This window comes from Dickeya sp. CFBP 2040, assembly GCF_012273755.1.
Classification (GTDB): domain Bacteria; phylum Pseudomonadota; class Gammaproteobacteria; order Enterobacterales; family Enterobacteriaceae; genus Dickeya; species Dickeya poaceiphila.
The window spans coordinates 1-57,671 of record NZ_JAAVXH010000098.1 but is presented as its reverse complement, the minus strand read 5'-3'; the positions used below and the strand labels follow the sequence as shown (position 1 = coordinate 57,671).

At 53.0% G+C, this 57,671-nt stretch carries 51 protein-coding genes (1 of these 51 running past the window's edge); 36 read left to right on the top strand and 15 right to left on the bottom strand.

Going from position 1 to position 57,671, the window contains the following annotated elements; genetic code table 11:
- Nucleotides 1-847 carry the 3' portion of a diguanylate cyclase domain-containing protein gene (locus Dpoa2040_RS15985; RefSeq protein WP_168641891.1) on the top strand. It extends 668 nt beyond the left edge of the window, so 847 of the gene's 1,515 nt are visible here — the last part of the coding sequence; the start codon falls outside the window, past its left edge; the stop codon is at nucleotides 845-847.
- Nucleotides 848-863: 16 nt separating this feature from the next.
- On the opposite strand, the gene Dpoa2040_RS15980 is transcribed toward Dpoa2040_RS15985, so the two are convergent.
- Together Dpoa2040_RS15980 and Dpoa2040_RS15975 are read right to left on the bottom strand one after the other, a co-directional pair.
- Nucleotides 864-1,706: an HlyD family efflux transporter periplasmic adaptor subunit gene (locus tag Dpoa2040_RS15980; protein ID WP_168641890.1), complete on the bottom strand. Its 843-nt coding sequence runs from the start codon at nucleotides 1,704-1,706 to the stop codon at nucleotides 864-866.
- Nucleotides 1,693-3,879 (bottom strand): type I secretion system permease/ATPase, encoded by a 2,187-nt coding sequence (locus Dpoa2040_RS15975; protein ID WP_168641889.1) that lies wholly within the window; start codon nucleotides 3,877-3,879, stop codon nucleotides 1,693-1,695. Before Dpoa2040_RS15975 ends, Dpoa2040_RS15980 begins: the two co-directional genes overlap by 14 nt.
- Nucleotides 3,880-4,513: 634 nt before the next feature.
- Here Dpoa2040_RS15975 and Dpoa2040_RS15970 point away from each other — a divergent pair.
- From Dpoa2040_RS15970 to tadA, 3 genes are all read left to right on the top strand, one after another.
- The gene (locus tag Dpoa2040_RS15970; RefSeq protein ID WP_042872147.1) at nucleotides 4,514-4,855 is read left to right on the top strand and encodes a hypothetical protein; all 342 of its coding nucleotides are present in this window, start codon (nucleotides 4,514-4,516) and stop codon (nucleotides 4,853-4,855) included.
- 121 nt (nucleotides 4,856-4,976) lie between these two features.
- A complete protein-coding gene (murQ, locus tag Dpoa2040_RS15965; RefSeq protein ID WP_168641888.1) occupies nucleotides 4,977-5,906 on the top strand; it encodes an N-acetylmuramic acid 6-phosphate etherase in 930 nt (309 codons plus the stop codon).
- 18 nt (nucleotides 5,907-5,924) lie between these two features.
- Nucleotides 5,925-6,428, top strand: coding sequence for a tRNA adenosine(34) deaminase TadA (tadA, locus tag Dpoa2040_RS15960; protein WP_042872143.1), 504 nt, complete (start codon nucleotides 5,925-5,927; stop codon nucleotides 6,426-6,428).
- An 11-nt stretch (nucleotides 6,429-6,439) separates the two neighbouring features.
- On the opposite strand, the gene mltF is transcribed toward tadA, so the two are convergent.
- Complete coding sequence (mltF, locus tag Dpoa2040_RS15955) at nucleotides 6,440-7,903, bottom strand: membrane-bound lytic murein transglycosylase MltF (RefSeq protein WP_168641887.1); 1,464 nt, start codon at nucleotides 7,901-7,903, stop codon at nucleotides 6,440-6,442.
- Nucleotides 7,904-8,180: 277 nt separating this feature from the next.
- Here mltF and purL point away from each other — a divergent pair, with 277 nt between their 5' ends.
- The 5 genes from purL (at nucleotide 8,181) to glnB (ending at nucleotide 16,772) form a co-directional block, all read left to right on the top strand.
- Nucleotides 8,181-12,065 (top strand): phosphoribosylformylglycinamidine synthase, encoded by a 3,885-nt coding sequence (gene purL, locus Dpoa2040_RS15950; protein WP_168641897.1) that lies wholly within the window; start codon nucleotides 8,181-8,183, stop codon nucleotides 12,063-12,065.
- A 727-nt stretch (nucleotides 12,066-12,792) separates the two neighbouring features.
- On the top strand, nucleotides 12,793-14,226 hold the full coding sequence (locus tag Dpoa2040_RS15945; protein ID WP_168641886.1) for a sensor histidine kinase KdpD: 1,434 nt from the start codon (nucleotides 12,793-12,795) through the stop codon (nucleotides 14,224-14,226).
- Between the two features lie 2 nt (nucleotides 14,227-14,228).
- Complete coding sequence (gene qseG / locus Dpoa2040_RS15940; RefSeq protein ID WP_146411093.1) at nucleotides 14,229-15,014, top strand: two-component system QseEF-associated lipoprotein QseG; 786 nt, start codon at nucleotides 14,229-14,231, stop codon at nucleotides 15,012-15,014.
- Nucleotides 15,011-16,348 carry a two-component system response regulator GlrR gene (gene glrR, locus Dpoa2040_RS15935; RefSeq protein WP_042872137.1) on the top strand — a complete coding sequence of 446 codons (1,338 nt, stop codon included), beginning with the start codon at nucleotides 15,011-15,013 and terminating at the stop codon, nucleotides 16,346-16,348. Before qseG ends, glrR begins: the two co-directional genes overlap by 4 nt.
- An 85-nt stretch (nucleotides 16,349-16,433) precedes the next feature.
- Nucleotides 16,434-16,772, top strand: a complete 339-nt coding sequence (glnB, locus tag Dpoa2040_RS15930; protein ID WP_042872135.1) for a nitrogen regulatory protein P-II — start codon at nucleotides 16,434-16,436, stop codon at nucleotides 16,770-16,772.
- A gap of 73 nt (nucleotides 16,773-16,845) precedes the next feature.
- Here the strand turns inward: glnB and pemA are convergent, their stop codons facing one another.
- The 3 genes from pemA to Dpoa2040_RS15915 all read right to left on the bottom strand — a co-directional run bounded on the left by pemA (nucleotide 16,846) and on the right by Dpoa2040_RS15915 (nucleotide 20,925).
- Nucleotides 16,846-17,943 (bottom strand): pectinesterase PemA, encoded by a 1,098-nt coding sequence (gene pemA, locus Dpoa2040_RS15925; protein ID WP_168641885.1) that lies wholly within the window; start codon nucleotides 17,941-17,943, stop codon nucleotides 16,846-16,848.
- An 83-nt stretch (nucleotides 17,944-18,026) separates the two neighbouring features.
- Nucleotides 18,027-19,682: a pectin acetylesterase PaeY gene (gene paeY, locus Dpoa2040_RS15920; RefSeq protein WP_168641884.1), complete on the bottom strand. Its 1,656-nt coding sequence runs from the start codon at nucleotides 19,680-19,682 to the stop codon at nucleotides 18,027-18,029.
- Nucleotides 19,683-19,767: 85 nt separating this feature from the next.
- Entirely contained in the window at nucleotides 19,768-20,925 is a 1,158-nt protein-coding gene (locus tag Dpoa2040_RS15915; protein ID WP_042872131.1) for a polysaccharide lyase, read from the bottom strand.
- 1,011 nt (nucleotides 20,926-21,936) lie between these two features.
- On the opposite strand from Dpoa2040_RS15915, the gene glyA reads away from it, so the two are divergent.
- The 4 genes from glyA (at nucleotide 21,937) to Dpoa2040_RS15895 (ending at nucleotide 26,209) form a co-directional block, all read left to right on the top strand.
- Complete coding sequence (gene glyA / locus Dpoa2040_RS15910) at nucleotides 21,937-23,190, top strand: serine hydroxymethyltransferase (protein ID WP_168641883.1); 1,254 nt, start codon at nucleotides 21,937-21,939, stop codon at nucleotides 23,188-23,190.
- Between the two features lie 134 nt (nucleotides 23,191-23,324).
- Entirely contained in the window at nucleotides 23,325-24,473 is a 1,149-nt protein-coding gene (locus Dpoa2040_RS15905) for a 3-phenylpropionate MFS transporter (protein WP_168641882.1), read from the top strand.
- 45 nt (nucleotides 24,474-24,518) lie between these two features.
- Entirely contained in the window at nucleotides 24,519-25,181 is a 663-nt protein-coding gene (locus tag Dpoa2040_RS15900) for a DUF1007 family protein (RefSeq protein WP_168641881.1), read from the top strand.
- Nucleotides 25,172-26,209, top strand: a complete 1,038-nt coding sequence (locus Dpoa2040_RS15895; protein WP_168641880.1) for a nickel/cobalt transporter — start codon at nucleotides 25,172-25,174, stop codon at nucleotides 26,207-26,209. Before Dpoa2040_RS15900 ends, Dpoa2040_RS15895 begins: the two co-directional genes overlap by 10 nt.
- 98 nt (nucleotides 26,210-26,307) lie before the next feature.
- Here Dpoa2040_RS15895 and Dpoa2040_RS15890 read toward each other — a convergent pair whose 3' ends face one another.
- The 4 genes from Dpoa2040_RS15890 to suhB form a co-directional block, all read right to left on the bottom strand.
- Entirely contained in the window at nucleotides 26,308-27,099 is a 792-nt protein-coding gene (locus Dpoa2040_RS15890) for an ABC transporter ATP-binding protein (protein ID WP_146411099.1), read from the bottom strand.
- The gene (locus tag Dpoa2040_RS15885) at nucleotides 27,096-28,178 is read right to left on the bottom strand and encodes an iron ABC transporter permease (protein WP_168641879.1); all 1,083 of its coding nucleotides are present in this window, start codon (nucleotides 28,176-28,178) and stop codon (nucleotides 27,096-27,098) included. Before Dpoa2040_RS15885 ends, Dpoa2040_RS15890 begins: the two co-directional genes overlap by 4 nt.
- Nucleotides 28,179-28,181: 3 nt before the next feature.
- Nucleotides 28,182-29,306: an ABC transporter substrate-binding protein gene (locus Dpoa2040_RS15880; RefSeq protein ID WP_168641878.1), complete on the bottom strand. Its 1,125-nt coding sequence runs from the start codon at nucleotides 29,304-29,306 to the stop codon at nucleotides 28,182-28,184.
- Between the two features lie 163 nt (nucleotides 29,307-29,469).
- Complete coding sequence (suhB, locus tag Dpoa2040_RS15875; protein WP_168641896.1) at nucleotides 29,470-30,273, bottom strand: inositol-1-monophosphatase; 804 nt, start codon at nucleotides 30,271-30,273, stop codon at nucleotides 29,470-29,472.
- Between the two features lie 127 nt (nucleotides 30,274-30,400).
- On the opposite strand from suhB, the gene trmJ reads away from it, so the two are divergent.
- The 11 genes from trmJ (at nucleotide 30,401) to sseB (ending at nucleotide 39,278) form a co-directional block, all read left to right on the top strand.
- Complete coding sequence (gene trmJ / locus Dpoa2040_RS15870; protein ID WP_168641877.1) at nucleotides 30,401-31,162, top strand: tRNA (cytosine(32)/uridine(32)-2'-O)-methyltransferase TrmJ; 762 nt, start codon at nucleotides 30,401-30,403, stop codon at nucleotides 31,160-31,162.
- 125 nt (nucleotides 31,163-31,287) lie between these two features.
- Complete coding sequence (gene iscR / locus Dpoa2040_RS15865) at nucleotides 31,288-31,782, top strand: Fe-S cluster assembly transcriptional regulator IscR (protein ID WP_042872112.1); 495 nt, start codon at nucleotides 31,288-31,290, stop codon at nucleotides 31,780-31,782.
- Between the two features lie 58 nt (nucleotides 31,783-31,840).
- The gene (gene iscS, locus Dpoa2040_RS15860) at nucleotides 31,841-33,055 is read left to right on the top strand and encodes a cysteine desulfurase (RefSeq protein WP_042872110.1); all 1,215 of its coding nucleotides are present in this window, start codon (nucleotides 31,841-31,843) and stop codon (nucleotides 33,053-33,055) included.
- 24 nt (nucleotides 33,056-33,079) lie between these two features.
- Nucleotides 33,080-33,466, top strand: coding sequence for a Fe-S cluster assembly scaffold IscU (gene iscU, locus Dpoa2040_RS15855; protein WP_042872108.1), 387 nt, complete (start codon nucleotides 33,080-33,082; stop codon nucleotides 33,464-33,466).
- A gap of 25 nt (nucleotides 33,467-33,491) precedes the next feature.
- Nucleotides 33,492-33,815, top strand: coding sequence for an iron-sulfur cluster assembly protein IscA (gene iscA / locus Dpoa2040_RS15850; RefSeq protein WP_042872106.1), 324 nt, complete (start codon nucleotides 33,492-33,494; stop codon nucleotides 33,813-33,815).
- 146 nt (nucleotides 33,816-33,961) lie between these two features.
- Nucleotides 33,962-34,480, top strand: coding sequence for a co-chaperone HscB (gene hscB, locus Dpoa2040_RS15845; protein ID WP_168641876.1), 519 nt, complete (start codon nucleotides 33,962-33,964; stop codon nucleotides 34,478-34,480).
- 80 nt (nucleotides 34,481-34,560) lie between these two features.
- A complete protein-coding gene (gene hscA / locus Dpoa2040_RS15840) occupies nucleotides 34,561-36,411 on the top strand; it encodes a Fe-S protein assembly chaperone HscA (RefSeq protein ID WP_168641875.1) in 1,851 nt (616 codons plus the stop codon).
- 1 nt (nucleotide 36,412) lies between these two features.
- Nucleotides 36,413-36,748 carry an ISC system 2Fe-2S type ferredoxin gene (fdx, locus tag Dpoa2040_RS15835; RefSeq protein ID WP_012768859.1) on the top strand — a complete coding sequence of 112 codons (336 nt, stop codon included), beginning with the start codon at nucleotides 36,413-36,415 and terminating at the stop codon, nucleotides 36,746-36,748.
- A gap of 11 nt (nucleotides 36,749-36,759) precedes the next feature.
- Nucleotides 36,760-36,960, top strand: coding sequence for a Fe-S cluster assembly protein IscX (gene iscX, locus Dpoa2040_RS15830; protein ID WP_012768860.1), 201 nt, complete (start codon nucleotides 36,760-36,762; stop codon nucleotides 36,958-36,960).
- A 98-nt stretch (nucleotides 36,961-37,058) separates the two neighbouring features.
- Entirely contained in the window at nucleotides 37,059-38,354 is a 1,296-nt protein-coding gene (gene pepB, locus Dpoa2040_RS15825) for an aminopeptidase PepB (protein ID WP_168641874.1), read from the top strand.
- Between the two features lie 129 nt (nucleotides 38,355-38,483).
- Entirely contained in the window at nucleotides 38,484-39,278 is a 795-nt protein-coding gene (gene sseB, locus Dpoa2040_RS15820) for an enhanced serine sensitivity protein SseB (RefSeq protein ID WP_168641873.1), read from the top strand.
- Nucleotides 39,279-39,366: 88 nt separating this feature from the next.
- Here the strand turns inward: sseB and sseA are convergent, their stop codons facing one another.
- Nucleotides 39,367-40,224 carry a 3-mercaptopyruvate sulfurtransferase gene (gene sseA / locus Dpoa2040_RS15815; protein ID WP_168641872.1) on the bottom strand — a complete coding sequence of 286 codons (858 nt, stop codon included), beginning with the start codon at nucleotides 40,222-40,224 and terminating at the stop codon, nucleotides 39,367-39,369.
- A gap of 322 nt (nucleotides 40,225-40,546) precedes the next feature.
- Between sseA and ndk the strand changes: the two genes are divergently transcribed.
- From ndk to Dpoa2040_RS15765, 10 genes are all read left to right on the top strand, one after another.
- Entirely contained in the window at nucleotides 40,547-40,978 is a 432-nt protein-coding gene (gene ndk / locus Dpoa2040_RS15810; protein ID WP_042874039.1) for a nucleoside-diphosphate kinase, read from the top strand.
- Nucleotides 40,979-41,148: 170 nt separating this feature from the next.
- The gene (locus Dpoa2040_RS15805) at nucleotides 41,149-42,327 is read left to right on the top strand and encodes a bifunctional tRNA (adenosine(37)-C2)-methyltransferase TrmG/ribosomal RNA large subunit methyltransferase RlmN (protein ID WP_168641871.1); all 1,179 of its coding nucleotides are present in this window, start codon (nucleotides 41,149-41,151) and stop codon (nucleotides 42,325-42,327) included.
- Between the two features lie 206 nt (nucleotides 42,328-42,533).
- Nucleotides 42,534-43,295: a type IV pilus biogenesis/stability protein PilW gene (pilW, locus tag Dpoa2040_RS15800; RefSeq protein WP_168641870.1), complete on the top strand. Its 762-nt coding sequence runs from the start codon at nucleotides 42,534-42,536 to the stop codon at nucleotides 43,293-43,295.
- Entirely contained in the window at nucleotides 43,285-44,292 is a 1,008-nt protein-coding gene (rodZ, locus tag Dpoa2040_RS15795) for a cytoskeleton protein RodZ (protein ID WP_168641869.1), read from the top strand. The genes pilW and rodZ overlap by 11 nt, the downstream gene beginning before the upstream one ends.
- Before the next feature lie 36 nt (nucleotides 44,293-44,328).
- Entirely contained in the window at nucleotides 44,329-45,450 is a 1,122-nt protein-coding gene (gene ispG / locus Dpoa2040_RS15790) for a flavodoxin-dependent (E)-4-hydroxy-3-methylbut-2-enyl-diphosphate synthase (RefSeq protein ID WP_168641868.1), read from the top strand.
- A gap of 152 nt (nucleotides 45,451-45,602) precedes the next feature.
- Nucleotides 45,603-46,877, top strand: coding sequence for a histidine--tRNA ligase (hisS, locus tag Dpoa2040_RS15785; RefSeq protein ID WP_168641867.1), 1,275 nt, complete (start codon nucleotides 45,603-45,605; stop codon nucleotides 46,875-46,877).
- Nucleotides 46,878-46,890: 13 nt separating this feature from the next.
- Nucleotides 46,891-47,511, top strand: coding sequence for a YfgM family protein (locus Dpoa2040_RS15780; RefSeq protein ID WP_042872089.1), 621 nt, complete (start codon nucleotides 46,891-46,893; stop codon nucleotides 47,509-47,511).
- Nucleotides 47,512-47,521: 10 nt separating this feature from the next.
- Nucleotides 47,522-48,703 (top strand): outer membrane protein assembly factor BamB, encoded by a 1,182-nt coding sequence (gene bamB / locus Dpoa2040_RS15775; RefSeq protein ID WP_042872087.1) that lies wholly within the window; start codon nucleotides 47,522-47,524, stop codon nucleotides 48,701-48,703.
- A 140-nt stretch (nucleotides 48,704-48,843) separates the two neighbouring features.
- Nucleotides 48,844-50,334, top strand: a complete 1,491-nt coding sequence (gene der / locus Dpoa2040_RS15770; protein WP_042872085.1) for a ribosome biogenesis GTPase Der — start codon at nucleotides 48,844-48,846, stop codon at nucleotides 50,332-50,334.
- Nucleotides 50,335-50,420: 86 nt separating this feature from the next.
- Complete coding sequence (locus Dpoa2040_RS15765; protein ID WP_042872084.1) at nucleotides 50,421-50,690, top strand: zinc ribbon domain-containing protein; 270 nt, start codon at nucleotides 50,421-50,423, stop codon at nucleotides 50,688-50,690.
- Nucleotides 50,691-50,693: 3 nt separating this feature from the next.
- On the opposite strand, the gene Dpoa2040_RS15760 is transcribed toward Dpoa2040_RS15765, so the two are convergent.
- From Dpoa2040_RS15760 to xseA, 3 genes are all read right to left on the bottom strand, one after another.
- The gene (locus Dpoa2040_RS15760) at nucleotides 50,694-51,062 is read right to left on the bottom strand and encodes a protealysin inhibitor emfourin (protein WP_042872082.1); all 369 of its coding nucleotides are present in this window, start codon (nucleotides 51,060-51,062) and stop codon (nucleotides 50,694-50,696) included.
- On the bottom strand, nucleotides 51,043-52,092 hold the full coding sequence (locus tag Dpoa2040_RS15755) for a M4 family metallopeptidase (protein WP_042872079.1): 1,050 nt from the start codon (nucleotides 52,090-52,092) through the stop codon (nucleotides 51,043-51,045). Before Dpoa2040_RS15755 ends, Dpoa2040_RS15760 begins: the two co-directional genes overlap by 20 nt.
- 83 nt (nucleotides 52,093-52,175) lie before the next feature.
- Nucleotides 52,176-53,561, bottom strand: coding sequence for an exodeoxyribonuclease VII large subunit (xseA, locus tag Dpoa2040_RS15750; protein ID WP_042872077.1), 1,386 nt, complete (start codon nucleotides 53,559-53,561; stop codon nucleotides 52,176-52,178).
- A gap of 172 nt (nucleotides 53,562-53,733) precedes the next feature.
- On the opposite strand from xseA, the gene guaB reads away from it, so the two are divergent.
- Complete coding sequence (guaB, locus tag Dpoa2040_RS15745; RefSeq protein ID WP_042872075.1) at nucleotides 53,734-55,197, top strand: IMP dehydrogenase; 1,464 nt, start codon at nucleotides 53,734-53,736, stop codon at nucleotides 55,195-55,197.
- 87 nt (nucleotides 55,198-55,284) lie between these two features.
- Nucleotides 55,285-56,862: a glutamine-hydrolyzing GMP synthase gene (gene guaA, locus Dpoa2040_RS15740; RefSeq protein WP_168641866.1), complete on the top strand. Its 1,578-nt coding sequence runs from the start codon at nucleotides 55,285-55,287 to the stop codon at nucleotides 56,860-56,862.
- A 217-nt stretch (nucleotides 56,863-57,079) separates the two neighbouring features.
- Here the strand turns inward: guaA and Dpoa2040_RS18275 are convergent, their stop codons facing one another.
- Nucleotides 57,080-57,448, bottom strand: a complete 369-nt coding sequence (locus tag Dpoa2040_RS18275; protein WP_210423979.1) for a hypothetical protein — start codon at nucleotides 57,446-57,448, stop codon at nucleotides 57,080-57,082.
- Nucleotides 57,449-57,671: the final 223 nt, after the last annotated feature.

Genomic DNA, 57,671 nt, shown 5'->3' with positions numbered 1-57,671 from the left:
TATCCACAACGTGAAGATTGCTGACGGTGCGGCTTCGTTTGGCTCTGCCGCCTATTCTGGCAAACGTGTTATCGCGGAAGATATTTCCACTCACCCCCATTGGACATTGTATAAAGGCCTGGCGTTGTATGCCGGGTTGCGTTCCTGCTGGTCTGAACCCATTTTTGGGCAGAACAAGGAAATTCTTGGGGTACTCAGTGTTTATCACCGCAAGGTCTATTCCCCGACAGAGGATGAAATTGCCTCTATTGAGAAATCTGCGCAACTGGTGTCGGTGGCTATCGAACGTTACCGTGCGATTGATATGCTGCGTCGTAGTGAAGAGCACTACCGGCAATTGGCCCATTACGATTCATTGACCTCGCTGGCCAATGGTTTGACATTTGCCGAGCAGATGGAGCAGGCTATCCAGTTATCCCGTCAGACAGGCAGGAAGATCGCGTTGATGTTCCTTGATCTGGATAAATTCAAGCAAATTAATGATACCTTCGGCCATGCAACCGGGGATTTGCTGCTAAAAGAAGCAGCAGCGCGTATGCGAGGTGCAGTGCGTGAAACCGATACGGTTTATCGCCGCAGCGGTGATGAATTTATTATCCTGTTGCAAGGGATAAAAGAAGTCGAGAATACGCTGTACGTCGCCGACAAGATCCACCATGCCCTCAACGAGCCTTTCTATATTGAGGGCAAGAAATTAGATATCTCGTGCAGCATAGGTATTGCGCTGTATCCTGAACATGGAACGGATTCGCTGGCGTTAGCTATCAATGCTGATGCGGCGATGTATCAGGCGAAGGCGCTGGGACGCAGTCAAACTCAGATCTATCATGATCTGAATACCCACTAGTCGTCTTCGGCTGGCGTTATCGTTCCCGCAGCGCTTCTGTCCAGGCTTGCCGTATTGGTTTTAGCAAATAGCTAAGCAATGTTTTCCTGCCGGTGATCACATCAACGTTGGCAATCATGCCGGGAAGAATCAACTGTGGGTTGTCGTGAGTCCCCAGGTCGTTTTTATCTGTGCGTAGCTGTATAAGGTAGAAGCTGTTACCTGCCTGATCGGTCATTACATCCTGACTGATCTGATCGATATAACCTTTCAAGCTGCCAAATGTGGTGTAGTCGTAAACGGCGAAAGTGATCATCGCATCCTGTCCAGGGCGCAAAAATGCTCTATCTTGTGGCTTTATACGCGCTTCAATCAGCAACTTGTCATCCAATGGGGCGATTTCCACCAGCGCACGGCCAGGAGAAATTTGCCCGGTAGTGGCATCGACAAGAATAGATTTGATAATACCCCGTACTGGCGCGGTGACCAGCGATAGCCTGTCCGCCGTATTTTCACTGGTATCAGGCGAGTGAGGCCGCTCACTATGCTCTAACTGCATCAGGGGATCACCCATGTTGACTATCTGCCCCTCGCGGATATGTAGCTTGCCCAGTTTACCTGCTTCCGGTGCCAGTACACTGTACTGAGGCGATTGACTGAGCGTTTTCCCTGTCGCCGATACGACTTCATCCACGTTGGCAACCGCGGACCAGCCCATCAGAAAAATCATGAAGGCCAACATAGTCCAGATCGATAACCGGATGAACATGGGTGCATCTTCCACCAGCGCTTGTCCGACATCCGGCAGCCCTTGCGACTCCTGATGGCGATGACCGAAGAAATATGTATTGATAGAGCGAGCGAATTTAGCGAGAAGCATTGATCTGTCCTTTCTTTAATGCGTCCAGTACGATGGCTTTGGGACCATCGGCGATAATACGTCCTTTGTCTACGATAACGAGTCTATCTACCAGTGTCAGCATGGAAACCCGGTGTGTGACCAACAGCAGTGTTCTGTTGGCGAGAATGGCTTGTAGAGCTTGCTTAAAGCGGTCTTCACTGCTGTTGTCCATGGCGCTGGTAGGCTCGTCAAGCAGCAGGATCGGCGGGTCAAGCAGCAACGCACGGGCAATAGCGACGGCTTGTTTCTGACCGCCCGACAAGTGCATCCCTCGCTCACCAACCTGTAGGTTGTAACCATCCGGATGTAGTCGGGCGAAATCGTTGACGCCAGCGATATCTGCCACTCGCAGCATAGCGTCGTCTTCAACATAACGGGCACCGAAAATCAGGTTGTCCCGCAGCGTACCGCTAAACAGTTGAATATCCTGTGGCACATAACCGATGTGGTGGCGCAGGTCGGCGATGTCGAACTGACGTGCGTCAACACCGTCGATCAATAGATTACCGGTGGTTGGTTGGTAAAGGTTGACGATCAATTTTTCCAGTGAGCTTTTACCTGAGCCGGTACGACCAATAATGCCGACTTTTTCGCCAGCGCGAATTGACAGATTAATATCAATCAGGGCGCGGTTTTTCTGCTCCGGATAGCTGAAAGTCACGTCGCAAAACTCAATGCTGCCCTGAATGCTTTCTCGTTTTAAAGGGGAGGATTGATCGCCTCTCTCTTGCGGTAGCGCCATTAATTCATGCGTTTCTTCCAGGGTTAACCGGGTCTGCAGGTAGTGGATAAACAGCTCGGACAGTGTTCCCAGCGTTATCAACACCCGGCTGTTAAGCAGATAACAGGCGAACAGCGAACCTGGCGTCAACTGCGCGCTCAGCAACAGATAGACCCCTACGACCATCATGACGACGCTGGCGAGATGCTGGCATGTTTGGGTCAGATGGACGGCGAGGGCCGATAAGGTTTTCGCCCTTGAGCTGAGTCGGCTGATGTCACTGCTGATTTGTTCCCACTGACGCTGGCGTTCACCTTCGGCATTATGGATTTTAATGGTGTCTAGTCCGCTCAGCGTTTCCGTCAGCAGTGCTTGTCGTTGTTCAGTTAGTCGGCGGGAATGCGTGTGCGCCGTCAATATAGGCTGTTGCAGGAGTACATTGATCACTAAAACCAGTAGCAACGTCAGCAAGGGCACCCAGAGCAGCGGACCTCCCAGTATGCCGAGTAAGATCAGCATCAGCAGCGTAAATGGGAAATCGAGCAATGTTCCCAGCGATAACGACGATAACGTGTCGTGCAATGACTGAAGTTCCCGCACCCGATGAGCGACGGTGCCGATGCGTGCCGGAAAGACCGAGCGCATCATGCCCACCAGACGCTCGAATAAGGTGGCGGAAAGCAGAAGATCGGTCTTTTTCCCAGCAATATCCAGGCAAACACTGCGTAATATCTTCATGATAAGTTCAAACAGCAGTGCGATGCCGAGGCCGGAAGCTAATACCCACAACGTATTTGTCGTTTGATTGGGGAGCACCCGATCATAGACCTGCATAACGAACAGCGGGATAAATAGCGCGATGATGTTGATCAACAGGCTGACGATGGCTGCATCCAGATACAGATTGCGTGATAGTTTCAACGTGTCGCGGAACCAGGCTTTACTTCGTGGCAGTAATGTCGCTGGCGATGCGTCGAAACGGGGGGCTGGCTGGGCAAACATGACTAACCCCAGATAGTTTTGCTGCAGCGTATTGTGATCAACCGTGATTTCGCCACCTTCGGTTTCGCCGGTCATCAGACGCGCGTTACCGTCTGTTGTCCAACCCAGCAGGATAGCGGCACGGCCTTCGCGTAGTAACAACATTGCAGGTAGCGACATGGACGGAATGGCGTTTAACGAACGTTTAAGTATCCGGGCACGTAAACCTGCGCGTGCAGCAGCACGCGGCAGCAGGCTGGCAGGCAAACGTAGGTCTTCAAGCGGTAAGCCTGCGGTCAGCGTGGTACGGCTGGCTGGTTTTCCTTGTAATTGGCACAGGACCTGCAAGCTGTCGAGCAACGGGTCATCATGGCGGATACGAGGATCCTGATGTTGCGCAGAATGGTGCGGTTCTTCGCTGCCAGATGGCTGCTTATAGTGTGTATTCATGTCGCTATGCGTTCCTTAGCCACCAAGTGTTTGCTTACAGGTACATTTCATTTCAGGTGCATCAGTCAGAATAATGTCGGTTTTGAGGCCGCTTTATCGATCCACTTTGTTGAGAAACCTCGAATGGCGGTCAATATAACTGACATTTGGGTGCGACATAATACGCTTGTTAATCGGTATGCTGACAACTATTAGCTATGAATCATCTGCTATAAAATGCGAATGGCGGACAGAGAATCTGTTTGGATAGCTTGCCCACCGATGGTGAAAATGCCATGCTGATAAATGGCCTAACGTGATGTGCTGATGAGGGATCGTGAAGCGTGTTCTGGCCTCGCTGCAGGGAGTTCACTCGTGCGACGCCGCTGATTCCACCGGCAGACGACTATGCAATTATTGGCTTGCATCGCCTGCTGTGGGTGGAGACGATGGGTTTTCATGTCGGCATCTTGTGGCAGTTCATGTGTGAGATGTGTGCGTGGTTGCGGTTGCTAACCGCTGCCAAGTCGATGGTCACATGTGTCCTGATCCGCTTTGTCTGCCGACTTGCAGCACGGTATACAATAAAAACCCTAATCAGGAGCAAATTCACCCTGAGGTGTGCTTGCTATATTGTTCATAAAAAGGGCTAGATATGTTTTACATTCTGCGTGACAGCAACGGCCATATTATCCGAGTAGAAGAATTACCGTTTCCAGAAATGAACGGCGAGTTGCCGGATGATTCTGTAGAAGCCACAGCATGGCTGAATAATCAGCAGGCCATTATGGCTAAGATTGAGCGGTTGCGCAGTAGCGATCTGGAAATGGTACGTGTGCTGGAAGATCTGATTCAGGTATTGATCACCAAAGGGCAGATCAACATCACCGATTTCCCGGCCGCTGCACAGCTTAAACTCGTCAACCGGGCGCGGGATCGTGAAGAGTTGGGTAGTCTGGAGTCGTTGATCCGCGATGATGAGGACAAGCTCTTCTGACGTTGAGACGTGCTGACAAAACGGCTTGCCAGTTACCCTGCAAGCCGTTTTTTATTGGTTTGGCAGATGGTGAGCGCTCGTGTGCGACAATCGGTATAACCCGATTCAAGGTGGCTGAATAATGATAAAAAACGAAAAAAAGGTGGATTTCGGCACGTTACTATCAGAAACCCGCAATCCGGCATCCATGAATTTGGATCTGCTGTCCACGCTGGACATGGTGTCGTTGTTCAATCAGGAAGATCATCGTGTGCCGGAGGCGATCCGTGAAGTATTGCCTGCGATTGCTCAGGCGGTAGATGCCGCCGCCGATTGCCTGAAGGCTGGCGGGCGAATTATCTATCTGGGGGCTGGCACCAGTGGTCGTCTTGGCGTATTAGATGCCTCGGAATGTCCGCCCACCTTTGGGGTCCCGCATGGATTGGTGGTGGGGGTGATCGCTGGCGGCCCTGGTGCATTGCTAAAGGCGGTAGAGGGCGCCGAGGATGACCCGTCGTTAGGCGAAGCGGATTTAGTCGCGTTGACATTAACCCCTCAGGATATGGTCGTCGGTCTTGCTGCGTCGGGGCGAACGCCCTATGTGATTGGCGGCTTGCGTTATGCTCGTGCATTAGGCTGCCGTACCGCCGCTATCTCCTGCAATCCACATTCACCGATTGCACAGGCAGCAGAGATCGCCATTTCTCCGCTGGTTGGGCCGGAAGTATTGACGGGGTCTACCCGACTGAAATCTGGAACGGCGCAAAAATTAGTGCTGAACATGATTTCCACCGGTGCGATGGTACGACTGGGCAAGGTATACCAGAACCTGATGGTGGATGTGAAAGCCACCAACGTGAAATTGGTGGATCGTGCCTGCCGTATCCTGATGGAGGCTACTGGTATTGATCGGGATTCTGCACAGCGGTATTTGGTGCAGACTGATTATGAAGTCAAACCGGCAATAGTCATGGTGGTGACTGGCTGCGATGCGCCACTGGCCAGGCAACGTTTAGCGGAGAAAAGTGGTTATCTGCGCGATGCGTTGTGCGAAGAACGGGCGAAAAGCTAAGAGGAAAAGCTAAGAGTAATGATGAACAGTCCGATGGGTGATGAGTTTTGGATGCGCCATGCATTGTCGCTGGCGCAACGCGCCTGGGACGAGGGCGAAGTGCCGGTTGGTGCAGTGCTGGTGCAAGGGGAAACGATTATTGGCGAGGGCTGGAATCGACCAATTGGCCGCCATGATCCTACCGCTCATGCAGAGATCATGGCGTTACAGCAGGGCGGGCAGGCGCTGCAAAATTATCGTCTGCTGGATACCACGCTATACATTACGCTGGAACCTTGTGTGATGTGCGCCGGCGCGATGATCCACAGTCGCATCAGCCGACTGGTGTATGGTGCGGCGGATGCCAAGACCGGTGCTGCCGGTTCGCTGGTAGATATTCTGCGTCATCCAGGCATGAACCACTGCATTACCATCACCGATGGGGTTCTGGCGGATGAATGCTCCGAACTGCTTAGCCGCTTTTTCCGTATGCGCCGTCAGCAGCAACGCGAAGCGCGTGCAGGGCGGGAAATCTCTGGATGACCGGGCGTGCCTTAGCGGGGGCGGGCGGAATTGGCTGTCAACTGTTCTGGTGGTACGGCGGGGTAGGCACTGGCGGCCAGTTGTTGCTGTGATGCCCGGTTTTCTTTCTCTGCAAGATATCCGACCAGGCTGACCATATAGCGCCGGATATTTTCCACGTAATCATAAGCCTCCTGACCGCGGGCGTAACCGTTGGCGGTCTGGGTGTAATAGCGCTTTTGGGCCAGCATCGGCAAACGTATTTTGACATCGGCCCAACTGTCCGGATTGCCTTTCTGTGTTTCTGTGAGTTTACGGGCATCCATCATATGGGCGTATCCCATGTTATAGGCGGCCAGCGCAAACCAGATACGTTCGTCCGCCGGAATGGTAGCGGGTACTTGTTGCATCATCTGACTCAGGTATCTGGCACCGCCGCGGATGCTTTCCTCTGGATTAAGTCTATTTGCCACATCCAGGCTGTCAGCAGTATTGCGGGTCAGCATCATCAGGCCGCGTACCCCGGTTGGCGAGGTTGCCAGCGGGTTCCAGTGCGATTCCTGGTACGAAATAGCGGCCAGCAGTTTCCAGTCGATCTCTCTGGCATATTTTTCGAACAGTGGACGCAGGCCCGGTAACGTACTGTCGATAGCGCTAAGGAACGTGGTGGTATCCACATAATCGAACTCACCGACGTGACCGAGGTATTTTTCTTCCAGACGGGCAAGGGTGCCGTCTTCCATTATCTGGCTGAAAAAATCCAGTAACGCGGCGGAGAGGCTATCGTCATGGGTTTGTCGCAGATACCAGGTAACCGGTTCTTCATCGCTCAGGTCAAATGATACGGCTAACTGCGGGTGAATACGTTGCATCAGGCCGATGTTGATGGAGTCAGCGATGGTGTAATCCAGTTTTCCTTCCGCCACCTGCTTTAGCAGATCCAGTTCGGACACATTGGTAGCGACTTCCCAGCTCAGTTGCGGGTATTTGCTCGCTTTAAGGTCACGCAGCATGGCGGTGTGCGCCGAACCGGACAGTACGGTCAGTTTACCCTGCAACTTGTCCAGCGAGTTGGGGCGAGCCGTACCCATGCGGTAGACCAGTTGCTGTGACACTGAATAATAGGACGGCCCTGCCTGGAAACGGCTCAGACGCTCCCGGTTATAAATCAAACCGGCGGCCAGCAGATCAGCCGTGTTGTTATCCAGATCGCTGAACAAATCATCGACATTTTGGCGCACCGATACCACCAGCCGCACGCCGAGGTAATCGGCGAATCGCTTGGCCAGTTCGTAATCCAGTCCGGTGGGGGAACCGTTACTGAGGAAATAAGTCAGCGGAGAGGTCACGGTGCTGATACGTAGCTCGCCACGTGAAAGGATTTGCCTTAGCTGAACGTCCTGGTCGCTGCGCCATGGAATATTTGGCCACAATGCCAGCGTTAACAGCAAAGCGATTACCCCGATGAATACATAATTTATCGTTAAACGCTTCAATGAGTTGTCTCTCGGCGGCCAGTTGGCCTGTCTGTCTGTAACGGCAGTTTCTTATACGTCTGTCCCAGAGTCGGGGGCATTTTGCTTAACAAACCGCCAGTGTGCAACTGTTATTCGTTTGTCTATAGTTTGACCGCTGCATGTCTGCAATGTTTAACAATCGCTACGCAAACGGTTTCGTCGCGCGTCACTATTCTCTATAATAGCGCGCGTTTCCCCCCTGTAGCCGCCCTGACGCACTGTCTCCGGTGCCTCGAAGACGAGAGAAATTTAGATGATGGAAATACTGCGTGGTTCACCCGCCTTATCGGCTTTTCGCATCAATAAACTGTTGGCCCGGTGCAAAGAGCATCACTTGCCCGTTAGCGACATTTATGCCGAATACGTCCACTTCGCCGATGTGAACGCTCCGCTAAACCATGAAGAACAGTCACGGCTGAGCCGCCTGCTGAAATACGGGCCCTCTCTCGCAGAGCACGAACCTACCGGACGGCTGATTCTGGTCACTCCACGCCCAGGCACTATTTCTCCGTGGTCTTCCAAGGCAACCGACATCGCACACAATTGCGGTCTGCAGAAAATTCGACGCCTGGAGCGCGGTCTGGCGTTTTATATCCATGCGCCCACGTTAAGTGATGCGCAGTGGAAAGAACTGGCGGCACTGCTCCACGACCGTATGATGGAAAGCGTATTTGACGACTTGCAACAGGCCAATCTGCTGTTTTCTCAGCATCAGCCTGCCCAGTTGAAACGGGTGGAAATTTTGTTGCAAGGCCGCTCTGCGCTGGAAGAAGCCAACCTGCGTCTGGGGCTGGCGCTGGCCGACGACGAAATGGATTATCTGCTGGATGCTTTTACCAAACTGGGGCGCAATCCAACCGATATTGAACTCTACATGTTTGCTCAGGCGAATTCTGAGCACTGCCGTCACAAAATCTTCAATGCCGACTGGGTCATCAATGGTGAAACTCAGCCTAAGTCGCTGTTCAAGATGATCAAAAACACCTTTGAGCACACGCCGGACTACGTTCTGTCTGCCTATAAAGATAACGCCGCAGTGATGGAAGGATCGGCGGTAGGGCGTTTCTTCCCTGATCAACAGGGCGCTTACGCTTACCATCAGGAACAGGCACATATCCTGATGAAGGTGGAAACCCATAACCACCCGACCGCTATTTCACCATGGCCGGGTGCCGCTACGGGTTCCGGCGGTGAAATCCGCGATGAGGGTGCCACTGGTCGTGGCGCGAAACCGAAAGCCGGTCTGGTCGGATTCTCGGTATCTAACCTACGTATACCCGGTTTTATCCAACCGTGGGAGCAGGATTTCGGTAAGCCGGACCGTATCGTCAGCGCGTTGGACATCATGACCGACGGTCCGCTGGGGGGCGCGGCTTTCAATAATGAATTCGGTCGTCCGGCGCTGACCGGTTATTTCCGTACCTATGAAGAAGCGGTGGACAGCCATAACGGCGTCGAAGTGCGTGGTTATCACAAACCTATCATGTTGGCGGGCGGCATCGGCAACATCCGCGCGGAACACGTGAAGAAAGGCGAGATCAGTATTGGCGCCAAACTGATTGTGCTGGGCGGACCGGCGATGAATATCGGGCTGGGCGGTGGCGCTGCGTCTTCCATGGCATCAGGCCAGTCTGATGCAGATTTGGATTTTGCTTCGGTACAGCGCGATAACCCGGAAATGGAACGCCGCTGTCAGGAAGTGATTGATCGCTGCTGGCAGCTCGGCGAGCAGAACCCGATTCTGTTTATCCATGATGTGGGGGCGGGCGGCCTGTCGAATGCTATGCCGGAACTGGTTAGCGATGGTGGGCGTGGCGGTCGTTTCGAACTGCGCGACATTCTCAATGACGAACCGGGAATGAGTCCGTTGGAAGTCTGGTGTAACGAATCGCAGGAGCGTTACGTGCTGGCGGTAGCGCCGGAACAGCTGGCGCAGTTCGATGAAATCTGCCGCCGTGAACGTGCACCTTATGCCGTCATTGGCGAGGCGACTGAAGAACAGCATTTGACGCTCAATGATCGTCATTTCAACAACAAGCCTATCGATATGCCGCTGGACGTATTGCTGGGCAAAACGCCGAAAATGCTGCGTGATGTTGAACGTAAGAACGTGGAAGGCACGCCGTTGAATCGAGAAGGCATTTATCTGGCGGACGCGGTTGAGCGTGTGCTGCATTTGCCCGCAGTGGCCGAAAAAACCTTCCTGATCACCATCGGCGACCGTACGGTAACCGGGATGGTGGCGCGTGACCAGATGGTCGGTCCGTGGCAGGTGCCGGTGGCGGACTGTGCGGTGACTACCGCCAGTCTGGATAGTTACTACGGTGAAGCCATGTCCATCGGCGAACGTGCGCCGGTCGCATTACGTAACTTCGCCGCTTCGGCGCGGTTGGCGGTGGGGGAGGCGCTCACTAACATTGCGGCAACGCATATTGGCGACCTGAAACGGGTGAAATTATCCGCGAACTGGATGGCGGCAGCCGGGCATCCGGGCGAAGATGCCGGCCTGTATGAAGCAGTACGGGCGGTTGGCGAAGAGCTATGTCCTGCGCTGGGATTGACCATTCCGGTAGGTAAAGACTCTATGTCGATGAAAACTCGCTGGCAGGAAAACGGTGAAGATAAGTCGGTAACCGCGCCGCTGTCGCTGGTGATTTCCGCGTTTGCCCGTGTCGAAGATGTGCGACATACCGTGACGCCACAACTGCGTACCGACAAGGACAACGTGCTGCTGATGATTGATCTGGGAGCCGGCCATCACGCACTGGGTGCGACGGCGCTGGCTCAGGTCTATCGCCAACTGGGGCGTAAAACGGCGGATGTGCGTAATCCGGCGCAACTGGCTGGCTTCTTTAATGCAATGCAAACACTGGTAGCGAACAAGGCGCTGCTGGCATACCACGACCGTTCAGATGGTGGTCTGCTGGTCACACTGGCGGAAATGGCGTTTGCCGGGCACTGTGGCATCAAAGCGGATATCCGTTCCATGGGCGAAGATGCGCTGGCGGTGTTGTTCAATGAAGAGCTGGGGGCGGTTATCCAGATAGAAGCTTCCCGCCGCGCCGAAGTGGAGCAAGTACTGGCTGAGCAGGGGTTAGCGGATTGCGTGCATTATCTGGGGCAGGCGGAAGCCAGTAATCACTTCATCATTCACAGCGGTAATGAGGTGGTGTACCACGAAAGCCGTACGACGCTGCGTACCTGGTGGGCTGAAACGACCTGGCAGATGCAGCGTTTGCGCGATAATCCGCAGTGTGCTGATCAGGAACATCACGCCAAATCTGATGACAATGATCCAGGGCTGAATGTTGCACTGACTTTCGACCTGCGCGAAGACATCGCCGCACCGTTCATCAGCCGTCAGGCGCGTCCGAAAGTAGCGGTGTTGCGTGAGCAGGGCGTCAACTCTCATGTGGAAATGGCTGCCGCGTTCCATCGTGCCGGATTTGATGCCATTGATATTCATATGAGCGATCTACTCGCTGGTCGCCGTAATCTGCAGGACTTCCAGGCGCTGGTCGCCTGTGGTGGTTTCTCTTACGGTGATGTGCTGGGTGCGGGTGAAGGCTGGGCGAAATCCATTCTGTTTAATGATCGGGTACGCGATGAATTCGCTGCTTTCTTCCTGCGCCCACAAACGCTGGCGTTGGGGGTATGCAACGGCTGTCAAATGATGTCTAACCTGCGTGAGCTGATTCCAGGGGCGGAGCACTGGCCGCGCTTTGTACGCAATAAATCAGACCGCTTTGAAGCACGTTTCAGTCTGGTTGAAGTGACCAATAGCCCATCGCTGTTCCTGCAGGATATGGCCGGTTCTCGTATGCCTATCGCCGTGTCTCATGGTGAAGGTCGTGTAGAGGTTCGTGACGGCAGTCATTTGACTGCGCTGGAACAACATCAGTTGGTGGCGCTGCGTTACGTGAACAATTACGGTCAGTTAACGGAAGATTACCCGGCTAACCCGAACGGCTCGCCGAATGGCATCACTGCGGTAACCAGCGCCAGTGGTCGTGCTACAGTCATGATGCCGCATCCAGAGCGAGTGTTTCGTACCGTGAGTAACTCCTGGCACCCGGAAGAGTGGGGCGAAGATAGCTCGTGGATGCGTATGTTCCGTAATGCACGCCGCCAGTTGGGGTGATGTAATAACGTAATGTATTGATCATAAAGGGACTCCGGTCCCTTTATTTTTTGTCTCAAATCAGCGACGGTGATATATTTTTTTGTCTCAAAAAGGAGACGTTTATTTTTTTGATTTTAAATGATTATTTTTAATGAGCACCAGGGTGTCTTTTTTTAGCGACAAAAAGCAAAATTTTCACCGGCCTAAACGGATGAATCGTGCCGTGTTCTGAAAATCCATGGTGTGATGATTTTATTTTTCATTTAATTTCATATTTTTGTGATTTGTGTTTGATAACTGGCACAACAAGTGCATAATAAGCGCGCTGCTCATTCAACTGGTTATGATGCGAATGCTAAATTCATGCTCATAACACCTGGAATGATGCCAAAAGATAAGGTGCCTATCGTCCAGCATTATTGATAATTGCCTTTGGGCTTTATCGAACATTGGGCGACACGTTGAGTGAGGCACCGCCTATTCAGAAACCCGGTCAGACAGTTACTGTGTGACCGGGTTTTGCTTTTTGGGGCCTGCATGGGCCTGCATCCTGCATATAGTTATGCCCGGCGTCATATTGTGAGCCTGTCCGCATCTGGTGGCAGCGTTTTGCATTACCAAATGAGATGATTGCGAATGATTTTCCGGGATACAGCACGCTGCTTTTGAGGTGATACGGATAACGCGTACAATGGCGCGTTATGATGAGCGGTGTATCAAGCGGAGTGCTCTGGCAGGTAACGATATGATTTCGTTGAAACGTTGGCGTTTTTTTCCACGCTCTTTGCGGCAATTAGTCATTATGGCATTCCTGCTGGTTTTGCTGCCGCTGCTGGTACTGGCTTATCAGGCTTATGAGAGTTTAGATCACCTCAGTGAACAGGCGGCTGGAATTAATAACACCACACTGGCCGATGCCCGGCGCAGCGAAGCCATGACCAGTACGGCTATCAGCATGGAACGTAGTTATCGCCAGTTTTGTGTGCTGGGAGATCCGACCCTGTCACAGTTGTATCAGAACCAGCGTAAGCAGTACTCCCAGATGCTGGACGCTCATGCACCGATTCTGCCTGATCCCTCTTATTATCAGAACCTGCGACAGTATCTGACGCAACTGGCTGAGATCCGGTGCCAAAACAACGGCCCTGCTGCGGCATCGGTTACGGTGCTGGATAATTTTTCGCGTACTAATGCTCAGATGGTGCAGGTGACTCGTGAGATGATCTTCTCGCGTGGGCAGCAGTTGCAGCAAGACATTGCTGAACGAGGCCGTTTCTTCGGCTGGCAAACCTTGATGCTGTTTCTGGTTAGCGTACTGCTGGTAGTGTTGTTTACCCGGATGATAATCGGACCGGTGAAAGGCGTTGAGCGGATGATCAATCGGCTGGGAGAAGGCCGTCCGCTAGGCCAGCTTGCCAGTTTCAGAGGGCCGACGGAAATCCGTTCTCTGGCGCAACGGATCATCTGGCTAAGCGAACGCCTCTCCTGGTTGGAAGCGCAGCGTCACGAGTTTTTGCGTCATTTATCTCATGAATTGAAAACGCCGCTGGCGAGTTTGCGTGAAGGGACGGCGCTGCTGGCCGACGAAGTGGTTGGCACGTTGACGGTAGACCAAAAAGAGGTGGTGGCGATTCTTGATAACAGCAGCCGCCATTTGCAGCAACTGATTGAGCAATTACTCGACTATAACCGAAAACTAGCGGATGCACCGGCGGGGCTGGAGCGAGTGGATATCAACGACATCGTCAATATGGTTGTCTGCGCGCACAGCCTGCCGGCTCGCAGCAAGCTAATGCAAACGCACATTGAACTGGATGCACCAGCGTGCCGGGCGGAAGCCACGTTGTTGATGCGGGTTATAGATAATCTCTATTCCAATGCGGTGCACTATGGCCGGGAATCCGGTAACATTTGGATTCGCAGTCGTCAAATTGAGAACCGGGTTCAAATTGATGTCGCCAACAGCGGCTCTCCTATTCCTGAGTCGGATAAAAGCATGATCTTCGAGCCTTTTTATCAAGGTACTCACCAGCGTAAAGGTGCAGTAAAAGGGAGTGGCTTGGGACTGAGCATTGCGCAGGATTGCATCCGTCGTATGCAGGGTGAACTGAATCTGGTCACGGTAGAGTATGCCGATGTCTGTTTTCGTATTGAATTACCATTGAACACTGAGAATTAGCCATGATTGCACGGTTGTTAAGCCTCCTGCTGTTCCGAGGGCCGGTGGTGTCGTTGTCCGGCCCGGAGGCGATTGCCGCGCTGAAAACGTTGCTGGCTGGCTTGCCATTGCTATTTTTGCTGGCTGGTTGTGCTCAGGATAGTGATAACCGGCCTGCCGGGCAGCGAGTGGCTGATATCGTCAGCCTGCCTAAAGAGCAGGTGGCGGATTATCGCACCATGTCGTGTGAGCAATTGTGGCAACTCCACAGCACCGATGCGATGAATAATGCACTGTACTGGTTGCGTGTGATGGACTGTGCTGCGCGCATGACGCCGACACAGGCCCGCCAGCAGACACTGATGGTGGGAGAAAATGACTGGAGCGGTTTGTTCCGTCAGGCCATCTTGCTGGACAATGCCGAAACCACGGCGCAGGAGCGTCATCAGATTATTGAACAGCTAAGCCGTCATCGGTTAAATGTGCCGCTGACATTGTTGCCGCTGTTTCAGCTCTGGCTGGATAAACAGAATTTGATGTTGACTCTGTCTGATGAGCGCCAGCGTTTCCAGCGTACTCAGGAAAACAACGACAAGCAGCTGGAAATGATGCATGAGCAGCAAAATCAATTACAGTCTCAGTTGGAAACCACCACGCGTAAACTGGAAAATCTGACCGATATTGAACGTCAGCTCTCATCGCGCAAACCGGTGCAGAGCGATTTGCCAGATGGCGAGAGTCGTCGGGTAAAAAACGGTGAGAGTGAAACACCGCCTGCTGTGGTGAAAAAAGGAATGAAAAGCGAATGACCACCCGAAAGTCCGCCAGCCTGCTATTAGTGGATGATGATCCCAGCCTGTTGAAATTGTTGGGGATGCGTCTGACCAGTGAAGGATTTACCGTCACCACGGCAGCCAGTGGTCAGGATGCGTTGCGATTGTTGTTGCGGGAAAAAATCGATCTGGTGATCAGTGACTTGCGCATGGATGAAATGGATGGTTTGGCCTTGTTTGCTGAAATCCAGAAAAATCAGCCAGGGATGCCGGTGATTATCCTGACTGCGCATGGTTCTATCCCTGAAGCTGTGGCGGCAACACAGCAGGGTGTATTCAGTTTTCTGACTAAACCGGTTGATCGTGATGCATTATATAAAGCGATTGATGATGCGCTGAAACTGTCGCCGCCGACAAGTGATGAAAGCTGGCGTGCCGCGGTAGTAACGCGCAGCCCGATTATGCAACGCTTGCTTGAGCAAGCCAAAATGGTGGCGCAGTCAGATGTCAGTGTGCTGATTAACGGCCAGAGCGGTACCGGAAAAGAGATACTGGCGCAGGCGATTCATGCAGCCAGCCCCCGCGCTGGAAGACCATTTATTGCCATCAACTGCGGAGCATTGCCGGAGCCTTTGCTGGAATCCGAGCTATTCGGCCATGCCAGAGGGGCATTTACCGGCGCTGTCAGCCAGCGTGAAGGCTTATTTCAGGCGGCGGAGGGTGGGACGCTGTTTCTTGATGAAATTGGCGATATGCCGCTTGCCTTGCAGGTAAAGTTGTTGCGTGTATTGCAGGAGCGCAAGGTCAGACCGCTGGGCAGTAATCGGGATATGGATATCAATGTACGGATCATCTCTGCGACGCACCGGGATTTGCCCAAAGCGATGGAAAAAGGCGAGTTTCGAGAGGATCTTTACTATCGTCTCAATGTGGTTAATCTCAAACTGCCGGCATTACATGAGCGAGCCGAGGATATTCCTTTGTTAGCTAACCATTTACTGCGTGAGGCGGCGGCCCGGCATAAGCCTTTTGTGCGTAGTTTTTCGACTGATGCCATGAAGCGCCTGATGACGGCAAGCTGGCCGGGGAACGTGCGGCAATTGGTGAATGTGATTGAGCAGTGCGTCGCACTGACCAGTGCACCGGTCATTGGCGATGCGTTGGTGGAGCAAGCGCTGGAAGGGGAAAATACGGCGTTGCCGACGTTTGTTGAAGCACGTAACCAGTTTGAGCTTAATTATCTGCGAAAATTACTGCAAATTGCTAAAGGCAATGTGACGCAGGCGGCACGTATGGCGGGGCGAAACCGTACTGAATTTTATAAACTGTTGGCGCGGCATGAACTGGACGCCAATGATTTTAAAGAATAGTGTTAAGTTATTGTGAATTGCATGGCAGGTCATGATTTCGCCGTGCTGGCTCTGGCCGCTACATAGTGATGATTAGGATTCCACCATGAAAAAAATTGATGCGATTATTAAACCGTTCAAACTTGATGATGTACGTGAAGCGTTAGCCGAGGTCGGTATCACCGGGATGACGGTAACGGAAGTAAAAGGATTCGGACGCCAGAAAGGCCATACCGAGCTGTATCGTGGCGCGGAATACATGGTGGATTTTCTGCCGAAAGTAAAAATTGAGATCGTGGTGTCTGACGATATCGTTGATACTTGTGTGGAAACTATCATGCGTACTGCGCAGACAGGCAAGATTGGCGACGGCAAGATCTTTGTCTTTGATGTGGCGCGTGTCATTCGTATCCGCACTGGCGAAGAGGACGAAACCGCCATCTGACAACCTGTTGTTGGTGATGCAGCAAAACACAGCCAGCCGTTATCGGCTGGCTGTGTTGTATCAGATGCAGGTATCAGGGTAATGTCGGTGTCCAGTCGCCCAGTACTTTGCTTTGGGTGTACTCTGCGGCTTGGGCGTCGCTCAGTTGCCGGCGATCTTTGTTCACTGCCGCACCCGCACCATAGGATTTGTACTCGAAGAAACGAGAATCTGCCGGGTAGAACCAGATGGTGTTGCCGTCTTTGTCCTTGCCGGACATCTTGTCCCAGCCATAAATATGATTATCCATACTGGTGTTCAGGAACACGGTCTGCCCAATAGCGTTCGGGTCGGCGTAGCGTCCATCGGAGAAGGTCGTTGTTGGGTGCCAGGGGCGGCCCAGTCCGTAGCTTTTAGCTGGCACTGAGTCACTTTCCCTAATCACACGGCTGTTGGTGATCACCAGACCGTACTTCTGATTGATATTGGTGCTGGGAGCAGTCAGGTAACCCGTGACGCCACTTGGCACATCGGCACGATAGCGAGATACCAGATCGCAGTTGTTGAACAGCGCGGTGCCGTCGCCGAAAATGAAGTCAACGGTGCCACTGATCCGGCAGTCAGAGAAGAAGCTGCGGCCACCGGAAACATACAGTGTATCCTGATAGCTGATCAGGCTGACGTCTTTGAAGTAGGCGCGGTCGCCACTTTTGGTGACATACAGCGCGACTGCCTGAGTATCTTTGATTTTACTGCTATCGCTGTCGCTCTTGGCCTGATTAGCCGGGAAGTCAAAGTCATTGCGAATCGTCAGCGATTGGGCGCTAAAATCCTTAGCGCTAATCGTGACAGTGCTGCTGCCTGCTGTTCCCCATTTGCTGCCGTCTGACTTCAGCGTACCTGCCGCGGTGGCGGCTGCAATGATTGTACCGTCACGGCTTTCACCCTTCAGATGCAGGTTATTACGGGTAATCGTCAGGCGCTCGTTATAGATGCCGTTCTTGACCAGAATTACAAATGACGTACTGCCGGCTGGCGCGCTGGCGATGGCATCAGCAATGGTTTTGAACGTTTTGCCATCGTTGGCGGATTTTGATACTACCGCGTTGTAAGTTGTCGCAGCCTGTGCCTGATGTACGCTGGCAGCGATAATCAGCGACAGTGCGAGGGTTCCAGTGATCGTTTTTAACATACACATATTCCTTTAGTGGTGGGTAACTGAAGTCCAGGTGCTTTATGCACGAGTAGCGTCCTATAATCTCTTCTTGCTCAACATTACCGCCCAGTGGCCTGCAGCTTGTCTGCCAATTCTCGCAGTGAGGGCGTTGCCTTAATCTGGTCAGCGACTATCGCTGCGACTGCCTGCGCTCCTTTTTGCTGGAAGTGAGTCGTATCAGGCTGAGTCAGGCTACCTACCTGATCGCGGTAATAGGGATAACGTTCCGGATCGACGGCCAGCCAGTATTGTTGCCACTGCTGGCCGTCGCCCTGATTGGCCAGCGCCAGCGTCGCCGTTTCCACATCCAGTAACGGCACCTGATTCTTACTGGCCGTATCGCGGATGGTCTGGCTGTAATCGCCAACAAAGGCATAACCACCTGCTTTGTTCTGTTTTGTCAGATGGCTGTGTACGGCTGGCGTTCCGTTCTTTCCTTCGGCATTTTTGACCCGTGCTGTTGGCGTTAGCAATACCGGTATCATCTGATGCGACCGTGCGTAATGGATGTAACGCTCCAGCGAGATCTGGAAGGACATCTCCGGTTTGCCCTGTGGGTATTGCGGCCTGCCATCGGCGTTATTCGGGTAGGTGCAAAGATTGGCGACATCCGCTGCACCACGAACAGCTTTCTGTCTGTCGCAGTTTTGATCGTTGTGTCCCATACCAATAAACAGATAATCGCCCGGTCGCATAAACGATTCCATTTGGCGGAACCAACCTTCGTAGTAGTAATCACGTGAACTGCGCCCTGAGCGGGCACCGTTGACGATGGTAATAGGACTGTCGGGCTGGAACTGTTGCTCAAATACCTGGCCCCAGCCCGTGCGGGGAAAGCGTGCTTTCTCGTAGGTTGCTGCGGTGGAGTCGCTAACGATGAAAATGCGGGTATGCGCCCTCTCCAGCGCGTTGCGGTATTGGCTGGCGCGGGTCAGATCCAATGGTTCGTAACTGCCGGAGGCATTCAATCCGATGATCGGACGAAACGTGATGTCAGTTAACACGGTGTGCCCAGCCTGGCCGCTGTCGTTGTGGTAATTGCGTGCGTGGTTGATAAGCTGAAGAACCTGTGTGAAGGCTGGCGTTAGTGCATCTGGATACGTCAACGGATCGAACTCGGCTGGAACAGTCATACCGGCCTGTTTTAAGGCCTCATCAAAACCAGTGTGGAATTCGTGATAAGCGGTTTCCCAGGCAGTGGTCGATAAGGATGGCAAGGTAGTGGCATCAATCAGTTGTTGCGGACCAATATAACCGGCCGAGGCAGCGACATCGGACAGAATGCGATCAGTCAACGGGTTGATATTAATGCGATTGTCGTGGCCGTTACGCAGTTGGGGAACCAACGCGCTCAGGCAGACGGCGCGGAGCTGGTTGCTTGCAAGGCAATGTTGTCCGCCAGCTTCAACGGCAGACAGGCGCAAGGGCGTGACCAGTGAGGAGACGTCGGCATAAAACCGTCCCTGAAGATCGGTTGTTACATTGCGCGCTATACCGCGTTGGTCTTTGATGAGTAACGTGGCAGGAAAGCGTATGTCACGATAGGCCACCTGACCGCTAATCAAGGTATTGGCTGCCAACGTAGTGATATTGAATGCTGGCTGAGAGGGGGAAACCGGTGCTGCTGGCGTGGTACTTTCAGCCTGTGCAAAAGACAATGGCAGACAAAACAGGGAACTGAGAAAAAGCGTCTGTTTCCATGTCGTTGCTAGCATGATGATCACCGTTTTTCCCTGCGACTGAATCTATGCAAAAAACGGCCACTTTTTCAGGTGGCCGCGGTTTTCTCTGGCAGAAAAATTACAGTTTGCCGTAACCTGCGTTGCTGTTGATGCTATCGGCAACGCTGCTGCTGATTTTCTGTACAGAATATTTGTACGGCAGCGTCGGTTTGTAGGCGGTAAAGCCGCAATTATCCAATCCGGCATCGCCGCCGTTAATCAGTGAACCATTATCGGAGAACACTTTGCTATTGAATGACTTCACAACAGCACAGTTTGATTTCAGATTGGCGATATTGAGGTAGTTGCCTTCAGATAAAATGCTGCCGCTGGTGCCAAGACCGAAGCTGTACAGGTATGGGTAGGTGCTGTTCTTCACATCGCCCAGATAGACGTTGTTGTAAGCGTGAATACTACCAAAGCGTACGCGTGGGGTACGTTCGGTAACGCGGTCAAACACGTTGTTGTGGAACGTCACGCGCAGTTTGCCGGAGTCTTGCGCACCATTGCTGTCACTGTGGCCGATCAGGATGGTCTTGTCGTGCAGTTCGAAGCGGCTGTAGGAAACGGTGATGTAGTCAGACCCTTTCTTGATATCCAACGAACCATCGTGCTGTACATATTTCTCACCGTTTTTGGTGGTGTACTTGTCGTCGGTGAAGCTGCCATCGCTGACGGTAACATGGTCAACCCAAACGTGGTCGGAGTTATCGATTACTGCTGCATCCCACTCGGCGTTCCAGCCATCCCCTTCTTCGTAATGCGGTGCTACATCTACCGGCGTTTCGAGGTACAGGTTACGCAGGATAATATTGCTCACGCCTTTGATAACCAAAGAGCCGTTAGTAAATTTGCCGTTGCTGCCGATGCCAATGATGGTGGTGTTAGACGGAATGCTGATCTGGCTGCGAGCTTTCTGATCATCAAAGCTGGTGTAGGCTTTTCCACCACTGATATCAATGGCCCCAGTGACCTGGATAATTTTAGGATCGGTATCCGAACCGTTCAGCGCGGCTTTAAATTCGCTGATATTTTTTACTGCATAGATTTTGGCTGACGCTGCTTTGGCGCCACCGGTGGTGCCGGTCGTCTGTGTTGCCCAGCCGGTTGAGGCTGTTTCTGTTGCTTTGGTGGTTTGCAGGCTGGCTGCGTGGGCGGCTGTAGTCATCATCGCGGTGGCAACAATGGCTGCCAGTACACTTTTGGTTCCAGCAGAAAATACGTGGGTGTTGTTCATAGACTATTTCCTTGCGCTGTTGGCGCTAATCCAAACTGGTTGTTAAAAAATAAAAAATCATTCTTTAAAAAATGAAACGACATTCCGTAATGTGGCAGGGCGAATTTTTAAGCATTTTTGATTAGGGTTTTTGCGATCAAAATCGCGTTTTTTTTATGATGCTTATTAATTTAATCTAAAGTGTGATCGAGGCGGGTAACTTGTGTTCATAGAGGTTGAATTAAATTTTATTTTAAATTTAGTGTTTTTTTTCGGTATTTTTTCCTGAAATAAATAGGATGGCTAAGAATTGATTCTGTTTTTATTAAATAGGGTTTTATGAATTAGTAAGTGTTGCCAATGCCTGAAAACCTATAATGTTATAATAAAAAGCAAGCTAACTTTTAGTGGCAGTGTTGTTGAAAGCCAAAAAGTGATTTTCATACATGTTATTTATTGATTTTTGCAGGCGGCTGATCATTGTTGAGTTCGGGAATAAACAGCGAGATCAAACTGTAGTCCCCCCTGGATTTTATTCCCCCCGGTATTTATCGTTGGGAAATAAAACAGCTCGGTAATATATCCATAACATAAATTAAATAACATTGTTGATTATATTATCTTGTAATGTCGTTTTTCCGCTGGGTAAATACTTTTGCCAGTTAGCCGTAGTTTTGCCTCTGCTATCCAGTGTGAACGTCAGTATTGTTGGTGTCGTTAAGGTGGCATTTAAAACGGCTATTATTGAATGGGTGTTGCCCGTAAATATTTTGCGCTGTGATGTTATGGAAAGCGGTGTAGTGAGACAGAATGCCGTGCATGAAAAAAATGCAGGTGGCAGATGAGAAAAAGTCAGCCAGGACGGTAAATCCCGGCAAGATGAAAAGCCTTGTGTGGCCTGAAGCTAATCGTTTGCGTAAAAACCTCTGTCAAGCTCTATCATCGCCAGTCAAAAACGGTTTACACTATGTGCCCACGCCCCTCTGGGTGATTTTTAATAAAGAAGCAAGTTAGCTGAGTCAGGAGATGCGGATGTTAAAGCGTGAAATGAACATTGCCGATTACGATGCCGAACTATGGCAAGCAATGCAGCAAGAAGTGGTGCGTCAGGAAGAGCACATTGAACTGATTGCGTCAGAAAACTATACCAGTCCACGCGTCATGCAGGCCCAGGGGTCTCAACTGACTAATAAATACGCCGAAGGGTATCCGGGCAAACGTTACTACGGCGGTTGCGAATACGTTGATGTGGTTGAGCAACTGGCGATTGACCGCGCTAAGGAACTGTTTGGCGCCGATTATGCCAACGTGCAACCGCACTCTGGTTCTCAGGCTAACTTTGCTGTCTATACTGCGCTGTTGCAGCCGGGCGACACCATTCTGGGGATGAATCTGGCGCACGGCGGCCACCTGACTCACGGCTCTCCGGTCAACTTGTCTGGTAAATTGTATAACGTCGTGCCTTACGGCATTGATGATAGCGGCAAAATCAACTACGACGAAATGGCCGAACTGGCTCGCACTCACAAGCCGAAAATGATCGTGGGCGGTTTCTCCGCCTATTCCGGCATCGTTGACTGGGCGAAGATGCGTGAAATCGCCGACAGCATCGGCGCTTATCTGTTCGTCGACATGGCGCATGTGGCTGGTCTGGTTGCTGCTGGTGTTTACCCGAACCCGGTTCCGCACGCACATATCGTGACCACCACCACCCATAAAACGCTGGCAGGTCCGCGTGGCGGCCTGATTCTGGCCAAAGGCGGCGACGAGGATCTGTACAAAAAACTGAATTCTGCCGTGTTCCCTGGCGGACAGGGCGGCCCGTTGATGCATGTCATTGCCGGTAAAGCCGTGGCGCTGAAAGAGGCGATGGAGCCGGAGTTCAAAACGTATCAGCAGCAGGTAGCCAAAAACGCCAAAGCGATGGTGGAAGTGTTCCTGTCTCGCGGGTTCAACGTGGTATCTGGCGGTACCGATAATCACCTGTTCCTGCTGGATCTGGTCAGCAAAAATCTGACCGGTAAAGAGGCGGATGCCGCGTTGGGTCGTGCCAACATCACTGTAAATAAAAACAGCGTGCCGAACGATCCGAAGAGTCCGTTTGTGACCTCCGGTATTCGTATTGGTACGCCGGCTGCTACCCGGCGCGGCTTCAAAGAAGCAGAAGTGCGTGAGCTGGCTGGTTGGATTTGTGATGTGCTGGACAACATCAATGACGACGCCGTTATTGAGCGCGTAAAACAGAAAGTTCTGGATGTCTGCGTCCGTTTCCCGGTTTACGCCTGATAATCAGCCGGATGCGTCCGACGGGTTCGGACGTGTTGCCAACGCCAGCCTTCGGGCTGGCGTTTGTTTTTTCTCTTCCCGTTGCGTCTGTTCCTGCTCTCTGCCAGAGTAATCGACCGCAGAGGGGAAACAACATGGTTCTTCAATCCACATACTGGCTGGCGCTCGGCTATTTCACCTATTTTTTCAGTTATGGCGTTTTTTTGCCCTTTTGGGGCGGCTGGCTCAAGGGAGAAGGGTTATCTGCCGAGGCAATCGGCATTCTGCTTGGCACCGGGCTGGTGTCGAGATTCGTTGGCAACCTGTTCATTACACCGTTGGTGAACGATCCCGCCCGACTGATTACCGTACTGAGAGGATTGGCATTGCTGTCGGTGTTGACATTCGCTGGTTTCTGGCTGGGCAGTGCCTGGTTATGGCTAATGCTGGTGATGGTTGGTTTCAACCTGTTCTTCGCGCCATTGATTCCGCTTACCGATGCGCTGGCCGCGACCTGGCAAAAACAGTTCCCCCTTGATTATGGTCGGGTGAGACTCTGGGGTTCTATCGCGTTCGTGATAGGCTCCGCCCTTACCGGGCAACTGGCCACGTTCTGGGGACATCAGGCGATTTCAGCAACATTGGCGGCGGCGCTGTTATCGATGTTGCTGAGTATGGCGTTGAAACCGCATGTGATGCCTGCGTCAGCCACACGTCACCCTACGCAAACAACCGCTACGCCGTGGCTGGTCTTGCTGCGTGAGCCAGCAGTCTGGCGTTTTTTACTGTGCGTGTCTTTGCTACAGGGCGCTCATGCCGCTTATTACGGTTTCAGTGTGATTTACTGGCAACAGTCGGGGTATTCCGCCGCCGTTATCGGTTATCTTTGGTCGCTGGGGGTGGTAGCGGAAATCGTCATTTTTGCCCTGAGCAAGCGCCTGTTCGGCCATTGGCGTGCGTCCAGTTTGTTGATGTTATCCACGTTGTGCAGTGTGGTGCGCTGGAGTCTGATGGGAGCAACGGTGTCGTTGCCGTGGCTGATTGTGATGCAGATTTTGCATTGCGGCACTTTTACGGTCTGTCATCTGGCCGCTATGCGGTTTATCTCCTCACGCCACGATGCCGACGTACTGCGTTTGCAGGCGGCGTATTCGGCGCTGAGCACCGGTGGTGCTATTGCCGTGATGACGGTGGTGTCCGGTTTTCTGTTTGAGTACCTTCAGGGGGGAACCTTCTGGATGATGGCATTGCTGGTGTTGCCGGCGTTTATGCTGCGTCCGCAGGAGAGTAGCCACGCGTCATGAGTCAATCGGCGCGTTAGTAGCAGGCGAAAACGGTCAGGATAGAAAATGTTACATTATAACAATTCAAGCTTTTCATGGCGTTGGGTAAGCTGCCTGCTATTGACCATGGTAGCGGTATCCGGCCCGGCGTCGGCGCATCCGCACAGTTTTATCGATATGAAAACCACCGTGGAAGGGAAAGACGACCAGATAACCGGATTACGTATGAACTGGACTATGGACCCTATCACCTCTGCCGATTTGCTGTACGACGCAGGCAATGCCGCCAAAGATTCCGAAGTGTGGAAGAAACTGGCTGCTGACGTCATGGCGAATGTGCTGGGGCAACATTACTTTACTGATATCTACCGGGATGGAAAGCCGGTGAAATATCAGTCGCTACCAACGGAGTATCACCTTTCTCGTGCCGGTAACAAAGCGGTGCTGGAATTTGTGCTGCCGTTGGCTCACCCGCAGCCGCTGGTGGGCGCGCCGTTACTGATTTCCACTTATGATCCCACCTATTTCGTCGATATGTCCTATAACGATGACAACGCGATTCAGATCAGCGCTGCGCTGGCCTCGCGCTGTAAAACTACGCTGAAGACGCCAAAACCTGATGCGTCGCTTCAGTCTTATGCGCTGTCGTTGGATAAAAATGCTAAACCCTCTCAGGACATGGAGCTAGGAAAACAGTTCGCTCAACAGGTTACGCTGCAATGTCAGTAAACCGTTCGCTTGTCTCCCGACATTACTTGTGCTGGTGGCCGCTGGTACTGTTTTTAGTGCTGCTCGGCATGGCCGCATGGCAGGCGCTGGTCTGGTGGCCGTCGATTCTGCTGCAAAGTATTGAATGGCAGAGAATGCTGCATCAGCAGATGTCGGATTTGATGGAGCAGGTGCGAGCCAGGCCCCATCAGGCAGGCTGGACGCTGGTGATGTTCAGTTTGGTGTACGGTGTATTACATGCAATTGGTCCCGGTCACGGTAAGGTGGTGATCGCCACCTATCTGGCGACCCACCCGTCCCGGCTGAAAAGCAGCCTGCAACTGACGTTTGCCTCTGCGCTGTTGCAGGGGGGAATGGCGGTGGTGCTGGTGACCGTGGTGCTGGCGGTATTGCAGCTTTCCAGCCGGGCTTTGCACATCGGTAGTTTCTGGATGGAGAAAAGTAGCTTTGTGCTGGTGACAGTGCTAGGAGGCTGGTTGTGTCTGCGCGCATGTCGGCGCTTGCTGGCGTCACTCTTCCCTCGTGCCAGGCCACGTATCCATTCGTTAACGCCGCTTGATGCGCCAGTGTCCGGCATCCCGTTGATGTCGACAGCTATGCGCCATCACCATGAAGAACAGTGCGGTTGTGGTCATCAGCATGTACCCTCAGCGGATACGCTTAACCACAGTGATGGCTGGCGCACCCGCCTGATGATCGTGCTGGCGATGGGGCTGCGCCCCTGTTCCGGTGCGATATTGGTGTTGTTGTTCGCTAAAGTGCTGGATGTGTTTGTCTGGGGGGTGATCTCCGCTCTGACCATGGCGTTGGGGACGGCGTTTACCGTTTCGCTGTTGGGGGTAGCGGTGCTGTTTTGTCGTCGTCAACTGGAGCGGTTAAGCCGTACCAGTACCGCTTCCCGTTGGCAACCGCTGCTCTGGTCGGCCTTGTCGCTGGCGGGCGGTATGACACTGGCCTTCGCCGGCATTGTGCTTTATCTCACCACGCAACCCGATGTTATGGGCGGAATCCGACCATTGATGGGGTAAAGACAATTGTCTGGTTAATAAAAAATGTCTGGTTAATAAAAAAACGCCCCGGCCTATACATGCCGGGGGCGTTTTTAGGTTGTTACCGACAGAGAGTTTTACAGTCTTGGTTCCGTCACCAATCCGTCAATCATTACCTGTGGAATACCGCGTGAACAGCGTTCGATGCGGCCACGCACACCGTACACCTGTGCCAGATTGCCTTCGTTGATTACCTCGGCAGGCGCGCCATCGGCAATCAGTTTGCCATCTTTAAGCATCAGTACATGGTCGCCATGACGCAGCGCGATATTGATGTCATGCACGACCACTACCGTCACGATATTGCGCTTGCGGGTTTCCTGACGGACCAGATCCATGACATGGAACTGGTAATTGAGGTCGAGTGCGCTGAGCGGTTCGTCCAGCAATAACAGTGAGGGTTGACGGATCAGCGATTGTGCCAATCCGACCAACTGCTTCTGACCACCGGAGAGCTGGTCCAGATAACTCATCGCCAGATGCGAAATGCCCAGCTGTCTGAGCAGCGTCAGTACGTCGTCTTCACTGTAGATGTGGTGCAAACCGCCGGATGCTCGTTGGGCGACGATAATCGATTCCAGCACGTGAAGATGCACCCCGGCAGGCAACGATTGCGGAAGATACACCACTTTTTCCGCTCGTTTGGCAAACGGCAGCTGCATCAGGTTGACGTCATCCAACAGCAGTTCGCCTTGCGCTTGCCCCAGGCCGGCCAGGGCGCGCAGTAGCGTTGATTTACCGCTGCCGTTAGGTCCAAGCAGTACGGTGATCTTACCGCGCGGCAGCAGCGGTACCGACAGGTCGTTAATGATGGTTCGTCTGGGGTAGCCCGCAGAAAAATGGGAAATCGCCAGTCCGTTGTGACTCATACGTTCCCCCGGTTACGCAGAATGATACTGAGGAAGAAAGGAACCCCTACCAGCGAGGTCACAATCCCTACCGGAATGATGACCCCAGGCAGCAGATTTTTAGAGGCAACAGATGCCAGCGACAGCACCAGTGCGCCTGTCAGCGCGCTGGCAGGTAGATAAAAACGGTGGTCTTCGCCGAAAATTATACGGGCGATATGCGGGGCGACCAGACCGATAAAACCAATCGGCCCGACGAACGCGACCGATAGAGCCGACAGGAAACTGATGCGCAGCAACGTTGCCAGACGCAGACGACGTACGTTGATACCAAAGCTGATGGCGCGATCTTCACCTAAACGTAGCGCAGTGAGTTTCCATGAACTCATCATGGACAACGGCATCACCACAGCCAGTACTGCCAGCAAAATGCCGAGCTTTTGCCAGGATGAGCGCGCCAGGCTGCCCATGGTCCAAAATACCAGCCCTTGCAGTGTATCTTCGTTGGCGACGAACTGCAGCATCGACACCAGCGCGTTAAAGGTAAACACCAGTGCAATCCCGAACAATACCACGCCGGAGGTTGCCACCTTGGTCCAGCGAGTGATGCCGTCCAGCAGCAGTGCTGCCAGCAGCGCGAACAGGAAGGCGTTGGCCGAAATGAACCATTGCGCCGGAACGCCAGGAATACCGATCCCCAAGACAATTGCCAGCGCCGCACCAAATGCCGCGGCGGAGGAGACGCCTAACGTAAATGGGCTTGCCAGCGGGTTATTCAGGATGGTTTGCATCTCTGCGCCTGCCAACCCCAGCGCCAGACCGACCACCACTGCCATCAGTGCATACGGCAGACGGATGTCCCAGACGATGACGCGACTGCCGGCATCCGCGTTAGCGGGGTCGGTCAGCGTCTGCCACAGTACATTCAACGGCAGGCCGGAAGGGCCGAGCACAAAGTCCAACAGCAGAGAGGCGACAATCGCCACGAGCAACACCGCCATTATTACCAGCCGATGGCGGATGACGTGTCGATAATCGATTATCGCGCTGTTTTCAGCTGTGCTGACACGGCTGATAGGGGATTCGGTGGTTACACTCATAGGTTACCTGGCCAGTTTACTAGCAAACACAAAGTTGTTGTCAGGCAAGGTAGTAAAGTGGCGAACAATATAGTGGTAGGTATCGTCCGGGTTCAGATTGCTGAACTGTTTTGGATACACCGCTTTGGCCAGATACTCCATGCCGACGATGTTATACGGATGATTATAGAAATGATGGTAAACCCCATAGACCTGACCGGCTTTGATGGCGGGGACCTGATCGATGCCGGTACGGCTTAACAGCGCGTTGGCTTTTTCCTGAATATCGCTGCTGCTGGCACCATAACCGAACGGCAAAATCTTGCTGGTGCCGTTGCCGCGTTTGGAGCCGGTCATGATATAGGTATCGGGTTTTTCGCTGATCACTTTTTCCAGTGCAACAAAACCGGATGCGCCCGGCAGCAGATCAGAACCGATGTTTTTCACACCGATGGCTTCCAGCAGACCACCCCAGCCGTTGTGAGCATGGGTAAAGCAGCAGGCGTCGGAGTTGCCGGCGATAGGCTCAATGAACACGGTGGGTTTGGTCGTGATACCTGCTGTTGCTTTTTGGATGTCGCCAACGTGTTGACGGTAAAAGTCGGTATAGGCTTTGGCGTTTTCTTCGCGGTTTAATACTTTACCAAGCAAATCAACACTGGGGGCGGTGTTTTGCGCCGGGTTGATTTCATAATCTACAAATACCAACGGAATGTGCAGCGCATTCAGTTTGCTGATCACACCGTTTTCCATCAGGGAGGGTTTGGCGCGCAGTTGAGCGATCATCAGATCCGGTTTTTTAGCCAGAATACTTTCCAGCTCCACGTCGCCTTTGTCGCTAAAGCCCATGTCCAGAATGCTTTCAGATTGTGGCCATTTGCTTTTCAGCAAGTCCCAGGTGGCGGTGTCCTGTTTTTTAGGCAGATTGTTCCAGGCAACCAGACGGTGGAACGGATTATCACGATCCAGCAGCGCCATGGCCATGATATCGCGGCCATCCTGCAACACAATGCGTTGAGGTTCCTGCGTGATGGTGACGCTTTGTCCGGCGATATCAGTAATATTGAGGGGGTATTGGGTGGCGAAACTGGTGAAGGAGGTCGTCAGTGTGGTAGCCAGCAAAATATGACGCCATGATTTATTTAACATAATGCTTCCTGTCATTAACCGCTGCGTGTCGGGGATAACCCCAAAATGAACGAATGAGTCTAATAATTATTATCATATAAGATTGAGATTTCGCTCAACAGGGCTGAGTTGTAAAGAAAAATAACAATAAGGGCATGTCTGATTGACATGCCCATAGACTGGCTTAGCGCTTGAGTGCGTCGCTCAGTTGATCGCGGATGGTGGAGAGAAGGGATTTCACTACGCGTGGGTTACCCGCGACAATGTTGCCGGAAGCGAGGTAGTTATGACCGCCGACGAAGTCGGTAACGATGCCGCCGGCTTCACGTACCAGCAGTTCGCCACCGGCGAAGTCCCATGGTTTCAGGCCGATTTCAAAAAAACCATCTACGCGGCCTGCTGCCACATAGGCCAGATCAAGTGCGGCGGAACCGGTGCGGCGGAAGTCGGCACACTGACTGAACAAGGCTTCCAGTACACGCAGGTAGCTGGCGCTGTGCTGTTTGTGTTTGAACGGAAAGCCAGTCGCAAGAATTGTGCCGTCCAGATCGCGGGCATTACTGCCGCGCAGACGGTAACCATTCAACTGAGCACCCTGACCACGAGTGGCAGTAAACAGTTCGTTACGCATGGGGTCGTAGACAACGGCGACTTCGGTGCGGCCTTTGACGCGAACCGCGATGGATACAGCAAAATGAGGGAGACGTTTGAGGAAATTGGTGGTGCCATCCAGGGGATCGATAACCCATTGTACGTCCTGATCCTCGCCAACCAGCTCGCCACATTCTTCACCAATGACGGTGTGCTGCGGGTAGGCTTTGCGGATTACCTCAATAATCAGGCGTTCTGCATCGCGGTCAACGTTCGTGACAAAATCGTTACTGCCTTTTTGGCTGGCCTCAACGGCGTCAGGCGTTTCATAGTTTTTAGCTATCAGGTTGCCGCCTTTGCGCGCTGCGCGCACGGCGATGTTAAGCATCGGATGCATGGTATCGTCCACAAGAATGTTAAAGAACAGAAAACGGCGCGAAGTATAGCAGATAGCAGGAGAAAGGGAAAACAGAGAAGTTTGTGTTAACATACGTCGGTTTCCCGTTTTGTATGACAGAGTCCGCATGTTACAGAATATACGCATTGTGCTGGTGGAGACTTCACATACCGGCAATATGGGGTCAACGGCCAGAGCAATGAAAACCATGGGCCTGACTAATCTATGGCTGGTCAATCCACTGGTTAAGCCTGATTCACAAGCCATTTCGTTGTCTGCTGGCGCCAGTGATGTGATTGGCGACGCCACCATTGTTGATACGCTCGATCAGGCGCTGGAAGGCTGTGGCCTGGTCGTAGGCACCAGCGCCCGTTCCCGAACGCTACCCTGGCCGATGCTGGAGCCGCGTGAATGCGGCGTACGCAGTATTCAGGAAGCGCAACACGCGCCGGTGGCAATTGTGTTTGGCCGCGAACGAGTGGGGTTAACGAATGAGGAACTGCAAAAATGCCATTATCATGTGGCGATTCCCGCTAATCCGGAGTACAGCTCACTGAATCTGGCGATGGCGGTGCAGATCCTGTCTTATGAGCTCCGTGTCGCCTGGCTGGACAGCCAGCAGCAGGGTGAATCCGCGCATAAGGAAAGCCCTTATCCGCTGGTGGATGATCTGGAGCGTTTTTATCAACATCTGGAAGAGACGTTGCTGTATACCGGTTTCATTCGTCAGGCTCATCAGGGGCAGGTGATGAATAAGCTGCGGCGGCTGTTTACCCGCGCCCGTCCGGAAAGTCAGGAACTCAATATCTTGCGTGGCATGTTGAGCGCTATCACGAAAACAGCCTCATCAGAAAAATCACAGGATAACAAACCACAGGGTAATAGTTGAGTTATTTACTCGGTTAAATAGTTGACTAAAACACTCAGGAATGTCAGACTCATGACTGTGCTATGTATACTTGATTCATAATACTTGTCTTAATAATACATGTTTATCTTACGGATACCACTAACATGAGACTGACATCTAAAGGCCGCTACGCCGTTACCGCCATGCTTGATGTGGCGTTGCATTCAAAAGAAGGCCCGGTTCCATTGGCGGACATCTCTGAACGTCAGGGTATTTCGCTTTCTTATCTGGAACAGCTATTTTCTCGCCTGCGCAAACATGGGCTGGTTGCCAGTGTGCGTGGCCCAGGCGGCGGTTATCTGTTGGGGAAAGACTCTAGCGAAATTGCCGTCGGCTCAGTCATCTCTGCTGTGGATGAGTCTGTGGATGCCACCCGTTGTCAGGGGAAAGAAGGGTGTCAGGGCGGTGATCGTTGCCTGACTCATACGCTGTGGCGTGATTTGAGTGATCGCATCAGCGAGTTTCTCAATAACATCACCCTGGATGAACTGGTTAGCAATAAAGAAGTTCTGGACGTCGCAGATCGTCAGGATGCTGACGTGCGTCGTACTACCAACGGACGCATACAAGAAACTATTAACGTCAACTTGCGTGCCTGAAAGAAAAAAGAACGAAACGCCTTGAACGTTTTGAAGTGATGTACGGAGTTTAAGAGCAATGAAGTTACCCATTTATCTGGATTATTCCGCTACGACGCCGGTCGATCCGCGTGTGGCTGAAAAAATGATGCAGTTTCTGACCCTGGACGGCACGTTCGGCAACCCGGCCTCGCGCTCTCACCGTTTTGGCTGGCAGGCGGAGGAGGCGGTGGATATCGCCCGTAATCAGATAGCTGAATTGGTTGGCGCAGATCCGCGAGAGATCGTGTTTACTTCCGGTGCCACCGAATCGAACAATCTGGCTATCAAGGGTGCGGCGAATTTCTACCAGAAGAAAGGCAAGCACATCATCACCAGCAAGACGGAACACAAAGCCGTGCTGGATACCTGTCGCCAACTGGAGCGCGAAGGGTTTGAAGTCACTTATCTGGCGCCGCAGCGTAACGGCATCATTGATCTGAAAGAATTAGAAGCGGCTATGCGCGATGACACCATTGTGGTGTCGATTATGCATGTGAATAACGAAATCGGCGTGGTGCAGGATATCGCCACCATTGGCGAAATGTGCCGTAGCCGCGGCATTATTTTCCATGTCGATGCCACCCAGAGCGTGGGTAAATTGCCGATTGATCTTAGCCAGTTTAAAGTCGATCTGATGTCTTTCTCTGGTCACAAGATTTATGGCCCGAAAGGGATTGGCGCGCTGTATGTGCGTCGTAAACCGCGCGTACGTATCGAAGCGCAGATGCACGGCGGCGGCCACGAACGTGGTATGCGTTCCGGCACCCTGCCGGTGCATCAGATTGTAGGGATGGGTGAAGCCTACCGCATCGCCAAAGAAGAGATGGCTGAAGAAGCCGTACGTCTGCGTACCCTGCGTGATCGCCTGTGGAACGGTATTAACGATATCGAAGAAGTTTACCTGAACGGTGATTTGGACCAGGGCGCACCGAATATCCTGAACGTTAGCTTCAACTATGTGGAAGGTGAATCGCTGATCATGGCGTTGAAAGATCTGGCGGTTTCCTCTGGTTCGGCCTGTACCTCCGCCAGTCTGGAGCCTTCCTATGTGCTGCGTGCGTTGGGAATGAACGATGAACTGGCGCACAGTTCCATTCGTTTCTCACTGGGCCGCTTTACCACTGAAGAAGAAATTGACTACACCATCGATCTGGTTCGTAAATCCATTGGCCGTCTGCGCGACTTGTCCCCGCTGTGGGAAATGTTCAAACAGGGCGTGGATATCAGCAGCATCGAATGGGCGCATCATTAATTTGCAGGAATCGGGACGTATATTATGGCTTACAGCGAAAAAGTAATTGATCACTATGAAAACCCGCGTAATGTCGGCTCGTTTGATTCGTCGGATCCGAGCATCGGCAGCGGTATGGTGGGTGCGCCAGCCTGCGGCGACGTGATGAAACTGCAAATCAAGGTTAATGACCAGGGAATCATCGAAGATGCCCGTTTTAAAACCTATGGTTGCGGTTCCGCCATCGCCTCCAGTTCGCTGGTGACCGAGTGGGTGAAAGGCAAAAGTCTGAACGAGGCTGAATCCATTAAAAACACTCAGATCGCCGAAGAGTTGGAATTGCCGCCAGTGAAAATTCACTGCTCCATTCTGGCAGAAGACGCTATCAAGGCCGCCATCGCCGACTACAAGAGTAAACGTGGCGACAAATAACAGGCAGATGAAGTAGAGGTTTGCTATGTCGATTTCCCTGAGCGACAGTGCTGCGCAACGTGTAAATACTTTTATGGCCAATCGCGGCAAAGGTATCGGTTTGCGTTTGGGTGTAAGAACATCCGGTTGTTCCGGTATGGCGTATGTGCTGGAGTTTGTTGATGAATTGAACACCGATGATGTGGTGTTTGAAGACAAGGGCGTGAAGGTCATTATTGATGGCAAAAGCCTGGTTTACCTTGATGGCACCGAGTTGGATTTCGTCAAGGAAGGGCTGAACGAAGGCTTTAAATTCAATAACCCTAACGTTTCCAGCGAGTGCGGTTGCGGTGAAAGCTTTAATGTCTGATCAAGGCGTTATGTCTGATTAAGACGTTAATATCTGATCGTTGGCCGGTCTGTTGACTGGTTTCCGCTGTGTTGTGTGTTTCTGCATGGTTTATTGCGGCATATAACGCAGCGGAGGCGCACCAATTGGTGAACTCAGAGCACACTATGGATTACTTTGCTTTATTCGGGCTGCCGATTCGCTATAACGTGGATGGCAGCCTGCTTGCTTCCCGGTTTCAGGAACTGCAGCGTCAGTTTCATCCTGACCGCTTTGCCGCCAGCTCGGAACGCGAACGCGTGATGGCGCTACAACAGGCTGCGACCATCAATAATGCCTATCAGGCGCTGAAGCATCCGCTGAAACGTGCAGAGTATATGCTATCTTTGCACGGCTTCGATTTGAGCAGCGAACAGCATACTCTCCGTGATACCGCATTCCTGATGGAGCAGATGGAACTGCGTGAGGAACTGGATGAAATTGAACGTCATCCGGATGCGGAAACCGTGCTGGAGGCATTTGCGCAGCGCCTGCAGGAGATGATCCGCCAGCGTAGCGAGCAGATGCAGCGCGAGCTGGATGCGGAATCCTGGTCAGAAGCAGCGGATACGGTACGTAAACTACGTTTTTTTGATCGGCTCCGGCAGCAGGCTGAACAACTCGAAGAACAATTGCTGGAACGATAAGTAAAATTCAATCTGGCGGGACCGTTGTGGCCGTGTGGCTGATCGCATCGGTTCTGCCTGCCAATTGATGGAATCTCAATATGGCCTTATTACAAATCAGTGAGCCAGGGCTGAGTGCGGAACCGCATCAGCGCCGTCTGGCTGTCGGGATTGATCTGGGAACGACTCATTCTCTGGTCGCCACTGTTCGCAGCGGTGAGACACAGACATTGCCCGACCACAACGGGCGCCACTTGTTGCCGTCAGTTGTTCATTACACAGCAGATGGGTATACCGTTGGTTGGGAGGCTCGCCAGCAGGCAACAGCCGATCCGGTCAATACGGTTAGCTCCGTCAAGCGATTGATGGGGCGTTCGCTTTCCGATATTCGTCAACGGTATCCCCATTTACCTTATCGGCTGGAAGCCAGTGAGAACGGGCTGCCGGTGTTGCAGACCGCCAGTGGTCCGCGTAACCCGATTCAGATATCGGCTGACATTTTGTCAGCGCTGACCCGGCGTGCCGAAGAGGCGCTGAATGGGCAACCTGATGGTGTGGTGATCACCGTGCCAGCCTATTTTGATGATGCCCAGCGTCAAGGCACCAAAGATGCGGCTCGTCTGGCCGGCCTACATGTGCTGCGTCTGCTTAACGAACCGACCGCGGCAGCGATTGCCTACGGACTGGACTCTGGTCAGGAAGGCGTGATCGCGGTGTATGACTTGGGCGGCGGCACCTTTGATATTTCGATCCTGCGCCTTAGCCGCGGGGTATTCGAAGTGCTTGCTACCGGCGGCGATTCCGCGCTGGGCGGTGATGATTTCGACCATTTGTTGGTCGAGTGGATTCGTGAGCAAGCTGGGATCACTGTGCGTGATGATCATCACTTGCAGCAGGCATTGCTTGATACCGCCATCCAGACCAAGATTGCCCTGAGCGATGCGCAAAGTGTGCCGGTTTCGGTCGCGGGCTGGCAAGGCGATATTACTCGTGAGCAGTTCAACACCTTGATTGCGCCATTGGTAAAACGCACGCTGTTGTCTTGCCGTCGCTCGTTGAAAGATGCGGGTGTAGAGCTGGATGAGGTGAAAGAAGTGGTGATGGTCGGCGGCTCCACTCGCGTGCCATTAGTACGTGAGAAGGTCGGCGAATTCTTTGGCCGCACGCCATTGACTTCTATCGATCCGGACAAAGTGGTGGCTATCGGTGCAGCGATTCAGGCCGATATTCTGGTGGGCAACAAACCCGACAGTGAAATGTTGCTGCTGGATGTGATTCCGCTGTCGCTGGGCCTGGAAACCATGGGCGGGCTGGTCGAGAAAGTGATTCCGCGTAATACCACGATTCCGGTGGCGCGTGCGCAGGAGTTCACTACCTTCAAAGATGGCCAGACCGCGATGATGATCCATGTATTGCAGGGCGAGCGCGAACTGGTACAGGATTGCCGTTCGCTTGGGCGTTTCACATTGCGTGGTATTCCTGCGATGCCTGCTGGCGGCGCACATATCCGAGTGACGTTTCAGGTAGACGCAGACGGGTTGCTGAGCGTGACGGCGATGGAAAAATCCACCGGGGTGGAAGCGTCCATTCAGGTGAAGCCCTCTTATGGTCTGAGCGACGATGAAATCGCTACCATGATTACCGACTCCATGCAGAACGCCCAGAGCGACATGAGTGCCCGCAGGCTGGCTGAGAAGCGCGTGGAAGCGACGCGTGTGTTGGAAAGCCTCAACAGCGCGCTGGCGACGGATGCCACCTTACTGAGCAATGACGAGCGGGCGGAAATCGACGCTGCCTGTCTTGAGCTGCAGCAGGCCGCACAGCAAACTGACGCCTCAGCCATTGAGGCGGCAATTAAAAAATTAGATCAACAAACCCAGGAATTCGCTGCCCGCAGGATGGATGAGTCTATCCGTCGCGCGTTGGCGGGGCATTCCGTGGACGAGGTATAACATGCCCAAGATTGTTTTTCTGCCGCATCAGGACTTGTGTCCGGAAGGGGCGGTGTTGGAAGCGAATAGTGGTGAAACTATTCTGGACGTGGCACTGCGCAACGGTATTGAAATTGAACATGCCTGCGAAAAATCCTGTGCCTGTACCACTTGCCATTGCATTGTCCGGGAAGGGTTTGATTCGTTGCCGGAAAGCACTGAAGATGAAGACGACATGCTGGATAAAGCCTGGGGGCTGGAGCCGGAAAGCCGACTGGGTTGTCAGGCGCGCATTACCGATGAAGATCTGGTGGTGGAAATTCCGCGTTATACCATTAACCATGCGCGCGAGCATTGACGGAGTAACTTATGGGATTGAAGTGGACCGATAGCCGTGAAATCGGTGAGGCGTTGTACGATCTGTATCCTGATACTGACCCGAAAACCGTGCGTTTTACCGACTTGCACCGTTGGATTTGCGAGCTGGATGAGTTTGATGATGAACCTGAGGCATCAAACGAGAAAATTTTGGAAGCGATCCTGCTGGTATGGCTGGACGAAGCCGAGTAACGGAACTGATCAACGGGCTGCCTTGGGTGGCCCGTTTTCTCTTTTTTATCGTGGCGATAACGGGCTGACAATAACAAAGCCCAATCTGGAGTAGATGTATGACAACTGAAGCGATGCTGATTACCCTTTCCCATCAGCCAGCGGACACACGCTGGGGTGAGAAAGCCTCGTTAACCGCCAATGAGCAGGGATTTACCATTCATTTGTCCGGCGACAAGCCGCAGACCATTATTCAGCGTGCGGCCCGCAAAATCGACGGGCAGGGCATCAAACACGTTAAACTGGCGGGCGAAGGCTGGGATCTGGAAAACAGTTGGGCATTCTGGCAAGGGTATCGTGGGCCGAAGGGCAAGCGCACGGTGGAGTGGGCTACATTACCAGAGTCACAGCAGCAGGAGCTGGAACGCCGCCTTAAGATCGTTGACTGGGTACGCGATACCATCAATCTGCCGGCGGAAGATTTGGGTCCAGAGCAACTGGCTACCCGTGCTATCGATCTGCTGTGCAGCGTGGCGGGGGAAGCAATTTCCTATCGCATTACCAAAGGCGAAGATCTGCGTGAGCAGAATTACGCCGGCCTGCATACCGTAGGTCGCGGTTCCGAACGTTCGCCGGTATTGCTGGCACTGGATTATAACCCGACCGGCAAGGCTGATGCGCCGGTGTTGGCCTGTCTGGTTGGTAAAGGCATCACCTTTGATACCGGCGGCTACAGCCTCAAGGGCAGCAGCTTCATGGATTCCATGAAGTCTGATATGGGCGGTGCGGCGCTGGCGACCGGCGCGCTGGCGATGGCTGCGGCTCGCGGTCTGCAGCAGCGAGTGAAACTGTATCTGTGCTGTGCTGACAACATGGTCAGCGGCAATGCGTTTCGTCTGGGCGATATCATTCGCTATCGCAATGGTAAAACCGTTGAAGTCATGAATACCGATGCCGAAGGGCGTCTGGTGCTGGCCGATGGCCTGATTGACGCCTGCGAGCAGAATCCGCAGTGGATTGTTGACTGCGCGACCCTGACCGGGGCAGCTAAAACGGCGCTGGGTAATGATTACCACGCGCTGTTCAGCTTTGACGATGCAATGATTGACTCGCTGATGGACAGTGCTCGCCGCGAAGGTGAGCCGTTCTGGCGTCTGCCGTTGGAAGAGTTCCATCGCCAGCATTTGCCGTCTAACTTCGCTGAGCTAAATAACGTTGCTGGCGCGGCGCATACCGCAGGAGCCAGCTCGGCTGCGGCGTTCCTGTCTCACTTTGTGAAAAACTATCAGCAAGGTTGGCTGCATATTGACTGTTCTGCCACCTACCGCAAGTCGGCGGTGGATCAGTGGTCTGCCGGTGCAACCGGTCTTGGCGTGCGCACACTGGCCGATTTTCTGCTAAGTAAAGCGGGTTGAGTTGTCTATAGGCTGGCAAATGATGTGACAACAGGGAACAGCGGTTCCCTGTTGTCGTTATATTAATTGCTAACGTTCAGCGTCGTTGCCGTATGCAATATCAGGCAACGTTAAGCGTTGAGGAGAGTTATGGAGTTTTCACCCCACAATCGGCTGGAAGAGGTGTTAAAGCTGGCTGCATCGGAACCGGCACACCGGCCTGAGTTTTTCAGCGAACTGCTGGAGGCGACGGTGTATGTGTTGGGTCACAGCGAAGACGCGATGTCTGGCGAAAACAGCCTGCAGGCGGACAGTGAGCTGCAATTGCAGCATTGGGAAAAACCGGACGGTGATTCCGCTATCCCGTTTTTCTCTTCGCTGGAAGCATTGCAACTGGCTGTGACCAGCGAACAGGCATTTCTGGCATTACCCGCCAGAACGCTGTTCGATATCACCCGCGGCGCCACGTTGTTTTTGAACCCGAAGCTGCCGTATGGCAAAGAATTTCTGCCCCAGGAGATTGAACATGTGTTATCCGGTGAGGGTAGCGGCCTGGTACAGCAGCATATTCTGGATGGCGATACCGAACTAAAAATCGGTATTCCAACTGAGATGCCGACACAGATGATTGATTCTCTGACTCAGTTGTTCAGTAAGCACCGCAACGTCAAACGGGCGTTTCTGGCGCAGATTCAGGAGCCAGATGAAGAACAACCGCATTTGCTGATTGGTCTGGATGTGTATGGCGATGATCTGGACGAGTTGATTCAGGCTGCCGGATCGGTGGCGACCGATACTCAGCCGGATGACCGCCCGATCGATATTTGTCTGGTGAATAGCGAAGAACCCGGCATTAGCCACTTTTTAATTCGCCATACTACGCCGTTTTATGAGCGCAAATGGGGCAGTTTCCTGCGCGAGTTCAAAAATAGCGGTCAGGCATAACAGACTGTCAATAAACGTATGGTAAGTAAAAACGGCACAGGCGGGTTTGCCTTGTGCCGTTTTTTTACTGGCCCGGCGGGGCGGATAATCAACCGGTGACGACAGGTACATCATCGCGCGCGCCCCATTCGCTCCATGAACCGTCGTAGAGTGAAACCTGAGGAGCATTGAGCACAAACAGCGCCAGCATTACCACTGATGCTGTGACTCCAGAACCACAACTGGCGATAATCGGGCGTTGGATATCGACGCCGGCCTGATTGAAGATAACAGCCAGCTCATCTGCCGATTTTAGCGCGCCATTTTCAACCAGCAAGGTCCAGGGGACATTAAAACTCCCCGGAATATGGCCGCGTCGCAGCCCTGGCCGTGGCTCATCCACCTCCCCAAGAAAGCGCGGCGCAGGGCGGGCATCAACAATCTGCTCGTCACCCGTGCGACAAAGGAGCAACACCTCATCCAGCGAGCGGATAGCGCCAGCGGCAGGTGTTTTGGCGTTAAATACCTGAGCGGTCGGCGATACATTACCGTGTTCCAACGGTAACCCTTGCTGCTTCCAGCCTGCCAGACCACCACTGAGGAGAGAAATGCGCGAAGCACCCACCAGCCGTAGCATCCACCAGGCACGTGGTGCGGAAAACAAGTTGCCTTCATCGTAAATCACCAGATGCTGCTGTTCGCTCAGCCCCAGCTTGCCCAATGCATCAGCAAAGGTAGCGAGATCTGGCATCATATGCGGCAGCGAGGTCCGGTGGTCTGAGAGGGACTCGATATCAAAAAATACAGCACCTGGCAGATGCTCCGCACGATATTCGGCGGTGATATCGCGCGTATCGTTGCCTACCGGCAACATGCGGGCGTCAATCAAAGCGATATCAGCATCATGACGATGCGTATTCAACCAGGATGCGCTAACGAACAGTTCGACGGCAGATGATGTAGACATAAAATCTCTCCATGTGAGCCGATTATTCGGCTCCGAATGCGACAATATTCTTAATGCGACAATATGCGACAATGTTCTTAATGTGACCATGTATGGCATTGTCTGGAATATCTTTGCCCTGAGCAAGACATCTGCGTTGATGCCGTGCGGGACCCACTCTGTTATATCGGTACAGGCCAATAGGCTAAATTTTTTTTACGAAAATGTTATTTTCCTGATGGGAAAGTCATGGCGGTGCCTCTATAATCTGCGCCACTTTGCACGGGCTGGTATTATAATTTTTCTAACCAGCTGTTATGACATGTTATTGGATGAGGCCACTATGACGGTAGAACGTACCTTCTCTATTATCAAACCAAACGCAGTTGCCAAAAACGCTATCGGTGCGATTTACGCCCGTTTCGAAAGCGCGGGTTTCACCATTATTGCCTCTAAAATGCTGCACCTGAGCCGCGAACAGGCAGAAGGTTTCTACGCTGAGCATAAAGGCAAACCGTTTTTTGACGGTTTGGTGGATTTTATGACCTCCGGCCCGATCATGGTGCAGGTGTTGCAGGCTGAAAATGCCGTACAGCGTAACCGCGATATCATGGGGGCCACCAATCCGGCCAACGCCTTGGCGGGTACATTGCGTGCCGATTATGCCGACAGTTTCACGGCGAATGCGGTGCACGGCTCTGATTCTATCGAGTCTGCTGAGCGTGAAATCGCTTACTTCTTCAGTGCGGACGAAATTTTCCCTCGTACTCGTTAATGTTGGCGAAACACCGCCTTCCCCGGTAAAAAATGCGGCTGAGGTAGCGCAGGTGTTATAAAATTTGTACAATGCCGCGCCCTGGGTGAGCACGTTCTCGGCCAGGGCGTTTTCTTTATCCGTATCCCTTTCGCGCCATAACGTGTAACAACGAGGCCATGAGTCAATTTATGTCTGAGCAAACCCTATCTCCCGTCGTGGCTATGTCCGACGCTATCGCCGTTGCCGCCAATAGCAATGAAAAAATCAACCTTCTGGATTTCAACCGTCAGCAAATGCGGGCTTTTTTTGCTGAATTGGGGGAAAAGCCGTTCCGTGCCGATCAGGTCATGAAATGGATCTATCATTACTGTTGTGATGATTTTAACCAGATGACCGACCTTAATAAGGTGCTACGTGGCAAGTTACAGGCGATAGCGGAAATTCGGGCGCCGGAGGTGGTTGATGAGCAACGCTCTTCTGACGGCACCATCAAGTGGGCGATTCTGGTTGACGGGCAGCGTGTGGAAACGGTGTACATTCCGGAAGAGGACCGCGCCACACTGTGCGTTTCATCACAGGTTGGGTGTGCGCTGGAGTGCAAATTCTGTTCTACGGCGCAGCAGGGTTTTAATCGCAACCTGCGTGTATCCGAAATTATCGGGCAGGTATGGCGTGCGGCGAAAATTATCGGTGCCGCTAAAGTGACAGGGCAGCGTCCTATCACCAACGTGGTGATGATGGGAATGGGCGAACCACTGCTGAATCTGACCAATGTAGTACCGGCGATGGAAATCATGCTTGATGATTTTGGTTTTGGCCTGTCCAAACGCCGCGTTACGCTGTCGACTTCCGGTGTGGTGCCAGCGTTGGATAAACTCGGCGACATGATCGATGTGGCGCTGGCAATTTCCCTACATGCGCCGAACGATGAAATTCGTAACGAAATCATGCCGATCAACAAAAAGTATGATATCGAAACCTTTCTGGCAGCAGTGCGTCGCTATCTGGAGAAATCCAATGCCAATCAAGGGCGCGTAACCGTGGAATATGTGATGCTGGATCACATCAACGACGGTACTGAACATGCTCATCAGTTGGCCGAATGTCTCAAAGATACGCCGTGCAAGATAAACCTGATCCCCTGGAACCCGTTCCCCGGTGCGCCTTATGGCCGCAGTTCCAATAGTCGGGTTGATCGCTTTTCCAAAGTGTTGATGGAGTACGGTTTCACGACCATTGTACGTAAAACCCGTGGCGATGATATCGATGCTGCCTGTGGTCAGTTGGCGGGTGAAGTGGTGGATCGTACTAAGCGTACGCTGAAGAAAAAGATGCAACGCGATACGATTGCGGTAAAAAGCGTCTGAAAGTGATGTTAAATCAACCTGTTTTCTTAGGAAAGCAGGTGATAAATACGGTTTCGAGGCTTATCATACGGTAAGACTGGTGATGGCCCTCCGGCAACTGTTCCGAACATGCTGTTATATTGGCAAGCTGTCACGGGTGGTAGATTGCGGTAACATGTCACGGATTTGACGAGCCATGATGGCGCGTGTAGTAAGGAGTATCAGGGATGAAACGAATGTTGCTGGGTATGGTCACAGGTATAGCGCTGGTTGCCGATATAACGTTATTGACCGGATGCGCACAAACGCCGCTGAAGCCGGTTAGCTCTGCGGCGGCACAGACGCGATTACAACTGGGGCTGGAGTATCTGGCCCGTAATAATCTTGATGCCGCGCGTGATAATCTGCAAAAAGCAGAGCAACTTGCGCCGGATGATTACCGGATTCAGTTGGGAATGGCGCTGTACGAACAGCGTATTGGTGAGAACCAGGCTGCTGAAAAACGTTATCGTCGCCTGTTGCGACAGGCACCCGCCAACGGCGGCGTAATGAATAATTACGGTGCGTTTCTCTGTGGTTTAGGGCAGTATGTAGCGGCACAACAGCAGTTCGCCGCTGCCGTGCAACTCCCTGATTACCATCAAGTTGCCGATGCACTTGAGAATGCAGGATATTGTTTTTTCAAGGCCGGGCAGCCAAATGAGGCAGGTCAGTGGCTCAGCCGTGCGTTGAGGTACGATCCCGCTAAAGGAAACCGGCTTCTGGCGCAAGCGGATAGTCATTTTATCGCTGGACGCTATGATCAGGCGCGATTGCTCCTGAGTATTTATCAGTCACAGCTTGCGGCAAACGCCGAAAGTTTGTGGCTACAGATTCGTTTCGCCGCGCTGGCGGGTCATCATGACGAGGTAAAACGTTATGGCGGATTGCTGGCGCAACGTTTTCCACAATCCAAACAGTACCAGCAGTTCTTAGCTAATGAATACTGAAGCCACTCAAGATAATACTGCAGCAACGATGATGACCCCTGGCGAACGTTTGCGTGAGGCGCGTGAGCAGTTGGGATTGACGCAACAGGTTGTTGCAGAACGGTTATGTCTGAAATTATCAACCGTTCGTGAAATAGAAGATAACAATACGCCCGCTGGTCTTGCTCCTACTTTTCTTCGCGGTTACATCCGCTCTTATGCCCGACTGGTTCACCTCCCTGAAGATGAATTATTGCCGATGCTGGAAAAGCAGGTTGTGCCAAGCCGTGTCTCCAACGTGGCACCCATGCAGAGAATGGCATTGGGTAAAAGCCGTAAGAAACGTGATGGTTGGCTGATGTTGTTTACCTGGCTGATTTTGCTTGGCGTATTGGGCCTGACGGTGGCCTGGTGGTGGCAGAATCATCAGGCGCAACAGCAGGAAATAAATTCAATGGTGGATCACGCCAACGCGTCGCAAGGCCATAAAGATGAGCAGGCCGGCGATGTTAACAGTGATCCGGAACCGGTAGATACGGATGAACATGCTGCGAATGCGCCAACCGGCAACGGGCAGCCTATCGATCTTCATTCACCTGCTGCTGCACCGTCGCAGCCAGTGGTTTCCTCGCCTGCCGCACCAACGACGAATACGTCAACGGTAGCCAATCCTGCGGCTCAGTCTCCGGTACAGGCTTCCGGACAGCCGTTGCTGGATCAGTCGGCTACCGCGCCGGCCAGCGCCGCCCCGGTGGCTGACGCTTCCGCTGTGTCGGGGGCGATTGTGATGCGTTTTACAGCGGACTGCTGGCTGGAAGTTGTCGATGCAACAGGCAAGAAACTGTTCAGCGGCGTACAGCGTACCGGGAGTGTGTTAAATTTGACAGGTCAGGCGCCGTACCGGTTAAAGATCGGGGCGCCAGGCTCGGTACAGGTTGAGTTTCAGGGCAAACCGGTGGATTTAAGCCGGTTCGTCAAGAGCCATCAGGTGGCTCGTATTACGCTGACGGCTGAGTAACCGTGCCGTCGCGTTGGTCATTGTGGAGAAGAAGTGATGCATAATCCCGCACCCATCAACCGCCGTAAATCAACCCGGATTTACGTCGGCAAGGTGCCCGTTGGTGATGGCGCACCGATTGCAGTGCAGTCTATGACCAATACCCGCACTACCGATGTTGATGCCACTGTCAGGCAGATCAAGTCGTTGGAACGGGTTGGCGTGGATATCGTGCGCGTTTCGGTGCCGACCATGGATGCCGCCGAGGCATTTCGTCTGATTAAACAACAAGTGGGTGTACCGCTGGTGGCGGATATCCATTTTGACTACCGTATTGCGCTGAAAGTGGCGGAATACGGCGTTGATTGTCTGCGTATCAACCCTGGCAATATCGGCAGTGAAGAGCGTATTCGTTCGGTAGTCGATTGTGCGCGTGACAAAAATATTCCGATCCGAATTGGGGTTAATGCGGGTTCACTGGAAAAGGATCTGCAGGAAAAGTATGGCGAGCCGACGCCGGAAGCGTTGCTGGAGTCCGCCATGCGCCATGTGGATATCCTTGATCGCCTCAATTTCCATTCCTTCAAGGTGAGCGTTAAAGCATCGGACGTGTTTCTGGCGGTGCAGTCTTATCGCTTGCTGGCGTCCCGTATCGATCAGCCATTGCATCTGGGCATTACTGAAGCTGGTGGTGCGCGTAGTGGTGCGGTGAAATCTGCCATTGGCCTTGGATTACTGCTCTCTGAAGGTATCGGCGATACCTTGCGGGTTTCGCTGGCGGCTGATCCGGTAGAAGAGGTCAAGGTTGGCTTCGATATTCTCAAGTCGCTGCGCATCCGCTCCCGCGGCATCAACTTCATTGCCTGCCCGACCTGCTCACGCCAGGAATTTGACGTTATTGGTACCGTGAACGCGCTGGAACAGCGGCTGGAAGATATCATCACGCCGATGGATGTGTCGATTATCGGTTGTGTGGTGAATGGGCCGGGGGAAGCGCTGGTATCGACGCTGGGTGTGACCGGTGGCAACAAGAAGAGTGGTTTTTACGAAGACGGTGTTCGTCAGAAAGAGCGCTTTGACAACGATGATATGATCGATCAGTTGGAAGCTAAGATTCGCGCCAAGGCGTCTATGCTGGATGAAAAACAGCGTATAGCCGTCAATATGGTGGAGAAGTGAACCCGCTAGCCTGGATGCTGTCCGGCACGAATTCCTGAATTGAAGCGCCCGATGGTAGCGGCAACGACATTGAAGGCATGGCGTCGTTGCTCCTATAATCGGGTCTATTTTTTAACAGCGCATTACTTTCTGAAAACGCATAGAGAACTGACGTGGCAAAGAATATTCAAGCCATCCGTGGCATGAACGACTGCCTGCCAGCCGAAACGGCATTGTGGCAGCGTATTGAAGACAGCCTGAAACAGGTGCTCCGCGGCTACGGTTATAGTGAAATCCGCACGCCGCTCGTTGAGCAGACTTCGCTGTTTAAACGTGCAATCGGCGAAGTGACCGATGTCGTTGAAAAGGAAATGTACACATTTGAGGACCGCAACGGCGACAGCCTGACCTTGCGTCCCGAAGGCACGGCGGGGTGCGTCCGCGCCGGTATTGAGCACGGTATTTTGTACAATCAGGAGCAGCGGTTGTGGTATACCGGTCCGATGTTCCGTCATGAGCGTCCGCAGAAGGGGCGCTATCGCCAGTTCCATCAGTTGGGTTGCGAAGTGTTTGGTCTGAAAGGGCCGGATGTGGATGCGGAAATGATTCTGATGACCGCCCGCTGGTGGCGTGTGCTGGGGATTGATCAGCATGTCAATTTGGAACTGAACTCTATCGGTTCTTTAGACGCCCGTGCCCGCTACCGCGAAGCGCTGATTGCCTTCCTTGAACAACACAAAGATCAACTGGATGAGGACTGTCTGCGCCGCATGTATACCAATCCGCTGCGTGTGCTTGACTCGAAGAATGCTCAGGTACAGGCATTGCTGGATAATGCACCGGTGCTGACCGATTATCTGGATGATGATTCTCGCGCGCATTTCGATGAATTGTGTGAACTTTTAACCCAGTCCGGTATCCCATATAAGGTTAATCCGCGGCTGGTTCGCGGGCTGGACTATTACAACCGGACCGTTTTCGAGTGGGTCACCAGTAGCCTTGGGTCTCAGGGAACCGTGTGTGGTGGCGGTCGTTATGACGGCATGGTTGAGCAGCTTGGCGGTTCCAGTACGCCGGCGGTCGGTTTTGGCATGGGGCTGGAACGCCTGGTGTTGCTGGTGCAAACGGTTAATCCGACATTTGCCGCGCAGCCGGGGGTTGATGCGTATCTGATTTCATCGGGTGCAGGTACGCAACATGCGGCGATTCAACTGGCTGAAAAATTGCGTGATGCGCTGCCGCAACTGAAATTGATGACCAACTACGGCGGTGGTAATTTCAAGAAACAGTTTGCCCGTGCGGATAAGAGCGGGGCGCGGGTTGCGTTGGTGCTGGGAGAAACTGAAGTGGCTGCCGGGCAGGTGGTGGTGAAAAATCTGACCAGCGGCGAGCAGGAAACTCTGGCTCAAGCGGATGTAGCGGCGCGTCTGGCGGCGTTACTGAATTAAGGAGAAAGGCAGCGTGGAAGTCTATACCACTGAAAACGAACAAGTTGAGGTAATTCGCCGCTTCTTTGTTGAGAATGGCAAGGCGTTGGCTATCGGTGTGGTGCTGGGTATTGGCGCCCTGGTTGGCTGGCGTTTCTGGCAAAACCATCAGGAAAGTAGCGCAATGGCGGCTTCCGCTGCTTATCAGCAAGTGACTGAAGCTCTGTCTGCTGGTAAGTCGGAAGGCGTCGCCAGCGCTGAAAAGTTTGTTGCTGGCGATCATGGCAATTATGGTGCGTTGGCTTCACTGGCGTTGGCGCACCAGTTCGTTGAAAAGAATGATATCGCCAAAGCCGAACAGCAGCTCCGTCAGGCGCTGAGCCAAACCAAAGATGGTGATTTGCAGGCGTTGATCAATTTGCGTCTGGCTCGCGTGCTGTTACAGCAGAAGAAGCCGGATGAGGCGCTGAAAACGCTTGATGCTATCAAGCTGGAAGGATGGGCGGCGATGGTGGCTGATGTTCGCGGTGATGTGCTGGCGAGCAAAGGTGATAATCAAGGCGCGCGTGATGCTTACAGCAAAGGCATGGCGGCGAAACCTTCTCAGGGGCTGCAATCCCTGTTGCGAATCAAACTGAACAATCTTCCCAGCTAAGAGGGACTTCATGCAACTGCGTAAAACACTTTTGGTCGGACTGGTTTCTGTCACCCTGCTGAGCGGCTGTTCGCTGTTTGACCGTGAGGAGGATGTGGTCAAAATGTCTCCTCTGCCGCAGGTGACTAACCAGTTTACGCCCACCAAAGCCTGGAGTCGCTCCGTTGGAAGCGGTACTGGTGAGTTCTACTCCAACTTGCATCCAACCTGGCAGGATAACCGCGTATATGCCGCTGATCGTCATGGCACGGTAAAGGCGCTGGATCTCAATAGCGGCGAAGAGAAATGGCGAGCCGATCTGGCGGAGAAAACCGGTCTGTTGTCCAGTAATCTCCCGGCGTTGTTGTCGGGGGGCGTTTCCGTGTCGGGCAACCATGTTTATGTGGGGAGTGAACGAGCGCAGCTTTTTGCCCTGAATGCTGACGACGGTACTTTGCAGTGGCAGACCAAGGTGGCAGGCGAGGTGCTATCCAGCCCGGTGGTCAGTGATGGCGTGGTGATTATTCATACCGGCAATGGTATGTTGCAGGCGCTCAGCGAATCTGACGGTACCATCAAATGGACGGTGAATCTGGATATGCCTGCGTTGTCGTTGCGCGGCGAGTCTGCGCCGACCACCGCGTTTGGCGCCGCGATTGTCGGTGGCGACAACGGGCGTGTCAGTGCGGTGATGATTAATCAAGGGCAATTGATCTGGCAGCAACGTATCTCTCAGCCGGGTGGAGCGACTGAAATCGCTCGTCTGAACGATGTTGATACCACACCGGTTGTGGCAGGCAATGTAGTGTATGCGCTGGGATATAACGGCAACCTGACCGCACTGGATCTGCGTTCCGGGCAGATTACCTGGAAGCGTGAGATTGGGTCGGTAAACGATTTTATTGTTGATGGTGATCGTATTTATCTGGTGGATCAGGATGATCGTATCACGGCGCTGAATACCAATGGCGGCGTAGTGATTTGGCGACAGGGTGACTTGTTGCACCGCAACCTGACTGCACCTGCGCTATATAACGGATATCTGGTCGTCGGCGATGCTGAAGGTTATATGCATTGGGTGAATACTACTGACGGTCGTTTTGTGGTTCAGCAGAAAGTGGATGGTTCTGGTTTGCTGAGTAAACCGTTGGTTGCCAGCGACAAGCTGCTGATACAGGCCAAGGGTGGCGAGGTTTACGCCTTTACCCGTTAACCGCTTCGCATGATCGGGGCAAACGGTGAATCCCTTGTCCCTGCAACGGCTCCTGATACTGTCAGGGGCCGTTTCGTCTTTTATCATCAGCAGGGTTTTCTGCTGTAACGAATTGAAATATAAGCAATGAGGTTGTAACAATGATACCTGTCGTCGCGCTGGTCGGGCGCCCGAATGTGGGGAAATCCACGCTGTTTAATCGCTTGACGCGTACCCGTGACGCATTGGTGGCGGATTTCCCTGGGCTGACGCGTGACCGCAAGTATGGTCGTGCAGAAGTAGAAGGGAATGAGTTCATCATCATCGATACCGGCGGTATTGACGGTACTGAAGATGGTGTGGAAACGCGTATGGCTGAACAGTCGCTGCTGGCGATTGAAGAAGCAGATATCGTGCTGTTTCTGGTTGATGCCCGTGATGGTCTGATGCCGGCGGATCACGCCATTGCCCAGCATTTGCGTACGCGCGAAAAAGACACGTTTCTGGTCGCCAACAAAGTGGATGGTATCGATATCGATACCGGCATCGCCGATTTCTATTCACTCGGTCTGGGTGAGGTATACCCGATTGCGGCATCGCATGGTCGTGGTGTTACCTCGTTGCTGGAAAAGGTGTTATTGCCGTTTGTCGTCGAGCCAGTGGAAGAAGCACGTGAACTGACTGAAGAAGAAGCGAACGCGGCTTACTGGGCCGAGCAGCTTGGTGAAGGTGATGATGACATTGAGGATGATGGCGACGATGCGCCGAATCTTGAAGGGTTGCCGATCAAGCTGGCTATTGTTGGTCGCCCGAATGTCGGCAAGTCCACACTGACCAACCGTATTCTTGGGGAAGATCGGGTGGTGGTATACGACATGCCCGGCACCACGCGCGACAGTATCTATATCCCGATGGAGCGTGATGGCCGTGATTACGTGTTAATCGACACCGCCGGGGTGCGCAAACGTGGCAAGATTACTGATGCCGTTGAGAAATTCTCGGTGATCAAAACATTGCAGGCAATCGAAGACGCCAACGTAGTGCTGCTGGTGATAGATGCCCGTGAAGGGATTTCCGATCAGGATCTGTCATTGCTGGGCTTTATCCTCAATTCTGGCCGTTCGCTGGTGATTGTGGTGAATAAGTGGGATGGATTGTCGCAGGAGGTGAAGGAACAGGTGAAGGAAACCCTCGACCTGCGCCTTGGTTTTATCGATTTTGCCCGTATCCACTTTATTTCAGCGCTGCACGGCAGCGGTGTGGGGAATCTGTTCGAATCCGTCAACGAAGCTTATGAGTGTTCCACCCGCCGTGTGGGTACCGCAATGCTGACTCGCATCATGCAGATGGCGGTAGATGACCACCAGCCGCCGTTAGTGCGTGGTCGCCGTGTGAAGCTGAAATACGCTCATGCCGGGGGCTACAACCCACCGATAGTCGTGATCCATGGTAATCAGGTCAAAGAGTTACCAGATTCCTACAAACGTTACCTGATGAATTACTACCGGCGTTCACTGGATGTAATGGGGACGCCAATCCGCATCCAGTTCAAGGAAGGGGAAAACCCGTTCGCTGACAAACGCAATACGTTGACGCCGAATCAACTGCGTAAACGTAAACGCCTGATGCAACATATCAAGAAAGGCAAGTAAACGTCGGTAGCGAAAAATCAGACATCATGTCGGGGCAGGAGCGATTCTGCCCCGTTGTTTTTCATGTGGTGATCCGGAGGAAGACGATGGATGCTTATTGTCCTGAATGTCAGCGACTGATGGTGTGGTGCGGCAATAATCAGCATAACAACGTTCAACGTAATAATGCTCAAGATAACAACGATCAATATTATTGTGAGGAGTGCCAGCACAGTTTCCTGCGTCTGACATTGTGCCCGGAATGTAAGCATCCCTTGCAGGTGCTGCGAGCCTGTGGTGCGGAAAGTTATCTCTGTGCCAATGGCCATGGCCTGATTTCACGTTCCCGCGTGGTCATTCGTTATCAGTCTCAGTAACCGTCAGCAGGTCTGTTCGTTATCCGGACCATTGCGCCATAAGGTTTCCAGCTCAGTTGGCGCACTCTGTTCAGGGATCAGCAACACCCAATCTGCCTGGCGGCTATCCTGCGCGTTGCCGTAGTGAATGTGGATACGGTAGTAGAATTGATCGCCATGACCGGGGGAGTCTGGCAGACCCGGCTCATGCGCTGACGGCAGCGCCTTGTGCAGCACGGTGCGGATCTTCTCTTTTTGCGGTGCCGTTACCTCTGCCAGCACGAAGCGACGCGAGCTGGCCAGCCTGGGCACCCAGGCAAAGCCGCCTTCACGAGCCAGTTCAATGATCACATCATCCGTCAGCTCCGGCAGATCATTCCTGTTCGTGCTCATTGATAATTCCCGTATCAATCCCAACCTGATGCCAGGCTCGCAGTACAGCGTCAGCGACGGCATGATTGAAGCGTTTTTTAGCGTGTTCTACGGTGAATTTGGCGAAGATGGAGAAATCTGCATTCTGCGGCAGCGCTTTGTCACATACGGTGTCATACCAGATATGACCGGCTTTTTCCCAGGAATAGCCACCCAGTGCCATCGCGGTCAGATAGAAGGCCCGGCTGGGAATGCCTGAGTTCAGATGCACACCGCCGTTATCCTCACGGGTGTTGACGAAATCTCGCATGTGGGCAGGTTGTGGGTCGGTGCCCAGCAGCAGGTCGTCATAAGCGGTTCCGGGGCGAGACAGTGATCGCAGTCCTTTACCATCGATGCCTTCGGCCAATAGCCCTTCACCAATAATCCAGTCCGCCTGCTGAACCTTCTGGTTACGGTAGTACTGTTTGACCATAGAGCCGAACACGTCCGCAAGCGATTCGTTGAGCGCACCGGACTGGCGGAAATACAGTAAATTGCATTCGCTTTCTACCACGCCGTGCGACAGCTCGTGGGCAATAACATCCAGAGCGATAGTAAAACGGTTGAATATTTTGCCGTCGCCATCGCCAAACACCATCTGCTGTCCATTCCAGAACGCATTCTGGTAATCCTTGCCGTAATGAACGCTGCCAGTCAACGGCAATCCTTTGTTGTTCAGTGAATTGCGGCCAAACACTTTCCAGAAAAAATCATAGGTAATACCCAGATAATTGTAAGCTTCATCCGCGGCGGTATCGCCGTTTCCCGGCTGGCCTTCTGCTCGTAATTGCTTGCCTGGTAACATTTGCTGGTGCTCTGCGTCGTAAATATCACGCTGCACCGTGCCGGCAGGGTGTTCCTCATGTTCAGCAGGATGAATGACTGGAGCCACCATCAGTGATTGCACGTGCATCAGTGTGTGTTGGGCGCAACGACGTTCCTCATCCGATCCATTGTTGATAATGCGATGCAGGATGTAGGGCGGAATGATGCTACGGGCGGATTGCATACTTCATCTCCTTATGCCGGGCAGTATGGTGCAACATAACATTGATCTACCACAGTTATCACACAGTAAGTATAGCCTAATAACTAAATATTTTTTGTCTGGCTTTTCGCGCGTGATTTGGTGGATTCTTTTTTCATTTCAGTTACCTGACTCTCAACCCAGCCATCCAACAACCGGGTTTTCAGGATATCGCCCCTGGTGACTTGAGCGGTTTTTTTCATGACCTTGCCGTCCGGAGCAGTGGTGACGCTGTAGCCACGGGCCAGTGTCGCCAGCGGACTGACCGCCTCAAGATGGGAACAGGCTTCGCCAAATCGCTGTTTATGCTGATTAAGTTGTTTTTCTAACGCGTGCTGCATCCGGTAGCGTAAGTGCTGTACCTGCTGCTGCGCACGGTGCAGGCGCGATTGTGGCTGATATTGCTGCAGACGCTGGACGAGACGTTCATGACGTCGTGCCTGCAGGCGCAGTTGCAACTGGATGGCTTCATCCAGACGCTGGTGCAGGCGAATCAATTGGGTCTGTTGACGAGCGAGCCGTAGTTGCGGGTGTTGCTGGTGTAACCGATGCTGCAGTTTGACGAATTGCTGCTGGCGCTGTGCCAGATAATAGTCCATCGCCATTTCCAGCCGCTGGCGTTGGGATTGGATTTGCCGCAACAACTCCAACTGGTTACGGCTAACCAGTTCCGCCGCTGCTGAAGGCGTCGGTGCGCGCAGGTCCGCCACGAAGTCGGCGATGGTTACATCGGTTTCGTGGCCGACCGCACTGACAATTGGGATGCGGCTGGCAAAGATCGCCCGCGCCACCCGTTCGTCGTTGAAGCTCCACAGATCTTCCAGTGAACCGCCGCCGCGACCGACAATCAGCACATCACACTCCTGGCGCAAGTTCGCCAGCTCAATAGCCCGCACAATCTGGTCTGGAGCGTCCGCGCCTTGCACTGCCGTCGGGTAGATAACCACCGGCAGCGACGGATCGCGACGTTGCAGAATATGTAAAATATCATGCAGTGCTGCGCCACTGGCGGAGGTAATGACGCCAACCTGTCGTGCTGGTTTGGGCAGTAACTGCTTGTGCTGCTGATCAAATAGTCCTTCTGCAGACAGGCGCTGTTTCAATTGTTCAAACTGTTGTTGCAGCAGGCCATCGCCTGCCGGGTGCATACTTTCAGCCAGCAGTTGGTAATCACCACGTGGTTCATAGAGCGTGATGGTGGCGCGAATCAGGATCTGTTGCCCGTTTTGTGGCCGAAAGGCGACTCGCCGGTTGCTGGTGCGGAACATGGCGCACCGCACCTGAGCGCGTTCATCTTTTAGCGTAAAATACCAATGACCGGAGGAAGGCTGAGAGAAATTGGACATTTCGCCGGAGAGCCAGATTTGACCCATTTCGCCTTCCAGCAACTGCTTTACCGTCTGATTCAGGCGGCTTACGGTAAATATGGCGGCTGACGGCAATGAAGACATTGTGACCCAGATCAAAAAGTAAAACGGAGAGTTAATCTATCAATACTACCGGTCAATGGGCTGTTCGCAAGCATTTTTATAAAAAAATGCTGGAGGCAATCGATTTCGGCCTGTATAATGCCGCGGCAATATTTTATCTAATTCCCATCCTCAATCCCGGTGAGATATTGCCATGTTACGTATCGCTAAAGAAGCTTTAACCTTCGATGATGTTCTCCTCGTTCCAGCCCATTCCACTGTTTTGCCCAACACAGCCGATCTGAGCACTCAACTGACACAACGCATCCGTTTGAACATTCCTATGCTGTCCGCTGCAATGGATACCGTGACTGAATCCGAACTGGCGATTGCGCTGGCTCAGGAAGGCGGTATCGGTTTTATTCATAAGAACATGCCCATTGAGCGCCAGGCGGAAGAAGTGAGCCGCGTGAAACGTCATGAAAGCGGCGTTGTGGTTGATCCGCAGACGGTAACGCCGGAAACGACGCTGCGTGAAGTGAAGGCACTGACGGAGCGTAACGGTTTCGCCGGGTATCCGGTAGTAACGAAAGGCAATGAATTAGTTGGCATTATTACCGGTCGTGATGTACGTTTCGCCACCGATCTGGACCGCCCGGTCAGCGCGGTAATGACCCCGAAAGAACGTCTGGTTACGGTAAAAGAGGGCGAAGCCCGTGACGTAGTGCTGCAAAAAATGCACGAGAGCCGTATCGAAAAAGCACTGGTGGTGGATGCGCAGTTCCGTCTGGTCGGGATGATCACGGTAAAAGATTTCCAGAAAGCAGAACGTAAGCCGAATGCCTGTAAAGATGAGCATGGCCGTCTGCGCGTCGGTGCGGCAGTCGGGGCCGGTGCCGGCAACGAAGAGCGTATCGACGCACTGGTTGCTGCTGGTGTGGACGTTTTGTTGATTGACTCCTCGCACGGTCATTCCGAAGGCGTGTTGCAGCGTATCCGCGAAACCCGCGCCAAATACCCGAATTTGCAGATCATCGGTGGTAACGTGGCGACGGGCGCTGGCGCGCGCGCCCTGGCTGAGGCGGGTGTGAGTGCGGTAAAAGTGGGTATCGGTCCTGGCTCTATCTGTACTACCCGTATCGTAACCGGTGTGGGCGTACCGCAGATTACGGCCATTGCCGATGCGGTTGAGGCACTGGAAGGCACCGGTATTCCGGTGATTGCCGATGGCGGCATCCGTTTCTCTGGCGACATCGCCAAAGCTATCGCCGCTGGTGCGGCCTGCGTCATGGTCGGCTCCATGCTGGCGGGTACTGAAGAATCGCCAGGTGAAATCGAGCTTTATCAGGGTCGTGCGTTCAAATCTTACCGCGGCATGGGGTCACTGGGTGCAATGTCTAAAGGCTCGTCTGACCGTTACTTCCAGTCTGACAATGCGGCTGACAAACTGGTGCCGGAAGGCATTGAAGGCCGCGTGGCTTATAAAGGCCGCCTGAAAGAGATCGTTCACCAGCAGATGGGTGGTCTGCGTTCCTGTATGGGTTTGACTGGTTGCCCGACTATTGATGCGCTGCGCACTAAAGCTGAATTTGTGCGCATCAGCGGCGCGGGTATTCAGGAAAGCCACGTCCATGATGTCACTATCACCAAAGAGTCGCCGAACTACCGCATGGGCTAAGCGCGTTATCGGCTGATTTACTGTTACGAACCCGGTAAACTCGCCGGGTTCGATTTTTCTTTCGCTCCGTAGTGGAATACGCCTCTCATGACAGAAAACATTCATCAACATCGCATTCTTATTCTGGATTTCGGCTCGCAATACACGCAACTGGTGGCACGCCGCGTACGTGAACTGGGCGTATACTGTGAACTGTGGGCATGGGATGTCACCGAAGCGCAGATTCGCGAGTTCAACCCGAATGGCATCATTCTTTCCGGTGGTCCGGAAAGTACCACCGAATTCAATAGTCCGCGTGCGCCGGAGTATGTTTTCCAGGCCGGCGTGCCGGTGCTGGGTGTCTGTTATGGTATGCAGACCATGGCGATGCAACTGGGCGGTAAGGTAGAAGGTTCCAGCGAGCGTGAGTTCGGTTATGCGCAGGTGGAGGTCAAGGCCAGCAGCGCGTTGATCCGCGACATTCAGGATGCGCTCAGCGCCAGCGGTGCGCCGTTGCTGGATGTGTGGATGAGCCACGGCGATAAAGTCACCGCTATTCCGGCTGACTTTGTGACCGTTGCCAGCACCGATACCTGCCCGTATGCCATCATGGCTAACGAAGAAAAACGTTTCTACGGTGTGCAGTTCCACCCAGAGGTGACGCACACGCGTCAGGGCCAGCGGATGCTGGAACGCTTTGTGCGCGATATTTGTCAGTGTGAAGCACTGTGGACGCCAGCAAAAATTATTGATGACGCTGTTGAGCGCATCCGTCAGCAAGTAGGTCAGGATAAGGTGATTCTTGGCCTGTCCGGTGGGGTCGATTCGTCGGTGACGGCGTTGTTGCTGCATCGTGCGATTGGTGATCGCCTGACCTGTGTGTTTGTGGACAACGGTCTATTGCGTTTGAACGAAGCTGAACAGGTAATGGAGATGTTTGGCGACCAGTTCGGCCTGAACATTGTGCATGTCCCGGCAGAAAATCGTTTCCTGTCGGCGCTGGCCGGCATTGACGATCCGGAAGCCAAGCGTAAAACCATTGGTCGCGTTTTCGTCGAGGTATTTGATGAAGAAGCGGGCAAGCTGACTGACGTAAAATGGCTGGCGCAAGGTACCATTTACCCGGATGTGATCGAATCTGCTGCCTCCGCTACGGGCAAAGCGCACGTCATCAAGTCGCACCATAATGTTGGTGGTTTGCCGGATGACATGGCGCTGGGGCTGGTCGAGCCGCTCAAAGAGCTGTTCAAAGATGAAGTGCGCAAGATTGGTCTGGAATTGGGCTTGCCGTACAACATGCTGTACCGCCATCCGTTCCCAGGACCGGGGCTGGGTGTGCGTGTGTTGGGTGAAGTGAAGAAAGAGTATTGTGACCTGCTGCGTCGCGCCGATGCTATCTTCATCGAGGAACTGCACAAAGCGGATCTGTATGACAAAGTCAGCCAGGCGTTCACGGTGTTCCTGCCAGTGCGTTCCGTGGGCGTAATGGGTGATGGTCGTAAATACGACTGGGTTGTCTCGCTGCGCGCAGTCGAAACTATCGACTTCATGACCGCGCACTGGGCGCACTTGCCGTATGAGTTCCTTGGCCGCGTTTCCAACCGCATCATTAACGAAGTAGATGGTATTTCTCGCGTGGTGTATGACGTGTCCGGCAAGCCGCCGGCGACCATTGAATGGGAATGATCCACGGTCCTTCCGATACTATCGCTAACTATCGAAAAATCGCCATAATTTTTTGATTTTTAATTAAATTTGTTGTGGTGACTATCGGTAACTATCGCCAGCCAGCGGAACAGGCTGGCGGTAGAAGTGACGGTAAGCGAAAAAAAATTCGGTACACAGCCTAAATAACTGATATGGACACCAACCCAATGCAAGCGTGGTTCGGTGTCCATATCAGTTATTTAGTCACCGCCATCGCCGCCATCGCCACCATTTCCTCCGGCACCTCCATCTCCTCCCATACTGCCACCCTCTCCGCCGTTCCCTCCTGATCCACCGTTACTGCCATCGCTGCCATTTCCACCGTTTCCGCCAGCTCCGCCATCTCCCCCCATACTTCCGTTCCCTCCGTTACCACCATTGCCTCCTGCCTGACCATTTTGGCCATCACCTCCGTTTCCGCCATTCCCTCCACTACCTCCAGGCCCGCCATTCCCGCCATTCCCTCCATTGGCACCTGCACCACCATTTCCCCCAGGCCCTCCGTTTCCTCCGATGCCGCCGTCACCACCCCTGCCTCCGTTTTCGCCAGGGCCTCCATTTGCACCTGGGCTTCCATTTTGGCCCAAGCCACCGTTACTACCTGCTGCAGCATCAATTAATATAATATGCCCTGAACTGAAAATGTCCGTGCGGTAATCAGCCTTTGCCTGTGGAAGAAGAATTAATGGGCTTAAAAAAAATATCATTCTCATTGGAAAATCCTTTTCAAAATGATTTCGCCGCCTTTGCCACCGGCTCCTCCCGCACCGCCTTTGCCCCCGTTTCCC

Coding starts and splice junctions, on each gene's coding strand:
- Dpoa2040_RS15980 (WP_168641890.1), bottom strand. CDS start 1,706: ATGCTTCTCGCTAAATTCGCTCGCTCTATCAATACATATTTCTTCGGT.
- Dpoa2040_RS15975 (WP_168641889.1), bottom strand. CDS start 3,879: ATGAATACACACTATAAGCAGCCATCTGGCAGCGAAGAACCGCACCAT.
- Dpoa2040_RS15970 (WP_042872147.1), top strand. CDS start 4,514: ATGTTTTACATTCTGCGTGACAGCAACGGCCATATTATCCGAGTAGAA.
- murQ (WP_168641888.1), top strand. CDS start 4,977: ATGATAAAAAACGAAAAAAAGGTGGATTTCGGCACGTTACTATCAGAA.
- tadA (WP_042872143.1), top strand. CDS start 5,925: ATGATGAACAGTCCGATGGGTGATGAGTTTTGGATGCGCCATGCATTG.
- purL (WP_168641897.1), top strand. CDS start 8,181: ATGGAAATACTGCGTGGTTCACCCGCCTTATCGGCTTTTCGCATCAAT.
- Dpoa2040_RS15945 (WP_168641886.1), top strand. CDS start 12,793: ATGATTTCGTTGAAACGTTGGCGTTTTTTTCCACGCTCTTTGCGGCAA.
- qseG (WP_146411093.1), top strand. CDS start 14,229: ATGATTGCACGGTTGTTAAGCCTCCTGCTGTTCCGAGGGCCGGTGGTG.
- glrR (WP_042872137.1), top strand. CDS start 15,011: ATGACCACCCGAAAGTCCGCCAGCCTGCTATTAGTGGATGATGATCCC.
- glnB (WP_042872135.1), top strand. CDS start 16,434: ATGAAAAAAATTGATGCGATTATTAAACCGTTCAAACTTGATGATGTA.
- pemA (WP_168641885.1), bottom strand. CDS start 17,943: ATGTTAAAAACGATCACTGGAACCCTCGCACTGTCGCTGATTATCGCT.
- paeY (WP_168641884.1), bottom strand. CDS start 19,682: ATGCTAGCAACGACATGGAAACAGACGCTTTTTCTCAGTTCCCTGTTT.
- Dpoa2040_RS15915 (WP_042872131.1), bottom strand. CDS start 20,925: ATGAACAACACCCACGTATTTTCTGCTGGAACCAAAAGTGTACTGGCA.
- glyA (WP_168641883.1), top strand. CDS start 21,937: ATGTTAAAGCGTGAAATGAACATTGCCGATTACGATGCCGAACTATGG.
- Dpoa2040_RS15905 (WP_168641882.1), top strand. CDS start 23,325: ATGGTTCTTCAATCCACATACTGGCTGGCGCTCGGCTATTTCACCTAT.
- Dpoa2040_RS15900 (WP_168641881.1), top strand. CDS start 24,519: ATGTTACATTATAACAATTCAAGCTTTTCATGGCGTTGGGTAAGCTGC.
- Dpoa2040_RS15895 (WP_168641880.1), top strand. CDS start 25,172: ATGTCAGTAAACCGTTCGCTTGTCTCCCGACATTACTTGTGCTGGTGG.
- Dpoa2040_RS15890 (WP_146411099.1), bottom strand. CDS start 27,099: ATGAGTCACAACGGACTGGCGATTTCCCATTTTTCTGCGGGCTACCCC.
- Dpoa2040_RS15885 (WP_168641879.1), bottom strand. CDS start 28,178: ATGAGTGTAACCACCGAATCCCCTATCAGCCGTGTCAGCACAGCTGAA.
- Dpoa2040_RS15880 (WP_168641878.1), bottom strand. CDS start 29,306: ATGTTAAATAAATCATGGCGTCATATTTTGCTGGCTACCACACTGACG.
- suhB (WP_168641896.1), bottom strand. CDS start 30,273: ATGCATCCGATGCTTAACATCGCCGTGCGCGCAGCGCGCAAAGGCGGC.
- trmJ (WP_168641877.1), top strand. CDS start 30,401: ATGTTACAGAATATACGCATTGTGCTGGTGGAGACTTCACATACCGGC.
- iscR (WP_042872112.1), top strand. CDS start 31,288: ATGAGACTGACATCTAAAGGCCGCTACGCCGTTACCGCCATGCTTGAT.
- iscS (WP_042872110.1), top strand. CDS start 31,841: ATGAAGTTACCCATTTATCTGGATTATTCCGCTACGACGCCGGTCGAT.
- iscU (WP_042872108.1), top strand. CDS start 33,080: ATGGCTTACAGCGAAAAAGTAATTGATCACTATGAAAACCCGCGTAAT.
- iscA (WP_042872106.1), top strand. CDS start 33,492: ATGTCGATTTCCCTGAGCGACAGTGCTGCGCAACGTGTAAATACTTTT.
- hscB (WP_168641876.1), top strand. CDS start 33,962: ATGGATTACTTTGCTTTATTCGGGCTGCCGATTCGCTATAACGTGGAT.
- hscA (WP_168641875.1), top strand. CDS start 34,561: ATGGCCTTATTACAAATCAGTGAGCCAGGGCTGAGTGCGGAACCGCAT.
- fdx (WP_012768859.1), top strand. CDS start 36,413: ATGCCCAAGATTGTTTTTCTGCCGCATCAGGACTTGTGTCCGGAAGGG.
- iscX (WP_012768860.1), top strand. CDS start 36,760: ATGGGATTGAAGTGGACCGATAGCCGTGAAATCGGTGAGGCGTTGTAC.
- pepB (WP_168641874.1), top strand. CDS start 37,059: ATGACAACTGAAGCGATGCTGATTACCCTTTCCCATCAGCCAGCGGAC.
- sseB (WP_168641873.1), top strand. CDS start 38,484: ATGGAGTTTTCACCCCACAATCGGCTGGAAGAGGTGTTAAAGCTGGCT.
- sseA (WP_168641872.1), bottom strand. CDS start 40,224: ATGTCTACATCATCTGCCGTCGAACTGTTCGTTAGCGCATCCTGGTTG.
- ndk (WP_042874039.1), top strand. CDS start 40,547: ATGACGGTAGAACGTACCTTCTCTATTATCAAACCAAACGCAGTTGCC.
- Dpoa2040_RS15805 (WP_168641871.1), top strand. CDS start 41,149: ATGTCTGAGCAAACCCTATCTCCCGTCGTGGCTATGTCCGACGCTATC.
- pilW (WP_168641870.1), top strand. CDS start 42,534: ATGAAACGAATGTTGCTGGGTATGGTCACAGGTATAGCGCTGGTTGCC.
- rodZ (WP_168641869.1), top strand. CDS start 43,285: ATGAATACTGAAGCCACTCAAGATAATACTGCAGCAACGATGATGACC.
- ispG (WP_168641868.1), top strand. CDS start 44,329: ATGCATAATCCCGCACCCATCAACCGCCGTAAATCAACCCGGATTTAC.
- bamB (WP_042872087.1), top strand. CDS start 47,522: ATGCAACTGCGTAAAACACTTTTGGTCGGACTGGTTTCTGTCACCCTG.
- der (WP_042872085.1), top strand. CDS start 48,844: ATGATACCTGTCGTCGCGCTGGTCGGGCGCCCGAATGTGGGGAAATCC.
- Dpoa2040_RS15765 (WP_042872084.1), top strand. CDS start 50,421: ATGGATGCTTATTGTCCTGAATGTCAGCGACTGATGGTGTGGTGCGGC.
- Dpoa2040_RS15760 (WP_042872082.1), bottom strand. CDS start 51,062: ATGAGCACGAACAGGAATGATCTGCCGGAGCTGACGGATGATGTGATC.
- Dpoa2040_RS15755 (WP_042872079.1), bottom strand. CDS start 52,092: ATGCAATCCGCCCGTAGCATCATTCCGCCCTACATCCTGCATCGCATT.
- xseA (WP_042872077.1), bottom strand. CDS start 53,561: ATGTCTTCATTGCCGTCAGCCGCCATATTTACCGTAAGCCGCCTGAAT.
- guaB (WP_042872075.1), top strand. CDS start 53,734: ATGTTACGTATCGCTAAAGAAGCTTTAACCTTCGATGATGTTCTCCTC.
- guaA (WP_168641866.1), top strand. CDS start 55,285: ATGACAGAAAACATTCATCAACATCGCATTCTTATTCTGGATTTCGGC.